This is a genomic window from Streptomyces sp. NPDC059816 (genome assembly GCF_042732055.1).
In the GTDB taxonomy this organism is placed as follows: Bacteria; Actinomycetota; Actinomycetes; order Streptomycetales; family Streptomycetaceae; genus Streptomyces.
This window is the reverse complement of the sequence record NZ_JBHWIQ010000014.1, coordinates 57,182-114,852: the sequence shown is the minus strand read 5'-3', so window position 1 is coordinate 114,852 and position 57,671 is coordinate 57,182. Positions and strand designations below refer to the sequence as shown.

Below are 57,671 nucleotides of genomic sequence, written 5' to 3'. Positions count from 1 at the left end.
GGCCACGACTGATGCGCGGCCTCGGCTCCAGCATCCATCCGCGCAACGTGGCCTACGGACTCTTCGACGAAGTCCACTGGGTGGCCCCGGCGGAAGCCGTGTGGACCTGCCGCACCCTCGCCGCCTCCCACTACGCCACGGGGGGCTGGAGCGTCGGCGCGGTCGCGCTCGTCGCCGGCTGGCTGGCCCGCACCGAAGCCCCCGACACCCGGATCGCCGCGGTCTTCCCCGACGGGCCGCAGCGCTACCTGTCGACCGTGTACGACGACGACTACTGCACGCGGCACGGGCTCCTCGCCGGACCGCCGCCGCCCGCGCCCGAAGTGGTGGGCAGCGCGAGCGAGAAGGAGGTCGTCCGCTGGACCCGGTGCGTCGACGTCCGTGACCCGCTCGCCACCGCCCCCGCGGCGGACGCCGGCACGGCCCCCGCGGAGGGCGCCCGGTGACCGGTGCCACCGGCACCCTCGCGCAGCTGCGGAGCCATCCGCGCGGGGTGCAACTCCTCCTCGTCAACCAGTTCACCATCAACCTCGGCTTCTACATGCTGATGCCGTACCTCGCGGCACACCTGTCCGGCACCCTCGGGCTCGCGGCCTGGGTCGTGGGCCTCGTCCTCGGCGTGCGCAACTTCAGCCAACAGGGCATGTTCCTGGTCGGCGGCACCCTCGCCGACCGGCTCGGCCACAAGCCGATGATCGTCGCCGGATGCGTCCTGCGGACCGTCGGGTTCGCCGCCCTAGGACTGGTCAGCTCCGTCCCCGCGCTCATCGCGGCGTCCGCGGTGACGGGTCTCGCGGGTGCGCTCTTCAACCCCGCGGTGCGCGCGTACCTGGCGGCGGACGCGGGGGACCGCAGGGTCGAGGCGTTCGCCCTGTTCCACGTCTTCTACCAGGCGGGCATCCTGCTCGGCCCGCTCGTCGGCCTGGTGCTGACCGGGGTCGACTTCCAACTGACCTGTCTCGTCGCGGCGGGGCTCTTCGCCGTGTTGTCCGTCGTCCAGATCAAGGCCCTGCCGCCGCGCCCCCGGGAGGCCGCTCCGGACCCGGTCCCGGCCCCAAGCACGGCCCCAAGCACGGCCTCGGGCACGGAGGGCGCAGCGGGGGACGGACCGCGGGGCGGGGTGCTCCGCCAGTGGCGCGGCATCCTCGCCCACCGTTCCTTCCTGCTCTTCTCCCTCGCCATGACCGGGTCGTACGTCCTCACCTTCCAGGTCTATCTGGCGCTCCCGCTGGAGGTGCGCAGGATCGGCGGAGAGGGAGGAGGTGCGACCGCCGCCGTCGCCCTTCTCTTCGTGGTGTCCGGGTTGTGCACGATCCTCGGCCAGACCCGGATGACCGCCTGGTGCGGAGCACGGTGGGAGCCCGGCGTCGCGGTGGCGATCGGCCTCGTGGTGATGGGCCTGGCCTTCGTCCCCCTACTGGTGGCGACGGCACTGCCGGTCCCCGAAGCGGGCACCGCACGCTGGCTGCTGGCCGCGCTGCCACCCGCACTGGCCGCGCTGCTCCTGGCCGTCGGCACGATGATCGCCTACCCGTTCGAGATGGACATCGTGGTCCGTCTCTCCGGGGGCCGCTGGGTGGCCACGCACTACGGCTTCTACAACACGGTCTGCGGCATCGGCATCACGCTCGGGAACCTGGTGACCGGCGCGGCGCTCGATGCCTCCCGCGCCGCCGGAGCACCCGCGTTGCCCTGGGCCGCGTTGGGTGTCCTGGGCCTCGGTAGTGCGGTGGCGCTGCACGCCCTGCACCGGGCGGGCCGCTTGGCGCCCGCCCGGCCCGTGACCGTCTGAGCCCGCACGGTGGGGCAGGCGCACGATGCCTGCCCCACCGTCAGCGGGTCGAATCCCGGGCGGTGACGGGAGTGTTCGCCCCGGCCCCGCTGTCATTGGCCGTCCCTACGATGTCTGCGAAGCGACGTCGTATGGCTGCGGGCGGTGTACGGAGAGGGCGCTCCGATCGGCTGGAACTCCATTCGTAGAGCGCGGTCTTGCCGATGGGGCAGGGCGGTGCTCAGGGCCACGGAGGAATTCGGATCGCTGACGCGGTCGGGGGCTGGCATGCTGCCTCCCATGGATCATCCGGAAGTACTACTCATCGGTGGGCGTGCCGGTGTCGGCAAGACGACGGTGGGGTGGGAGGTTTCGGCACGACTGCGCGCTGCGGCGGTCTCGCACGCGATCGTGGAGGGTGACTTCATGGCCCAGGTACATCCGGCACCGGAGGGGGATCCTCACCGCTCGGAGATCGCGGAGAGCAATCTGACGGCCGTCTGGGCGAACTTCGCCCGGCTCGGCTACCGCCGCCTGATCTATACGAACACCGTGAGTGTGCTGCCCGAGGCGGCGGGCATGTTCGAGCGTGCCATGGGGGCGGGCGTGCGGATCGTACGCGTGCTGCTCACCGCCTCCGACACCATCACCGGCGAGCGACTGGCAGGTCGGGAAGTCGGCTCGGAGCTGGAGAAGGAGCTGAAGGGCAGCGCCCGCAAGGCGCGGCTCCTGGATGAGCGGGCCCCCGCGGACACGGTGCGGGTGGCGACCGACGGGCGGCCTGTCGTGGACATCGCGCGTGAAGTGGTGGCCGCCACCGGCTGGATCGGGCGGTACTCCACGTCCACGACAGGGCCCACCGGCTCGACCGGTCCCCCTGGTGACGCCGCCACCAGGCCCGATCCCGGGCCGCCGCCGTAGCCGTGAGTCTGGGGGGGGCGCTGGATCTCGCCCTGCCCCCAGACCTCTCCTACGGCTCCTAGGCAGCTCCAGCGGTCACCGTCGGCGGCGCGACGCCTCGGCGAGGTTGTCTCCGTCGGGCGCCGTTCGCGGGGTGCCCGACGCTGGTGAAGCCGCCGCGGAGGCAGCCTGCCTGCGCAGGCCCGGGATCAGCACCGCCGCCACCGCCAGGTGCATCAGCGCCAGCACGGCCCGAGTACCGCCGTCCATGCCGTCGCCGGTCAACGGTAGGAAGGACAGGGCGAGTACGGCGACGGCCACACCCGTCCAGACGGCGCGGGCGCGCCGTACCCCGAACCGCTCCAGAGCGGCCAACAGCCCCCAGCCGGCGAGCGCCGCCAGCAGCGCGGCTAACCCCACCGCCACCACGCCGATGTCGAGCGTCCGCTCGCCGTCGACGATCCGCAGCCGGTGGCCCCACACCGGGTCCGCGACCAGCCACACCAGGACGGGCACCAGGACCGCGAGGCCCGAAACTCCCAAGCGCCCCCCACGCGGGCTCACTTGGTGCCGCCCGCGAGCGCGCCGTGCAAGAAGACCTCCACCAGCTCCTGCGTGGTCAGTTCCCACTCGTCCTCCAGGTGCGCATGGGTGAAGAGCAGCCCGAAGAAGAGGGCCGCGATCTGCTCCGGCGGTCGTCGCAGCGCGGCCTTGTCGGGCTCCAGTAGATCCACGAGGGCCGCCCGGATACGGGTCGCCGACTCCTCGCGACCCGCGCCGCGCACCGTGCCCGGGTGCTTGCCGCCGCGGTGCCCAGAGGCGTGCAGCGAGCCGGCGATCGCGCCCATGCGGGACAGGTGCGCCTGCAAGGCCTGCGCCGCCTCCACGAGTCGGTCGGGCAGCGGCTGCGACACCTCGATCGCGTCGAGTTCGCGGACCGCGTGTTCGGGGGAGAGCGCCTCCGCCAGGCAGGCTTGCAGCAACTCGTCCTTGTCGGCGAAGACCCGGAAGATCGTGCCCTCGCCGATGCCCGCGGCACGGGCGACCTTCGCGGTGGTCACCGCGGCGCCGTACTCGGCGATCAGCGGGATCGTGGTCTGGATGATCATCGCGCGCCGCTGTTCCGGCGACATGCCGGGGGCGCGGCGGCGGGTGGTTCGGTTTCGGTTCCCGTCGGGTGCTGTCATGGTTGCGAGACTACGGAGTGAGTCCTCACTCCGTCAATGAGTGAGGACTCACTCCGTAAACGTCAGGGCGAAGGAACGTCAGGGCGAAGTGCCCGTGAGGAGGGCCGGTTCACCGGCGGCTTCGCGGCCCGGCCGCCGCCCCTACACCCGCGCGGCCTCCTCCCCGGGCGCCTCCCGCACGGACGCCGGCTCCGGCTCCGGCCGCGTTTCGGGCAACGCGACGAAACAGGCCAGGCTCAACACCGCGACCCCGGTCAGCCAGCCGGCGACGCCCCACGGCGGCCGGGCGCCCTCCGACAGCGCCGTGGCGACGATCGGGGTCACCGCCCCGCCGAGCACTCCGGCCAGGTTGTACCCCACCGCCGCTCCGGTGCAGCGCACCCGCGGCTCGTAGAGCTCCGGAAGGTACGCGGCGATCACCGCGAACATCGTGATGAACGCGATCAACGCCACCATGAACCCCAGGAACATCAGCACCGGTTCCCCCGTGTCCAGCAGTGCGACCAGCGGGAACATCCACACCACCGAGAGGGCGCTGCCCGCCAGGCACAGCGGACGCCGGCCCACCCGGTCGCTGAGCAGTGCGACGGCCGGCGTCAGTGCCCCCTTGACCGCGACCGCCACCATCACGCACGTCAGCATCACCGAGGAGCTGACGCCGACCCGATCCGTTCCGTACGCGAGTGCCCAGGTCGACACCGAGTAGAAGGTCGCGTACCCCACGGACAGTGCGCCCGCGGTGAGCAGGACCAACCGCCAGTGGCCGCGCAGGACTTCGGCGACGGGGGCGCCCGCGCGTTGCCCCGTCTCGCTCAGTTCGCGGAACTGCGGGGTCTCCGTCAGCGAGGAGCGCAGCACCAGGCCGGCCGCGGCGAGCAGACCCGCCGCCCAGAACGGCACCCGCCATCCCCAGGACTGGAACTGAGCGTCCGTCAGATTTGCCGACAGCACCAGCATCATGCCGTTGGCGAGGAGGAACCCCAGCGGCGGACCCATCTGCGGGAAGCTCCCCCACAGTCCGCGCCGACCGGCGGGCGCGTGTTCGGCCGTGAGCAGGACCGCCCCGCCCCACTCGCCGCCCAGGCCGATGCCCTGGACGAAACGCAGCACCAGCAGCAGCGCGGGAGCCGCCGCCCCGATCGAGGCGTACGTCGGCACGCACCCCACCGCCACGGTGGCCGCCCCCGTCAGCAACAGCGATCCGAACAGCACCGGCCGCCGCCCGTAGCGGTCACCGATGTGCCCGAACACGACCGACCCCAGCGGACGGGCCACGAAGCCGACGCCGAACGTGGCGAACGCGGCGAGGGTCCCGGCCAGCGGCGAGAAGGACGGGAAGAACAACGGGCCCAGCACCAGCGCGGCAGCGGTGCCGTACACGAAGAAGTCGTAGAACTCGACGGCGGTTCCGACCAGTGAGGCGGTCGCGAGCCGCAACATCGACGGAGCTCCGCCCCGGCCGGACGCGGACGACGGAGGGCGACGGGTAGACATACCGGACCAACGCCGCTCACCCGGCGCCGGTTACGCCCGGGACCGGCCCGGACGGAGCGCACGTCGGGGGCACGGACGGTGCCGTGTGCCGGACCGTGTGCGACCCCTCGTCGGGACCGGGGTGCGTGCGGGTCGCCGGGCGGCCTGCCCGGTCCGGGCCCCGCTCCAGCCCGCGCGTGCGCACGGTTCGTGCGGCCCCGCCCGGCGAGCGGCACCCGTCCGGCGACTCATGCGCCTAGCCTTCCGGACATCGCCGCATTCGGCACGCGCACCATCACCAGAATCAGCGGGATCCGCGAGAACAGCGAGATCCGCGACACCAACGCAGCACTGCCGGACCCTCCGCGATCGCGCGGGTCACGGCATCTGCCCTTCTCGGAGGTTGCCCATGCTGGAGAGCATCGTCGTCGTCGGTGGAGGAACGTCGGGCTGGATGACGGCGTCCTACCTGAGTGCCGCATTCGGGGACCGGATATCCATCACCGTGGTCGAATCCGATCGGGTCCCCACGATCGGCGTGGGAGAAGCCACCTTCAGCACCGTCCGGCATTTCTTCGAGTACCTGGGACTGGCCGAGCGGGATTGGATGCCCGCGTGCAACGCCACGTACAAACTGGGAATCCGGTTCGAGAACTGGCGGGCGCCGGGGCACCACTTCTACCACCCGTTCGAGCGGCAGCGGGTGGTCGCCGGCTTCTCCCTGCCCGACTGGTGGCTGGCCCGGTCCTCCCCGGCCGGCCGCTTCGACGAGGAGTGCTTCCTCGTCGGCGCCCTCTGCGACAACGAGAGGTCGCCGCGCCACCTGGACGGTTCGCTGTTCGAGGGCGACCTGGCCGACCGTTCGCCCGGCCGCAGCACCCTCACCGAACAGGGCACCCAGTTCCCCTACGCCTACCACTTCGACGCCGCGCTGCTCGCCGGGTACCTGCGCGACTACGCCGTGGCCCGGGGGGTGCGGCACGTGGTGGACGACGTGGTGCGGGTGGCACAGGACGACCGCGGCTGGATCACCCATGTGGCCACCCGTACCCGCGGTGACCTGGCCGGTGACCTCTTCGTGGACTGCTCGGGCTTCCGCGGCCTGCTGATCAACGAGGCGGTCGGCGAGCCCTTCGACTCGTACCAGGAGACCCTGCCCAACGACAGCGCGGTGGCCCTGCGGGTCCCCGTGGACATGGAGCGCCGGGGGCTGCGCCCCTGCACCACGGCCACCGCCCAGGACGCCGGCTGGATCTGGACGATCCCGCTGTACGGCCGGATCGGCACCGGGTACGTATACGCGCGCGACTACTGCTCGGCCGAGGACGCCGAACGCACCCTGCGCGCCTTCGTCGGCCCCGCGGCCGACGACCTGGAGGCCAACCACCTCCGCATGCGGATCGGCCGCACCCGCCGCTCCTGGGTCAACAACTGCATCGCGGTGGGACTGGCGAGCGGATTCGTCGAGCCGCTGGAATCCACCGGGATCTTCTTCATCCAGCACGCCGTGGAACAACTCGTCAAACACTTCCCGGACTCCGATTGGAACCCCGGACTGCGCGACTCCTACAATCGGCTCGTCGGTCGGTGCATGGACGGCGTCCGGGAATTTCTGGTCCTGCACTACTACGCTGCCGCACGCGCGGACAACGCGTACTGGAAGGACACCAAGACCCGGAATATCCCCGACTCCCTCGCCGAACGCATCGAGCAGTGGCGGACGAAACTCCCGCACTCCGAGTCCGTCTATCCGCATTACCACGGATTCGAGGCGTACTCCTATGTGTGCATGGTCCTCGGACTCGGCGGAATTCCGCTGTCGCCGTCGCCCGGGCTGCGGCTCCTCGATCCCACCGCCGCGCAGCGGGAGTTCCGGCTGCTCGCCGCCCAGGCCGACGAGCTGAAACGTTCCCTGCCCAGCCAGTACGCCTACTTCGCCCAGTCCCGCTGACCGCGGCGCCGGGAGCCGTGGATCATGGCGGATCTGCTGGTGGCGGGGCTGCACCTGATCGCCCTGCTGGGAGTCCTCGCTCTGGTCGCAGCCGTCGGGCGGGTCGTCGCCGGATGGCTGAGGTTACCGCTCGTGATCGGGGAGATCCTGGTCAGCCTGCTGGTCGGCCCCGCACTGCTCGCCCTCGTCGGCAGGCACCGCTTCGACACGCTGTTCCCCGAGCAACTCGCCGACCCCCTCAAGGCGGTCGGCGAGATCGGCCTCGTCCTGTTCCTCGTCGGCGTCGTCCACGGCCTGGACCACGGCGCGGCCGACCGGGGGAACCGCACCCTGGTCCGGGTGACGGCCGGAGTGTTCCTGCTGCCACTGCTGACCGGGCTGGTGTTCGCCGGATGGGTGTGGTGGGCCGGGGGGCCCGCACTGCTCGGAACGGCTCCGCTGCCCGCGCTGGTGGTGATGCTGACGGTGGCGATGAGCGTCACCGCGGTCCCCGTACTGGCGTGCATCATCGACGAACGCGCGAGTGGGCTGGGCCGTTCCGCTCCGCTCGCCCTGCTGTCCGCCATCCTGCTGGACACCGTGGCCTGGTTGCTGCTCGCGGTGGCCCTCGGTCTGGCGGCCGGCGGACCGTGGGGCGTGGCCGGCGCGTTCGCGGCCCTCGGAGCCGGTGCGCTGGTGACCCGGTGGGGACGTTCGGTCCTGGGATGCCCGCACGTCGGCGCGGCGGCCGGGCGGCATCCGAGGGCCGCGGCCGTCGTCCTCGCGGTCATCGCCCTGGCCGCGGCGGCCGGGGCGCGCGAGGCCGGACTGACCGTCGTCCTCGGAGCCTTCCTCACCGGGGTGCTCCTGCCCAAGACCCAGGACGGCCCCTGGGAAGGGATGACCGAGCCGGTCGTCCGGCTCGGACGGCTGCTGCTGCCGGTGTTCTTCGTCGGCACCGGAATCACCCTGTTCACCGAGTCCCGCGCGACATTGCCCTGGGCCGCGACGCTGCTGTGCACCGCCCTGGCCGTCATCGGCAAGGTGGGCGGGGGGTACCTCGGCGCCCGCTGGGCCGGGGAGGACCGGGTCACCGCCCTGCGCGTCGGCGTCCTCGTCAACACCCGGGGACTCACCGAGATCGTCGTCCTCCAGGTCGGCTACGCGGCGGGCATCCTCACCCCCGGCCTGTTCCTCGCGATGCTGGTCATGGCGCTGGCCACGACCGGTCTGACCGGACCGCTGCTCTCCCTCATCGATCATCGCGTGGCCCGCCGCGAGCCGCGCACGCTCCAAGGCGGTGTGCAGTGAACCTGTCCGACACCATCACCCCCACCCGGTTCCGCGCGCTGATGGCGGGGTTCCCCAGCGGGGTCGCCGTCCTCACCGCGGCCGACACGACGTCCGGGCGGCCCTGGGGCATGACCTGCTCCGCGGTGTGCGCGGTCTCGCTGGCACCGCCGACGTTGCTGGTGTGCGTACGGGTGGGCAGCCCCACCCTGGACACCATGCTCCGGGCGGGACTGTTCGCGGTGAACCTCCTGCACGACGGGGCACGCGCCACCGCCGAACTGTTCGCCTCCGGCGCCCCGCACCGCTTCGACCAGGTGCGCTGGGAGCAGGGCGGGGGCCGCGGTGGCCCCCACCTCGTCGACGACGCGCACACCGTCGCGGACTGCGTGATCAGCGGCCACCAGGTGGTCGGCAGTCACACGGTCGTCTTCGGCGAGGTGTACGGAGTGCGGCAGCACCGGGTGCCCAGGCCCCTGCTGTACGGCCTGCGCCGGTACGCCGTGTGGCCGCACGACGGAGAGGAGGTCCCCCCGGGCCACACCGTCACCTGACCTGACACGCCATCTCCTTCGGGACGGTGCTCACGGGTCGACGGCCCGTTTGACGGTGCCGCTGCCGAGGAGCCAGCCCACCGCCGCGGTCGCCGCGGCGGCACGGCGACTGCGCGGCGACCCCGTCACCTGCTGCAACCGGGACTCGCCGGTGAGCGCGTCGGCAGCGGTGCGCGAGGAACGCAACGGAACGGTGGAAGCGCCGCTGCCGTGCACGATCAGGGTCGGCGCGGTGATCGCACCCAGCACCCCGCGCGGCTGGAGCCAGAAGACCTCGTTGAGCATCGCCCGGCCCAGCAGCAGGCCGGGGGAGTACCGCACCCGGCCGTCCGCGACCAGCTCACGGCCCGTCACCTCGTCCAGATAGCCGTCGTGCCAGGCGGTGGAGCCGTCCACGAAGTGCTCCTTGTAGTCGATCAGCGGATCGCACAGCACCAGACGGCGCACCTCGTCGCCGCGGCGCGCCGCGTAGCCCGCGGCCACCCCGCCGGTGAGGCCCGCCGCGACCAGGTCGATCTGCTCGGCCCCGGTCCGCTCCCGCAACAGACGGCTCCCCGCGCTGATCACATTGAGCAGCCCGGACAGACTCAGCTCGGCCTGCCGGCCCTCGCTGACCCCGTGGCCGGGCAGGTCGAAGCGGAGACCCGTCACCCCGCCGCGGGCCAGCGCATGCGCCACGGTGGTGTACAGCCCGCCCTGTTCCCGGGTGGCGCCCTCGGCGTGCAGGAACAGGGCCGCCCGCGCCCCCTCCGCGCCCGCCGCGGGGTCGGCGGGGGTCAACGTGCCCGAGAGCCACAAGCCGTCATGGGTGCGCAGATGGGTGCGCGACCCGTTCGATCCGATCCGGGGTGGTTCCACCCGCACGGTGGGATCCTCCATCACTCACACACTCCGTTCGGCTCGGGAACCGGGACGGACAGCCTGCCCCCGGGTGGGGGCGGACGATTCGTCGCACGGGGGATTCCGCTGGCTCGCACGGTGTGGGACGCCACGTCGTGCAGGTACGGGCGCACCCGGCAACCGCAAACCGTCAAGCCCCGCCGACGCGTGGGGATGTGGGCCCCACCCCCACCCCCGCACGATGGGCGGGGTGGGTTCCACGCCCTGGCCGCCGCCCCTGGCCGGCACCCGCCACCGGCGGTTCCGCAGCCGCGAGGGCCGACGGCCGGCCCTTCGGCACCCCACCGGCCCACGGTCGGGCAGGTGAGCCTCCCCGATCCGTCCCCTCCCCTTCCCTCCCCTTCTCCTATTCCTCCCCGTTGATCTCGTCCCCCTCCGAAGGAGTCCGGTGCGCAGGAACGGCCCCACCACCACGGGCACGGCCCGTCCGTCCCCGTCCCCCACGTCCCCCCGTGATCCGCTGCTCCCCGCCCCCGCACCCCCGGCGGCGGGACCCAAACGGATCACCGTGCTCGGCGCCGGCATAGCCGGACTGGTGGCCGCCCACGAACTCGAACGGCTCGGCCACCGCGTCCAGGTGCTGGAAGCCCGGTTGCGTCCCGGCGGCCGGGTCCGCACGCACGGCTTCGCCGGCCGCGGCCACGGCCCGCTCGTCGAACTCGGCGCGATGCGCATCCCCGCCGCCCACCGCCTCACCATGCAGTGGATCGACCGGTTGGGGCTGAGCGACCGGGTTCGGCAGTTCCGGCCCCTCTTCTCGGACGACGCCAGCTACTTGGAGACCACCGCAGGGCACGTACGGGTCCGGGACGCCTCGCCGGCGCTCGTGGAGGAGTTCCGCCGGAGCCTGCCGCCGGGCCACCGCTACCGACCCGAAACCGTGCTGTGTGCCGCATGGCTCGCCGCGAGCGTCGACGCCGTCGCCCCCGGCACCTTCGGCCGGGCCCTGCTCTCCGGACTGCACGGGGAACTGCTCGACCTGCTCGCGGACATCGACGTGCGCCCGTACCTCGTGGACGGCCCCGTCCAGCGCGTCGACCTGAACCGATTCTTCGCCCACCACCAGGGGTTCGCGGCGAACGGCAGGTTCCGCTACTTCTTCAACGACGTGGTCACCGAGACCTCGTCGGCGTTGTTCCGACTCGACGGGGGCATGGACCAGATACCCGGGCGGCTGGCCCGACGGCTGCGCGGCCCGGTGCGCTGGGGACAGCGGGTCCTCGGACTGCACGTACGGCCGGACGGGGTCCTGGTCGACGTCCGACACGGCCTCGCGGTCCGCCGGTTGGTCTCTGACCACGTCCTGTGCACCCTGCCGTTCTCGGTGCTGCGCCGGATGCCGCTCACGGGCGTCGGCCCCGAGAAGACCGCGGTGGTCAACGACATGCAGTACTGGCCCGCCACCAAGATCGCACTCCACTGTCGGGAAGCCTTCTGGGAGCACGACGGCATCAGCGGCGGCGGCTCCTTCACCGGCGGACTCACCCGCCAGACCTACTACCCGCCCGTGGAGAGCGACCCCAGGCTCGGTGCGGCGCTGCTCGCCAGCTACACCATCGGCCCGGACGCGGAGGCCCTGAGCGAGGTGCCCCGGGAGAAGCGCGTCGGCACCGTCCTCGGCGAACTCAGCGCCGTGCACCCCGAACTCGGCGCACCCGGCATGGTCCTCGGCTCCGAGAGCCAGGTGTGGGGCGAGGACCCGTTGAGCCGGGGCGCCGCCTCGGTGCGCTGGAGCAAGGACCCCGTCACCGCGGAGGAGGAACGCGCCCTGGCCGCCGTCTCCCAGGGCGGCCTGTTCTTCGCCGGGGAACACTGCTCGTCGACGCCCGCGTGGATCGAGGGCGCCCTCGCGTCGGGACTGGCCGCCGCCGAGGAGATCCATGCGCACGCCGTGCCCCGCCGGGCGACGACCGCCGTGCCCCGGGCGGGCGCCGGAGGCACCCGGTGACGCCGGAGGGCCACCGCATCTGCCACCCAGGAGGTCTGATGAACGCTCCCCAGCCCGCCGCGTCGCACACCGACGTGTTGATCGTCGGCGGCGGACCGACCGGCCTCGCCACGGCCCTGGAACTGCGCTCGCGCGGAGTCGACTTCGTGCTCGTCGAAGCGGGCGACGGCACCGTCACCCACCCCAAGGTCAGCAGCATCGGCCCCCGTTCCATGGAGTTCTTCCGCCGCTGGGGCGTTTCCGACCGCCTCCGCCACTCGGGCTGGCCCGGCGACCACAGCCTCGACGCCGTGTGGGTGACCCGCGTCGGCGGCCACGAACTGTTCCGGCTGCCCCGCCACACCATGGACACCCGCCCCCCGTTCCGGCACACCCCGGAGCCCGACGCCGTCTGCCCCCAGCACTTGCTGGAGCCGCTGCTGCGCGCGGAACTCGGGGAACGGCCCGACGGGCCGGTCCGCATGCGGACCCGCATGGACCGCTTCCAGACGACCGACGACGGAGTGCGCGCCACGCTGATCGAGGCGGACACCGGGCGGACCACCACCCTCCACGCCCGCTACCTCATCGCCTGCGACGGCACCGGCTCCGCGGTCCGCAAGAGCTGCGGCATCCCAGCCCCGGCCCGGCACCGCACCCAGGTCTTCCGGAACATCCTCTTCCGGGCACCGCGGCTGCGCGCCGAACTCGGTGACCGCAACGCCAGCTTCTACTACCTGTTGATGTCCTCCGCCCTGCGGTTCCCGCTGCGCGCCCTCGACGGCGCCGGCCTGTACCGCTTGACGGTCGGCCTCCAGGGCCACCCCGACTCAGCTGTCGACGCGGACGTCCTGGTCCGTCGGGCCATCGCCCACGACAGCCCCGTCGAGGTGCTGTCGGACAACACCTGGCACCTCGTGCACCGGGTCGCGGACACCTTCCGGGCCGGACGGGTGTTCCTCGTGGGGGACTCCGCGCACACCCTCTCGCCGTCCGGCGGCTTCGGCATGAACACCGGCATCTGCGGCGCGGCCGACCTGGGGTGGAAGCTCGCCGCCGCACTCGACGGCTGGGCCGGCCCCGCCCTCCTGGACAGCTACACCACCGAGCGGCGGCCCGTCGCCCTGGAAGGGCTGGAGGAAGCCAACCTCAACCTCCTGAGGGCGATGGGGCGGCAGGTCCCCGACGCGCTGAACGACGACACCCCCGAAGGCGAACGGTTCCGTCAGGTGATCAGCGCGGCCCTGGCCCGCGGGGGAGTGGGCCGGGAGTTCGACGCCCCGGAGATCCACCTGGGGTTCAGCTACGAGGACTCCCCCCTCGTCGTCCCGGACCCCACCGTGCCCGTGGGGGCGCAACCCGACCGGCGGCCCAACACCCGCCCCGGCTCCCGCGCCCCGCACGTGTGGCTGACGCCCGGCAGATCGACGCTGGACCTGTTCGGCGAGGGCTTCGTCCTACTGGCCTTCGCCCCGTCCGAACGCACCGACGGCTTCGCCCGTGCCTTCGCGACCCGGGGCGTGCCGCTCACCGTCCACCGCTGCGCGGTGCCCGAAGCCGCCACCGCCTACGAACGGCCGTTCGTCCTGGTCCGCCCCGACGGCCACGTGGCGTGGCGCGGCCGGGTCCTGCCCGTCGACCCCGCCGCCGTGGCCGCCCGGGTCACCGGTGCGCACCCCCGACCCGACGCAGCCGAGGGACCGTCATGACCCGGGCACCGGCCCGGCCCGCGCTGCCCCCCTTCAGCCTGACCGGATGGCCCACCGAACGGCTCGCCGACCCGTACCCCGTCTACCGGCGCTACCGCGAGGAGGCCCCCGTCCACCGGGCCGCCCCGGCTCCCGACCCGCCCGACGCCCCCGCCACCTTCTACGTCCTGGGCCACGACGAGGTCGCCGCCGTCCTCAGCGGCGCCGCGTACGGCCGCAGCGCCCGGCGCGCCGCCACCGCCTCCACGCGCGCCCCGGAGCTGGTCCCCGAGGACCGTCCGACGCTGCGCGCCATGGTCCAGAACTGGCTGGTCTTCCTCGACCCGCCCCGCCACACGGAACTGCGGTCCGTCCTCAACCGGGAGTTCTCCCCCGCAGTGGTCACCCGGCTACGGGGGCGCATCCGGACGATCGCCGCCGACCTGCTCGCCGACCTCGGCCGCGAGGCCCGCCGGGACGGCAGCACCGACCTCGTCCGGTCGTTCGCCGCGCCCTTCCCGATCCTGGTCATCTCGGAACTGCTCGGCGTTCCCCCCGAGGACTGGCCCTGGCTCCGGGACCAGGCCGTGGCGGTCCAGCAGGCGAGCAGCAGCCGGGCGGGGCAGTGTCCGGCCGCCCACCAGATCGCCGACCGGGCCGCCCGGCAGCTCACCGACTACTTCCTGGACCTCGCCGCCCGTCGCCGCGCAGCCCCGGGACCGGACCTCGTGTCCCTCCTCGTCTCGGCGCAGACGCGGGGCGCACCGCTGAACGACACGGAGACCGTCGCGACCTGCGTGCACCTGATGACCGCGGGCCACGAGACCACCACCAACACCCTCGCCAAGGCGGTCCTCACCCTGGGTGCCCGGCCCGCGGCCTGGGCCGCCCTCCGGGAACGGCCCCTGGTCCCGCTGCCGGCCGTCGACGAACTGGTCCGGTTCGACCCGCCGGTGCAGACGGTCACCCGCTGGGCCTACCAGGAGGTGACCCTGGGCGGCCTGGACGTTCCGCGCGGCAGCAGACTCGTCGCCGTGCTCGGGGCCGCCAACCGCGATCCGGCCCGCTTCCCCGAGCCCGACGCGCTGCTCCTGGACCGCCGGGGCCGCAACCTCGGCTTCGGGCTCGGCATCCACTACTGCCTGGGCGCCAACCTGGCCCGCACCGAGATCGAGATCGGGCTCGGGCTGCTGCTGGCGGCCCTCGACGACCTCGGCGGGCTCCGGGGCCCCGACGGCTCCGGAGCCCTCACCGTGACGGACGTCGAGTACCCCGACGACCTCGTCTTCCACGGTCCGTCACGGCTCCGGCTGCACCTGGGCTGAGGGCGCGGACGCCCGCACCAACACCTCGTCCAGGTACCCGGCGAGCCGCCCGACCGGGTCACCGTCCGGCAGGTCGACCACCGCGCCCACGTGTCCGTCCGGTCGGACCAGGACCAGCCGGGCGCCCTTCACCTGGTAGGCGTGGTGGGCCGCCGTCTCCCCGGACGGCACCGCGTGCACGGCCACCATCCCCGGATAGCGGTCGTCCAGCGCCTCCGCCAGCTCCACCACGTTCACCGCGGGGGCCGGGCCGTCGCCACCGCGGTCGAAGCACAGCAGGTGGTAGCCGCCCCCGTGGGTCAGTTCCAGCACGCCCCGGCCCCCCTCACCCTCCGCACCGCCGCGGCCGACCGGGGCGTACGGTGCGCGGTCCCCGGGGCGCAGCCGCCCGGTCGCCGAGCCGTCGCGGGACACCGCGCGGCTGCCCCGGTAGGTGATCCACAGCTGCGAGAAGATGTGGAAGAACAGCCGCCGCACCGGTGCCAGCCTGCTGACCGTGCCGATGACCCGGGTCACCACCCGGGTCCGCATCCACACCGCGAGCGCGTTGTTCCCGGTCTCCGCCCGGAACCCGAGGTCCGTGCGCTTGAGGACCGCCCGCGCGACCGGGCGCCGTTCCGCGTCGTAGGTGTCCAGCAGCCACGCCGGTGCGTGCCCGTGCGTCACCTGGGCCAGCTTCCACGCCAGGTTGACCGCGTCGCCGATCCCCAGGTTCAACCCCTGACCGCCCGCCGGGTTGTGGATGTGCGCGGCGTCCCCGACGAGGAAGCAGTTCCCCGACCGGAACCGGGACGCGATCCGGCTGTGGAAGCGGAACATGGACGCCCACACGATGTCCTGGAGACCGGCGTCCACCCGGAAGTAGTCGGCGAACCAACGGTGCAGCACCGCCGGATCCAGCGGCGCGTACGCCTCGTGCGAGGCCTGCGAGGCATCCCCGCCCCGGTGGATCCACGGCGGCACCACCCCGAACAGCCGGCACCGGCCGCTGGCGAGCGGGAGGATGCCGACGAAGCCGCCCCGCGTCAGGTTCAGCCGCATCCCCTGCACCCCGAGGTCCACGTCGAGGGTGACGTCCGCGAGCATGCCGCTCTGCGGGTACGTCCGCCCCCCGAAGTCCAGCGCCAACAACCGGCGTACGGTGCTGCTGGCCCCGTCCGCGCCGATCAGCCACCGTGCCGTCACCGTCCCCGGCGCACCCCCGTGCCGCACCCCCACCCGCACCCCCCGGCCGGTGTCCGTCAGGTCCTCCACCCCGGTGTCCCACTCGACGGCCACCCCGTGTTCGGCCAGCGCGTCCACCAGCAGCTGCTGGGTCTCGAACTGCTCCAGGGCCAGGGCGTACGGGAACCGGGTCCAGGCCGCCGTGCCCTCGCCCGCGAGCGGCATCCGCCCGACGTGCCGGCCCCGCTCGTGGATCGCCACCTGGGTGATCGCCAACCCTCGCGCCACCGCCTGCTCCGCCACCCCGAGCCGGTCCAGCAACTCCAGGGTGCGGGCGTGCACGATGGCCGCCCGCGCCTCCTCGACGGGGCCGGACCCCCGGTCGACGATCCGTACCCGTACCCCGTGCTGCGCCAACGCCAGGGCGGCGGTCAGCCCGCTCGGTCCCGCCCCGGCGACCAGGACGTCGCAGTCGTGTGCATCGTGCATGTGACCCCTCAGCGTGGAAGTCGCCTCCGGGCCCGGCTTCGGACCCACTCGCCCGAGTCTGACCGCCGGGCGCATCCGTCCGCATCGCGCGCCGTACGACACGGCGGACGGTTCTCGTCGCCGGCCGACCACCGGGGGCGTCCCGGCGGAGGGGACCACGCGGGGCGCGGGGGCGCGTCACCCTACGCGAGTGCGCGGTATCCGGCGCGCCCCCGCCCCCGCCCGCTTCCGGCCCCGGTGCCCGGCCGGATAGGTTCTGGCCCTCCCACGACGGCCCACGTGCCCCGAATCCGTCCGGGAAATCCCCCCGAGCCGCCCCGAATCCACCGAGACCGGGGTCGATCACCCCGATGAGGACGTGCCGATGAGTGACGAGGAGTCCCGCGTGCACAACCGCCCCGAGCCGTTCTTCGACGACCTCGCGGACCTGTACGAACGCTTCACCCGGGTCCGCGACGCGGCCACCAGCCCGGTCCGCTCCTGGCTGGTGAGCCGCCTCCCGCCGGGCACCCGGGCCGTCGACATCGGCTGCGGCAGCGGCAACAACTGCGTTCTGCTCGCCGAACGCTACGACCACGTGGTCGGCGTCGACATCTCCCGCCGCATGCTCGACATCGCCGCCACCAAACCCTCCCGCGTCCCGGTCCGCTACCAGCACCGCAGCGCCCTGGACCTGACACCCGCCGTCGACGGCCGCTTCGACCTGGTGCTCTCCGTCAACGCCGTGTTCCACCTCGGCCCGGCCACCGAAGTGCTGCCCCGACTGCGGGACCTCGTCGCCCCCGGCGGACGCCTGGTGGTCATCGACATCACCCAACCGGACGACGAGGAGGTCGCGCGCCCCGCCCAACAGAGCGCGTACGCCTTCGACACCGCCCGCACCCTGTACGAGGTGTCGGGCGACGTGGACGCCGCCGCCGACTCGCTGCGGATGATGCTGCACCCCCGTTGGCTGGAGATGAGCGCCGCCCACATGCCCCTCACCTACGCCGAGTTCGCGCACGCCTACCGCGCCCACCTGCCCGGCGTCACCCTCACCAAGGACCTGATCCCCACCATGAGCGCCGCGGTGTGGGACGCCCCGTGACGCCCGTGAAGCCCGGCGCCCCGCGCGTCCCCCGGGAGCCGCGGTGGTGAGCGGACCGACGATCCGGCGCACCACCGTCTGCGTCGTCGGCGGCGGCCCGGCGGGCGCGATGCTCGGGCTGCTGCTGGCCCGCTCGGGGGTGGCGGTGGTGGCCCTGGAGAAGCACGACGACTTCCACCGCGACTTCCGCGGCGACACGGTGCACCCCGCCACCCTCCAGGTCCTCGACGAACTCGGCCTCGTCGACCGGTTCCACGAGCTGCCCCACCAGAAGGTCACGACCATCGGCGTGGTCCAGGAGGGCCGCCGCATCGACATCGCCGACTTCTCCCGGCTGCGCATCGCCTACCCGTACATGGCCTTCGTCCCGCAGTGGGACTTCCTCGACCTGATCACCGGCGAGGCCGCCCGCCATCCCACGTACCGGCTGTCGATGGGCACCGAGGCCGTCGGAGTGCTGCGCTCCGCCGACGGCCGGGTCAGCGGCGTCCGTGCCCGGGGACCCGACGGCGAGACGGAGGTCCACTGCGCCCTGGTCGTCGCGGCCGACGGCCGGCATTCGGCGCTGCGCGCGGACGTCGGCGCCCGGCCGCGGCTGATCGGCCGCTCCCTCGACGTCGCCTTCTTCCGGATCTCCCGGCGGTCCACCGACCCCGACGAGGGCATCTGCGTACGCGTCGGCAACGGCAAGGTCTTCGGCGCCACCGACCGCGGCAGCTACTGGCAGATGTCGTACGAGACCGTCCGCGGCGGCTTCGCCCGGGTGCGCCGCGAGGGGCTGGACGCCTTCCGCGCCGACCTCGCCGCCCTGGTGCCGTTCCTCGCCGACCGGGTGCACGAACTGCGCTCCCTGGACGAACTGAGCATCCTGGAGGCCCGGATCGACCGCTTGGACCGGTGGCACCGACCGGGCCTGCTGTTCATCGGGGACGCCGCGCACGCCATGTCACCGGTGGCCGGCTTCGGCGTGAACCTCGCCGTGCAGGACGCCGTCGCCGCCGCCAACGCCCTCACCGCACCGTTGCTCCGCACCCAGCGCACGGGCGTCCCCTTCGACGACACGCGGCTCGCCGCGGTCCGCCGCCGCAGGCTGCTCGCCACCGTACTGTCGCAGGGGCTGCAACGGGGCACCCAGCGCTTCGGCATCGACACCACGGTGAAGGAGGCACGACAGCCGCCCGCCCCCCGGCTGTTCGAGCGGTTCGGGCCCGCGCAACTGCTGATGAGCCGGGTCATCGGGCTCGGGTTCCGCCCCGAACACGTCCGCACGCCACCCGCCCCCGATCAGGAGAAGGACGCGTCATGACAGCACACGCCACGACCGGGGGCGAGGAGTCCGGGGAGCCCGGGGAGCCCGTCCCCGGCGCGTCCGACGCGAGCAGTGGACCGGTGGGGAGCGGGGCCGCCGACCGGATGATGTCCATGATCACCGGATACTGGCGGACGCAGATCGTCCGGACCGTCGCGGAACTGTCGATCCCCGACCACCTCGCCGACGGACCGTTGACCGCCCTCGCCCTCGCCGAGCGGATCGACGCCGACCCGGACGGCGTCGCTCGACTGCTGCGGGCCTGCGCGTCCCTCGGGCTCGTCGAGGTCGACGCGGACCGCCGGTTCCACCGCACGCCCCTGCTCGACACGCTGCGCACCGGATCGCCGCACTCCCTGCGCACGATCGCCCTGGTCCACGGTTCGCCCGGCCACTGGCTGCCCTGGGGACACTTCCCGCAGGCCGTGCGGTCCGGAACCCCACAGACCTCGGCGGCACTGGGACGGGACATCTGGGCGCACTTCCTCGCCCACCCCCGGGAAGGAGAACGGTTCGCCTCCTCGATGACGGAGCTGACGGCCCACCTGGCCGAGGAGGTCGCCGCCCTGCTCGACACCACCGGAGCCCGGGTCGCGGTGGACGTCGGGGGAGCGAACGGCGCCCTGGTGCACGCCCTGCTGCGCGCCGACACCCGACTGCGCGGCATCGTGGTCGACCTGCCCGCCGTGGCGGCGACCGCGCTCGCGACGGCGCAGCAGGCGGGGCTGAGCGACCGGGTCACCGTGCTCGGCGGCTCCTTCTTCGACCCGTTGCCCCCGGGCGACCTCTTCCTGCTCAAGGCGGTGCTGCACAACTGGGACGACGACGCGTGCGTGGCCGTGCTGCGCAACTGCCGCACCGCACTGAACCCGGGCGGTCGGGTCGTCGTGGTCGAGATGCCGCTGGGCCCGCCCGGAGAGCCGGGGTTCGCCCCGCTGCTCGACCTCGACATGCTGGCGGTCCTCCCGGGTCGCGAGCGCGAACTGACGCACTACGACACGCTGTTCGAGGCGGCGGGACTGCGCCGTACGAGGGTCACCCCCACCCGCTCCCCGCAGAGCATCATCGAAGCGGTGGCCGGATGAGCCGCCCGGGCCCCACCGTTCGGGCCCGGGCGCCGTCCGCTCAGCCCGCCGTCAGGGGCCGCCGAAGGGGGGACCCGACCCGTGGGCGCCGGGTGCACAGACGATCCGGGTGAGGTCCACCCGGGACTGGATCGCCAACTTCCGGTAGATCTGCCGCAGGTGGAAGCTGACCGTGTGCGGTGAGATGAACAGCTCTCCAGCCACCTGACGGTTCGTCAAACCCCGGGCCACCAGGTGCGCCACCTTCTCCTCCGCGCCCGTCAGGCTGTCCCAACCGGTCTGCGGACGGGCCACCAGGTTCCAGTGCCGGCGCCGTACCCCCAGCCTGCGCAACCTCCGGCGGACCCGCGCCGAATCGCGTTTGGCGCCCAACGCGTCGTACCCGGCCATCGCCGTGTTGAACGCACCGATCGCGCCCTCCCGGTCACCCACGCCCAACAGCACCCCCAGGTCCTCGGTCACCGACGCGACGGCCCACGGGTCGGTGTAGTCGTCGGCCGCCCGGGCCAGCAGCGCACCGTCCCCGTCGATCAGGGCCCGCCCGTGCGCCGCCGCGGCGGTCACCGTCGGGTGGTCCGGTGCCGTGGCGGCGATCTGCTCGGCGCTGTCCGCCATCCGGGCGGCGAACTCCCGGTCGCCGGCGGCCAGCGCCGTGCGCACGCACCATGCCGTGGCCGACGGGTCCTCCAGCACCAACTGCCGCCGCAGCCCCGCGTCCTGCCGGGCGGCCCGCAACACCTCCAGCGCCTGTTCGGCCCCCCTCCGCGCGGCCGTTACCTGGGCTGTGATGAGGCACCGCATGGCCCACCACGGGCGCGGCGGCCCGTCCGGCGTGCCCGTCGTCTCCCACTGGGCCTGGCGTTCCAGCGCCTCCGCCAGGTCACCACGGCGCAGCGCCACCGCCACGAGCACGGCCCGCAGATGCGGTTCGCACAACGGCATCCGGGCCTCGGCGGAGGCGGTGAGCCCCGCGGTCGCCAGGGTCTCCGCCTCGCAGAGGTCACCGCACGCGAAGCGCGTCCACGCGCGCAGTGCGTACGGCAACGGTTCCAGCACGCCGTTCGACTCGGTGTCGATGGTGCGCTGGATCGCCTCGACCGTCGCCGCGGCCTGGTCGAGCCGGCGCAGCTTGATGAGGACCCATGCCTTGTTCCACAGCGCGTTGCCCTGCCAGATGCCGGCGGTGCGCCCGCCGGGCGGCGCGTCCGGGCCGAGCAGGGCGAGCGCTTCGTCCAGCCGGCCCTCCGTCCACCGGGCCGTGGCCCGGATGGTGCGGGCCGCCGACCGTTCGTCGTCGTGGTGGGCCGTCTCGTCCCCCAGCACCTCGTCGGCCGCCGTCAACGCGGCCCGCTCGTCGAGTTGGGAGAGCATGGTGAGCCTCAGCAGCAGCGGGGACGGGCCTTCCTGTTGAGGCCGGGTGCCGGTCGCGCAGACGTGTCCCGCGGCGTGCTGGAGCACCTGCGGCACGGCGTCGGCGTCCCCGCGCAGCAGCAGCGCCGTCGCCAACCAGGCGCGCAACGGCCAGGTCGAGGGGGAACGGCCGACGGGGTCGTCCGGGGGGCGGGCCCCGTCCGGGTCATCCGCGTGGTCGGGACGTGCGTGCCGGTGCACGGTCAGGACCCGCTCGGCGATCTCCACCGCACGGTGCAGATTGCCGGAGCGCACCAGGGCGGCGGTCGCGGTGGTGGCCAGGTCGAGGTAGGCCGGTTGCGCGGGCCGGGTGATGTCGAGCCCGCGCAGCGCCAGCGCGGCGGCGGCCTGCGGCGAGACCGGGAGGAGCCGGTCCGCGGCGGTCCGGATGGTGGTGATGGCCTGGGTGTCGTCCGCGTGCGCGCAGTGCACCAGGTGCACCGCCGCCGCCGTGCCGTCCCCGAGTTGACCGAGGATCATGTTGGCGGCCTGCCGGTGGAGCAGGGAACGCATCAGCTGGGGCACGGTGCCCAGCACGGCGTACCAGATCGGCTCGCGATGGAAGGAGAACTCCTCGGCGCCACTGGTGAGCAGCCCCGCCGCCAGCGACTCCTGGAGGGGGCCGAGGAGTTGGACGGGGCGTTCGTCGGCCATCTCCGCCAGATCGCGCGGGATGAACGAGGGACCGAGCACCGCCGCCACCTGGAGGAGCCGTTGGGTGCCCGGCGCGAGACGGTCCAACCGGTCGCGCATCAACCGCAGGAAGGCCGCGGGCAGATGGGCACCCGGATCGGCGGCGACGGCCGAGGTGAAGCCGGACACGAGGGGTTCGGCCGCCAGCGAGACGGTGTCCCCGACGATCCGCAGGCACTGTTCCTCCACCAGCCCCCGCACCAGTTCCACGATCGCCTGCGGGCTGCCCCCGAGGCTCTCGCCGAGGGCCCGCACGTCGTCGCTGGGGCGGGCGCCCAGCAGATCGCCCATCAGGTCGGCGACCGCCTGGTCGTCGAGCGGTTCCAGCGGGGGGAGCCACTGGGCGCGGTGCGTGGTCAGATTGCGCAGGAGCAGTCCGTTCGCGGAGCGTGCGTCCTCGGTGCGCATCGTGAGCAGCCACCGCACGGGCACGGTCAGGAGCTTGAGGGCCAGCCCGCACAGGGTGCGCAGTTGCACCGGGTCCGCCCACTGGGCGTCGTCGACGACGACCAGCACCGGGCCGCGCCGCAGCCCCGCGTCGATCTGCGCCTGGATCTGCACCGGTCCGGTGGGTCGGACCGGCCGGGGGATCCTGGTCGCCGAGGAGCGTCCGGTGGCCGAGGAGGTCTCGTCGCCCCGCCAGGCACCGGTGGTGGAGCAGTCGAGCACGGTGTAGCCCAGCGCCTCGGCGAGGGTGCCGGACTCCTGGAGCAGCCGGGTCTTGCCGCTCCCGGCGGGCGACTCCAGCAGGGTGATGCCGCCCTGGCGGCCCTCGGAGGTCGTGAGGAGACCGGCACGTATTTGCTCCAGGTGGCCGTCGCGCCCGCGGAGCGGACGGACGACTATCCGGGAGAACTGCGGGGCCGGGTCGTCCGGTTTTTCGAGGGTCTTCGCAATCATGGTCTCTCCTGCACAAGGGGGTGAGGGTCCCGCGTGCCACCGGCCCGCCGCCGGGCACCGCCGCGGCAGGGACAGGCCGGCCCGGGGTTCCCCGCGCCCGGCGGCCGGGTCGGGCGTCGCCCGGGGGGCGTCGGGTCCGTCGTCCGTCGGAACTCCCGGAGCGTTCCCCGAAGCCGTGGCACACGGGTCCGGACCGCCGAGGGGGTTGCGCGACCGTCGAGGTGCGGCGCGCGGTGGCTGCCGCCGGTGACGTCGATTCCGGCGGCGCGTGGTGAGGACGCTTTCCTTCGACGGATGGTGTCGGCCATTTCCGCTGGGCCTCCGTGCCGCGCGGTGCGATAACCGGCGGCCGTCATGAAATGAAGTACCGGTGGGGTGAATGCCTCGGACCGGATTCGATCCCGGAAAAGAGTCGAGGGAAGCCGGGGCATTCTTCGCTGTCTGATGAAGCAACCTCAGCATACGCACGGGTCAAGGTCGTCGGGAAGGGTGACTGCCTTCGGCTCGGGTCGACGCTCCGCGCATTGCGGGCGTGATCTTCCGAACTGAATGGCGGATTCCACGGTGTGGTATTTCGGATGCCCTTGGAGAGCCCTCCGGCGCGCCTGGGAGATATGCCGCACTTGGTAACTTACTTACCCTTTGGATGTTTTGATACCTGCCGTGTCTGAAGTGGCCACCGTTTCCCCTGCGTCTGTTGTGGTGACGTGGAGCCATCTTCTGGCCTTCGGTAGGGGGTCGCGCTGGCCGATCCGGCCCTTCCGGCTGTTCCCCTCCTCGCTCGGCGGGAGCGCGAGGGCCGCCTCCCGGCCTCCGCGGCAGGGCCCCTTCGCGCCTCTGCCGTCGGGCCATCCGGGCCCGGCTACAAGGGAGTCGGGCCGGCCCGTTCATCGTGCCGAACCTCTGCACTGCCTGCGCCATCCCGTGGCTGGCGGTCGTCCCTCAGGGGCGTGCGCTGGTCGTATCCACGGAGAGGGCGGCGCGCAGGCCGTTGTCCGGGACGCACTGAGCACCGCTGTACGGCCCGAGCGCCCCGCTGGCTCGCCTCCGGTCGAAGGGGGTTCGACGTCGACACGCCGTCCGGATCGACCCCGTGCCCCGGAGCGTGTTCCGCATGCGTCCCGTTGGACCCCTGGCGCCCCGCTCTCCTCGGCGACGGCTGCTCGCGCTCACCGCTGTCCTCGCTGTTCGATCGACGGGGCGCACGCCGGTGTGGGGCCGGCAGCTCATTGCCCTCTTGGTGCACCAACAATCCGTCCGGGTAATCCCGCGCCCCCTGGCGCGCCCCTGCTGAGTCTGCCCGAGCGAAAAGCCCCGGCGCCCCGGGCGGGGTCGCGCACTCTTCTCGCCCTCACCTTCCGATGGTCGGTGTCCGATCTCTTCGGCGGGCCCGGCGCGGGGCATTCCGAAGAACGTCATCGAGCATCCGGACGGCAAACAGAGGTGCCCCAGCCGTTCAACGGGAAACCGTGTGTCCATGGGCGTGTGAACGGCGCCGTCGGTCGGCGGGGAATCCGATGCGGACTTGTGGTGACCGGAAATTCACCCACTGCCGAAAAAGAGTCGTGTGTCGTCGGATACCGGAAGACCGGATCGGGCGCCCGCGTCGCTGGTGGAGAGCGCTCGCCGTATTTCCTGAAGCCGTGTCATGAATTCACGCGGGTCCCGGAAATGCGCCCCAGCCAGGACAGTGCGCCGGTTCCGCTCCCCATCGCCCGTCCGTGCTCCACCCGGCGCCGCCCGCCCCGACTCCGCGCCGCCCGCCCCGGAGTCCCTGCCGCCGGCCCCGACGGGAGATCCTGCCGCAACCGGTGACACGATGGGACGCGGCTCGTATATTGCGGCGCGGCACTGAAGTTACCCGCGAGTTCAGGAGGATGGATGTCGCCCCTGCCCCGTCGCGCACGCCATCGGCTGTTCGCCCTCGCCACCACCACCGCCTGCGCCGCGGTCCTCCTGGGTGCCCCGCCGCCCGCCGCCACCGCGGCGGGGAACGGCCCGGCGGACCCCTACCTCATCGGCCGGGGCATCGCGGACGTGACCGGCGAAGCCGCCGAAACCGGGATGATGGGCTACTCCAGCTTCGACCAGAAGACCTCGGGCATCCACGGGCGGCTGCGCTCCCGCGCGTTCGTGGTGCAGGACCGGTCCAGCGGGGGTCGGGTCGTCTACGTCAACGCGGACCTCGGCATGATCTTCCAGGCCGTCCGCCAAGGCGTGCTCGCCCGCCTCGCCGAGCGGTACGGGGACCTGTACGGAGAACGGAACGTCCTGTTGTCCGCCACGCACACCCACTCCGGGCCGGGCGGCCACTCGCACCACCTCGCGTACAACCTGTCCGTCCTGGGGTTCCAGCAGGGCACCTACCGCGCGGTCGTCGACGGCATCGTCGAGTCCGTGGTCAAGGCCCACCAGGACCTCGCCCCCGGAACGATGAGCCTGGGCACCGGCACCCTCACCGATGCGAGCGTCAACCGTTCCCGCAGCGCCTTCGACCGCAACCCTGCCTCGGACCGTGCGGCCTTCCCCGGTGCCATCGACCCCGCCATGACCGTGCTGCGGTTGCGTCGCGACGGCGAGGACGTGGGCGCCATCAGCTGGTTCGCGACCCACAACACCTCGATCACCAACAAGAACACGCTGATCAGCCCCGACAACAAGGGCTACGCCTCGTACGCCTGGGAGCACGACCACCAAGGCGTGCGCTACCTCGACGACACCCCGGGCTTCGTCGCCGCGTTCCCCAACACCAACGCCGGGGACCTGTCGCCCAACCTCCACCTCAAGCCCGGCTCCGGACCCACCGAAGACGAGTTCGAGAACGCCCGGATCATCGGCGAGCGGCAACTCCTCAAGGCCCGCGAGGTCCACGCGAGGGCGACCCCCGTCACCGGCACCGTCGACGCCCGCATCACCCACGTCGACATGGAGGACGTCACCGTCGCCGGGGCGTACACGCCCGACGGCACCGTGCAACGCACCTGTCCGGCCGTGGTGGGCGCCTCGACCCTCGCGGGCAGCGTGGAGGACGGCCCCGCCCTGCCCGGTTTCACCGAAGGCACCCGCAGCCCCGTCGCCTCGATCGTCGACGCCCTGCGCATGGACACCCCGAGCTGGCTCAGGACCTGCCAGTACCCCAAGGCGAGCCTCGTCCCCACCGGCCTGATGAACCACGTCCACCCGGTCACCCCGCGGGTCCTCCCGCTCCAGATCATGCGGATCGGGCCCCTCCACCTCGTCGCCGCCCCCGGCGAGTTCACCATCACCGCCGGGCTGAGGGTGCGCCGCACCGTCGCCCGCGAACTGGGCGTACCCCTCGAACACGTGCTGCTCCAGGGGTACGCCAACGCCTACGCCCAGTACGCGACGACCCCCGAGGAGTACGACGCCCAGCAGTACGAGGGCGGCTCCACGCTGTACGGCCGCTACACCCTGCCCGCCTACCAGCAGGAGTTCGCGAAGGTCGCCGCGTCGCTGCGGGCCGGCACGCCCCTCCACCCCGGCGCGACGGTGCCCGACGAGTCACGGCGGCAGATCAACCTCCAGACCGGGGTGGTCTACGACAACCCGCCGCCCGGCTCGTCCTTCGGGTCCGTCCTGACCCCGCCCGCCGCCCACTACCGGCGCGGCGACACGGCCACGGTCGGGTTCGCCACCGGCCACCCGAAGAACGACCTGCGCCGCGGGGGCACCTTCCTGGAGGTCCAGCGACTCCTCGACGGCCGCTGGACCCGGGTCCTCGACGACGGCGACTGGGCCACCCGCTACCGCTGGACCCGGCTGAACGGGCTCACCGGCACCTCCAGGGCCACGCTCACCTGGACCATCACCCAGGACACCCCCACGGGTACGTACCGCTTCGTCCACCACGGCGACAGCAAGAACCTCCTCGGCCGGATCACCCCGTTCACCGGCGTCTCGCCCGCCTTCGAGGTCCGCTGACCCGAGCTGACCCGACGGGTGCCCACCGAGCCCCGGGCCCGTGTCGCCGCCCCCCGGCGGACCGGGGGGGCCGGGACTACCCTGGGAGGAGGACCCGTCGCGGTCCGGCGTGCGCGGGTCCCGCAGGAGAGAGGAGCCCGCCATGAACGCCACGAACGCCACGGTCGCCACGGACGACCGATCCGCGATCGAAGCGGACATCAAGGAGACCCTGGGGCTCGTCCCGCACTTCTTCACCCGGATCCCCACCGAACTCCTCGCGCCCGAATGGGAGATCTTCAAGCGCATCGAGCTGGGCGAGACCCTGATCCCGAACAAGTACAAGGAACTGATCGGCGTCGGGCTGCACGCCGAGACGAAGTGCCACTACTGCTCCCTGTTCCACACCGAAGCGGCGAAGCTGTTCGGGGCCACCGACGAGGAGATCCAGGAAGCCGTCCACTACGCCAAGGCCAGTCTGGGATGGAGCGCCTACATCAACGGCATGCAGGAGGACTACGACCGGTTCGCCGCCGAACTCGCCCAGATCGGCGACCACCTACGGTCCGGGGCCGCCTGATGCGACTGGAACGCCTCCGTCCCACCGTCCTGCGGGCCACCCTCCACGTCCACGAACTGGCCGCGCTGACCACCGCGGCCCGTTACGTCACCGAGAGTGAACCGCCGGACGTACCCGCCGAGGCCCTGGAAGAGCTGCGCGCACTGCTCACGGACTACGACGCCCAGGTGCACGGCCTCGCCCCCGCCCCGCCCCCGGACGGGCCGCCGCCCCGAGCGACGGACTGACCGCCACCGCGCCGGACCCGCCACCGCGCCGGACTGGACGCCGCGCCGGGACCCGCCGCCGCAACGCCGCGCCCGCGCGTCAACGGGACGCCCCAACCCCGCCCGCGGACCGCCCCGCGAATCGCCCTCACGTCCGAGGCCCGTACGGGCGCGGCCCCCGGCCGGACCCGAAGGGCGGCCCGCCAACCTTCCGGGTGAACCGGTTTTGACTGAGTCCCTCCGTGACCTCAACACTGCACAACGCCGCAGCGCGTACGTGCACACGGAGCCGTACCGCTGGCGACCAGCAGCCCCTTCGTCAGTCCGATGATCGGCTCGTCGTTGTTCCGCGGCGCTACCCTCAGGAGGTTTGGCGTGGGGCCGTCCGCCCAGGAATCCATCGCCGTCGTCGGAATGAACTGCCGGTTCCCGGGCGACTGCGAGTCCCCCGAGGAATTCTGGAGATTCCTTTCCGCGGGCCGGCACTTCCGCACCGGACTGCCCCGGGACCGGGGCTGGGACCTGGGGCGGCTCACCCACCCGGACCCCGCCGCGGCCGGAGTCACCTACGTGCGCCAGGGCGGGTTCCTGCCCCGGGTCGGGGACTTCGACGCGGCCTTCTTCGGCGTGGGCCCCCGCGAGGCCACCGCCATGGACCCCCAACAACGGCTGCTCCTGGAAAGCGCCTGGGGCGCCGTGGAGAATGCCCGCACCGCCCCCACCTCGCTCCGCGGTTCGCGCACCGGCGTGTACGTGGGCATCAGCGAAAGCCGCTACCTGTGCCGCCTGGGACAGCCGGAAGCCGACCTGGAGGCGTACCTGCCCACCGGCCTCTCGGTGAGCGCCGCGGCCGGCCGGATCTCCTACGCGCTCGGACTGCACGGACCCGCCCTGTCCGTGGACACCGCCTGCTCCTCCTCGCTCGCCGCCGTCCACCTCGCCGTACGCGCCCTGCGCGCGGGGGAGTGCGACAGTGCGATCGCCGCCGGGGTGTGCGTCATGGCCGAACCCGACGTCCTGGTCTACTTCTCCCGGCTCGGTGCCGTCACCGCCGACGGCCGGTGCAAGTCCTTCGCCGCCGAAGCGGACGGCTTCGCCCCCGCCGAAGGGGTCGCCGCCCTGCTGCTGACCCCGCTGTCCCGGGCCCGCGCCGCCGGGCAGCGCGTCCTCGCCGTCATCCGGGGCAGCGCACTCAACGAGGACGGCACCGGCAGCGGGCTGACCGTGCCCAACGGCACCGCGCAGCGGGCCGTGATCGCCGACGCCCTCCGGGACGCAGGACTCCACCCGCACCAGGTCGACCTCGTCGAAGCGCACGGCACCGGCACCCCGGTCGGCGACCCCGTCGAAGCGGCCACCCTCCACGACGCCTACGCCACCGGCCGGACACCCGACGACCCCGTGTGGATCGGCTCGGTCAAGTCCAACATCGGCCACACCCAGGCCGCAGCCGGACTCGCCGGACTCGTCAAGACGGTGCTCGCCCTGCGGCACGAGGAGATGCCCGCCACCCTGCACGCCGCCCACCCGACCCCGGCGGTGGACTGGTCGACCGGCACGATGCGGCTGCTGCACGGCAACCGCCCCTGGCCGCGCGGCGACGAACCCCGCCGGGCCGGGGTGCTGGCCTACGGCATCAGCGGCACCAACGCCCACGTACTGGTCGAAGAGGCACCCGACACCCCCCGGATCGTCCGACCCCGCCGCGGGGAGGCACCGATGGTGTGGCCGCTGTACGCGGCGACCCCCGAGGCGCTCGCTCCGCAAGCGGCGGCACTGGCCCGCCGGCTGCGCCAGGACCCCGCCACGGACCTCGCCGCCGTCGGCCACTCCCTCGCCAGCACCCGCAGCGCCCTCACCGAACGGGCCGCCGTCACCGGCACCGACCGGGACGGACTCCTCACCGCCCTCGACGCGTTGGCGACCGACGGCCAGCACGAGGCCGCCGTCCGCTCCCGGGCCCTCGACGGCCCCGGCCCGGTCTTCGTCTTCCCCGGGCAGGGCGCCCAGTGGCAGGGGATGGGCGCCCGACTGCTCGCCGAGTCCCCGCGGTTCGCCGAGGCGTTCGAAGCGTGCGCCCGTGCCCTGCGCCCGTGGACCGACGACGACGTCACCGCCGTCGTCCGCGGCGCACCGCACGCCCCGCCGCTGGAACGCGCCGACGTGGTGCAACCCGCCCTGTTCGCCATGTACGTGTCCCTCGCCGTGCTGTGGCGCGCCCACGGGGTGCGCCCCGCCGCCGTCATCGGCCACAGCCAGGGCGAGATCGCCGCCGCGTACGTCTCCGGGGCGGTCAGCCTGGAGGAAGCCGCCCGCGTGGTGGCCCTGCGCAGCAGGCTGCTGCGGGGCATCACCGCCCGGGGCGCCATGGTGTCGCTGGCCGTGCCCGCCTCCCGGGCCACGGAACTGCTCGCCCCCTGGGCGGGGCGCATCGAGGTCGCGGTGGTCAACGGCCCGGCCGCCACCGTGGTCGCGGGCGACGCGGACGCGGTCACCGAACTGCTCGACGCCTGCGCGTCCGAGGGCCTGTGGGCGCGCAGGCTGCCCGTCGACTACGCGTCCCACTGCCGGCACGTGGAGGCCGTGCGCGGCGCCGTGCACTCCGCGCTGAAGGGCACCACCTCGGGTCGGACGGTCGTCCCGATGTTCTCCTCGACCACGGGCACACCCGTGGCGGAAGGCGAACTCGACGCCGGCTACTGGTACCGCAACCTGCGGCGCCCCGTCCTGTTCGACGAAGCCGTGCGGCACGCCCTCGCCGCGGGATTCACCCAGTTCGTCGAGATCTCCCCGCACCCGATGCTGACCGGACCGCTGCGCGACATCGCCGCCGACGCCGGCCGTGACGCCGCCGTCAGCGCCAGCCTCCGGCGCGACCGGGCGGGCACGGCCGACTTCGCCGCCGCCCTGGCCGCGGCGCACACCGGGGGCGCCGACCTCGACTGGACCACGCTGTACCCGCGCACCGGGGTCACCGACCTGCCCACCTACCCGTTCCAGCGGCAGCGCTACTGGGCCGCCGCGGCGCGCCGCACCCCCGAACTGGCCGCGGCGGGGCTGCGCGACGGAGGCCACCCGCTGCTCGGCGCGACGGCGGAACTGCCGGACGGCTCGCTGCTGTGCACCGGGCGACTGGCACCCGCCGACCAGCCCTGGCTCGCCGACCACGCGGTGCACGGCACCGTCCTCCTCCCGGCCACCGGCATGGTCGAACTGCTGCTCCACGCAGCCCGCCGCGCCGGGCTGCCCGCCCGCCTGGAGGACGTCGTCTTCCACGCCCCCCTCGTGCTGCCGGACACCGCCGTCGACGTCCAGGTGCACTGCGCGCCCGACAGTGACGGCGGCCGACTGCTCACCCTCCACTCCCGGGGCCACACCGCGACCGGAGGGTGGACCCGGCACGCGGAGGCGACCGCCGGCACGGCGCCCCACGGACCCCCGGCCCCGACGGCGGCGCCCTGGCCGCCCCCCGGTGCCGAGCCCGTCGCGGTCGACGACTGCTACCGCGCCCTGGAACGACGCGGCTACGCGTACGGCCCCGCGTTCCGCGGCCTCACCGGCGCCTGGCGCGCGGGGGAGACCTGGTACACGCAGGCCCGGCTCGCCGAGGGCGGCACCACAGGGCCGGACGGGTACGCGGTGCACCCCGCCCTGCTGGACGCCCTGCTGCACGGCCTGTTGCTGGACGGCGCCACGGACCGCACGCTCCTGCCCTACGCGATCGGCCGGGTCGAGGTGCTGACCGAGGGCGCCACCACCCTGCGGGCCACCCTGGCACCGGCGGACGGCGACCGGGTGTCCCTGACCGCCGTCGACCCCGCCGGACGGACGGTGGTCACCCTGACCGACCTCCGACTGCGGCCCACCACCGCCCGCCGACTGCGGGCCGCGCTCGCCGCCGCCGACACCACGCTCTTCGCCCCCGTCTGGCGGCCCGTCACCCTCCCCGACGGCGGCCCGCCCGGCGACTGGGTGACCGTCGGCCCGGTGCCGGGCCGCTCCCACCCCGACATGTCCGCCCTGGCCGACGCGCTCGCCGACGGTGCACCCGCCCCCGACGCCGTGGTCCTGGACTGTCGCACCGGCCCCGGCGACCGCGCAGCGGCCACCGACCCCGGCCCGCGCCTCGCCCACCTGCTCGGTGAGACGCAGGTCTTCCTGGCCCGCGAAGAACTGGCCGCCACCCGGCTGCTGGTACTGACCCGTCGCGCCCACGCCACCTCCTTCGGGGACTCCGTACACGATCCGGTGGCCGCCTCCTGCGCCGGGCTGATGCGTTCGGTGCAGAGCGAGCACCCCGGCCGGGTGTTCCTCGTCGACACCGAGGACGCCACCGGACACGACCACCCCGCGGCCGCCTCCCTCGCCGCGGTCCTGGCCGGCGACCACCCCCAAGTGGCCCTCCGCGGTGAGCAGTTCCTCGTCCAGCGCCTCGTCCCCGCCCACGACGGCGTCGGCGACGGGCTGACGCTGCCCGACGACGACCCGCCCTGGCAACTGGCCCCCGCGGCCAGCCGCACCCTGGAGGACATCAGGCCCGTCACCGGCACCGCAGGCACCGCGCCGGTGGCCGCCGACCGGGTGCGGATCCAGGTCCACAGCTGCGGAGTCAACTTCCGTGACGCGGTCGTCTCGCTCGGCATGGCGGAAGGCGACGCGATCGGCTTCGAGGTCGCCGGAACGGTTCTGGAAACCGGAGCGGACGTCACCGCGTTCCGCCCCGGCGACCGGGTCGCCGCCTGCCTGTTGTGGCAGGCCGGCGGGTACGCGCCACGGGTGGACGTCGACCACCGGCTGGTCGTGCCCGTCCCCCCGGGCTGGACCCTGCCACAGGCCGCCGCCGCGACCGCCGCCTTCCTGACCGCCCACCACGCACTGGTCGACCTCGCCGCCCTGCGCCCCGGCGAGCGGATCCTCGTGCACGCCGCGGCCGGTGGCGTGGGCACGGCCGCCGTCCAACTCGCCCACCGGCTCGGCGCGGAGGTCCACGCCACCGCGAGCACCGACAAGCACGCCCTGGTCGCCGCCGCGGGAGTCGCCGAGCACCGCATCGCCGACTCCCGCACCCCCGACTTCGACGACACCCTGCTGCGGGCCACCGGCGGCGCCCGGTTCGACGTCGTCCTCGGCAGCCTCGCGGGGGAGTTCGTCGACGCGTCCCTGCGGCTGCTGCGGCCCGGCGGTCGCTACCTGGAGATGGGCAAGACCGACGTCCGCGACCCGGACAAGGTCCACGCCGAGTACCCCGACGTCCGCTACCGCGCCTTCGACGTCCGTGACCACCCCGCCCCGGAACGGGCGCTCGCCCACCTCATGGAGCAGTTCCGGGCAGGCACCCTGACCCCCCTGCCACTGCGGACCTGGCCCCTGCGGCACGCCCGCAGCGCCCTGCGCTTCCTCAGCCAGGGCCGCAGCACCGGCAAGATCGTCCTGACCCGGCGCACCACCCTCGACCCGGACGGCACCGTCCTCATCACCGGCGGCACCGGCACCCTCGGCACCCTGCTGGCCCGGCACCTCGCCGAGGTCCACGGGGTGCGCCACCTGCTGCTCGTCAGCCGGCGGGGCGAACGGGCCGACGGCGCCCGCGCCCTGGCCCGGGAACTCGCCGACCACCCGCAGGGACCCGTCCACGTGACCTTCGCCGCCTGCGACGTCGCGGACCGCACCGCCCTCGCCGACGTACTCGCCGCAATCTCCCCCGAGCACCACCTGACCGCCGTCGTGCACGCCGCCGGAACCCTCGACGACGGACTCGTCGGCGACCTCACGCCCGAACGGCTGCACACGGTCCTGCGGACCAAGGCCGACGCGGCACGGCACCTGCACGACCTCACCCGCGGCGCGGACCTCGCGGCCTTCGTGCTGTACTCCAGCATGGCCGGCCTCGTCGGCACCCCCGGTCAAGCCAACTACGCCGCCGCCAACTCCTACCTGGACGCCCTCGCCCACCACCGCCGCCAACAGGGGCTGCCCGCGACCTCACTGTCCTGGGGCCTGTGGCAGGAGACCAGCGGCCTCACCGCCCACCTCCACGCCACCGACCAGGCACGACTGTCCCGACACGGACTCGCACCGCTGAGCACCCGACAGGCCCTGGCCGGCTTCGACGCCGCCCTCGACCTCGACGAGCCGCACCTCGCGGTCACCGCCGTCGCCCCCGCGGCCCCCGACCGGGCCCCCGCCGACCTGCTCGCCGAAGTGATCCACCACCGCCCCGCGCACCGAACCACCCCCACCCCCGACAGCGAACGCTCCCACCTGCTGACCCTGCCCGACGGGGAACGCCTCGCCCACCTCGTCGCCCTGGTCCGCACCCACGCGGCCACCGTCCTCGGACATCCGGGCCCCGAGGCCGTCCGCCCCGAACGCCGGTTCCGCGAGGCGGGCTTCGACTCGCTCGCCTCCGTCGAACTGCGCACCCGACTGAGCCGCGCCACGGGCACCAAACTCTCCGCCACCGCCGTGTTCGACCACCCCACCCCCACCTCCCTCGCCCGTCACCTCGACACCCTCCTGACCCCCGCCACCCCCCACACCCCCGAGGGCGAAGCGAAGTTCGTCACGGACGTCCTCGACACCTGGGCCCGGGGCGACTACGAGTCGGGACGGCGCCATCTGCGGGAGAGCGCCCGCCACCGTCGGACCACCACCCGCCCCGCGGACCTCCCCACCGGAGACTGGGAACGTCTGGGCCGGGGCCCCGCCCCGCTGCGGCTGGTCTGTCTGCCCCCGTTCACCACGTCCCCCGCCTCCGCGCCCTACGCCCGTCTCGCCGCCCTGCTCGACGGACAACGCGACGTGTGGACCATCAGACTCCCCGGGCTCCGCGACGACGAACACCTCCCCGCCGACACCGCGACCCTGAGCCGGGCCTGGGCCGACGCCCTCCCCCGACTCGACCCCGCCGGACCGTGCGTCCTGCTGGGCCACTCCTCCGGGGGGCTCCTCGCCCACGCACTCGCCCACACCCTCCAACGGCGCGGGACCCCGGCGGCCGGGCTCGTCCTCCTCGATCCGCCCCTGCCGAGCGCGGTCCCCGACCGGCTGGCCGCCCAGGTCACCGACCGGGTCCGGCGCGCCCGGTCACTCGTCACCCCGGCGATGCTCACCGCCATCGGCGCCTACTCGCAGCTCTTCGCCGACTGGACGCCCGAACCGCTGGACGCGCCCACCCTGCTCGTCCACCCCCGCGACAGCGACCTGCCGCAACACTGGCCCGTCCCGCACACCCGCCGGCCCGTCGACGGCGCCCACTTCTCCATGTTGGAGGAACACGCCCCGGACACCACCCGGGCCGTCGAGACCTGGCTCGCCTCCCTGAGCCCCTGAGCCCCTGCGCCCCCCCCGGCACCGGCTCCCACCGACCCTGCCCCCGACCAGCCGCGTACCCGACCGCACCGCGGGACACCGTGGAGAGGACGACCTTGACCACCACCGCCGGCACCACCGCCGGACCGACCGCACGCGCCGGCGCGCACCCCCTCCCGACGGCCCCCGGGGCCCTCCCGGTCCTGGGGCACGCCCTCCCGCTCGCCCGCGACCCCCTCGGCTTCCTGTCCCGGCTGCCCGCCCGCGGTGACCTGGTGCGCGTGCGGATCGGTCCACGGACCCTGGTCGTGGTGTGCGAACCCGAACTGACCCGACAGGTACTCCTCAACGACCGGGTCTTCGACAAGGGCGGCCCGCTCAGCGAACGGGGCCGCGAAGTCCTCGGCAACGCCCTCCTCACCTGCTCCCACGCCGAACACCGCCGCCAACGACGCCAGTGCCAACCCTCGTTCCAACCCCCGAGGATGGCCGCCTACGCCGTCAGCTTCACCGAGGCGGCACGCACCGCCGTGGACGACTGGCACGACGGCCGGGAACTCGACGTGGTCCCCACGATGATGGCCCTCACCGTGCACACCGCGGTCACCACCATGTTCACCACCGATGCGCCCGCCCACGCCCCCCTCGCCACCAGTTCCCTCACCGACGACATCGCGACCGTGGTCGAGGGCGTGCTCCGACGCGCCCTCACCCCCGCGTTCCTGCGCCACGTGCCCACCCCGGAACGACGCCGCTACGACCGCGCCCAGGTCCGGCTGCGCACCCTGCTCGGCGGCCTCGTCGCCACCCGCCGCACCGATGCCGACCCGCCGGACGACCTCCTGCACGCCCTGCTGTCCGCCGGCGGCCTGGACAGCCCCGACGGCACGCCCCGCCTGACCGACGCGGAAGCCGTCGACCAACTCCTCACGTTCCTCGTCGCCGGGGTGGAGACCACCGCCAGCGCCCTCGCCTGGGCCTGGCACCTGCTGGCCCGCCACCCCGAGGTCGAACGCCGGGTGCACCGCGAACTCGACGACGTGCTCGACGGCAGGCCCCCCGCCCCCGCCGACGTGCCCTCCCTGCCCACCACCGCGAACGTGCTCACCGAAACGCTGCGCCTGTACCCGCCCCTGTGGATGATGACCCGTGAGGTCACCCAGGACACCGTGCTCGGCACCTTCGCACTGCCCCGCGGCACCGTCCTCGGCGTGAGCCCCTACGTCATCCACCGGCGCCCGGACGTCTACCCCGACCCCGACCGCTTCGACCCCGACCGCTGGCGGGACCGACGGCCCGACCGGGCGGCCTACCTGCCCTTCGGCTCCGGAGCCCGCAAGTGCATCGGAGACCGCTTCGGCGTGGTCCAGGCCACCCTGGTGCTCGCCACCATCGCCGCGCGCTGGCGACTCGTGCCGAGCGGCGGGCGCCCCCCGCGCTTCTCGGCCCTGTCCACCCTCACCCCCCGCGGACTGCGCATGCGGATCACCGACCGCGGCACCCGCCCGACCCCCGGGCGGCCCGGATGAACCCCGGCTCCGCGCACGTGAACTACGTCGAGCCGATCCTCGACGCCCTCGCCACGGACCGCGACCGGCCGGTGCTGCACGCCGCCGACGGACGCCCGGTCACCGCCGGGGAGCTGTGCGACACCGCCCACCGCCTCGCCCGCCACCTGGTCGAGCGCGGCATCGGCCCCGGCACCACCGTCGGACTGCTCGTCGGCAACACCCCCGAAGCCGTCCAGGCGCGGTACGCGGTCGCGCTCACCGGCGCCCGCGTCGTCGTGCTGCACGGCGGCGCGCCGCCCGCGACGCTCGCCCGAGTGGTCGCGGACGCCGGATGCACGCTCCTGCTCGTCGACGCCGACCGGTTCGCGACGGCACGGACGCTGCCGCTCACCCCCGACGGCCCCGCCGTGCTGGCGCTCGGACCGCATCCCCCCGGGCCGCGAGCCCTCGCCCCGGACGCCCTCGCCGCCTGCGCCGGCCGCCCGGCCACCCCGTTCGTGGTCCGCGTCCACCCCGAGACCGACTGGTGCCTCGTCTACACGGGAGGCACCACCGGAACCCCCAAGGGCGTCCGGATGAGCCACGCCGTCCGGCTGGCCGCCCTCAGGAGAGCACTCCGGGACCCGGCCGGATCACCCCGGTACCTCGTCTGCACCTACTTCAGCTACGCCGTCGGCACCCTCATCGACCTCGCCCTGCTCCACGGCGGCTCCGTCGTCCTGCGCCCCGGGTTCGATGCGGGCGACGTCCTGCGCACCGTCGCCCGCGAGCGCATCACCCAACTCTGGCTGTCGCCCTCCCTGTTGTGGCGACTCCTCGACCACCCCGCCCTCGCCGCGACCGACCTGTCCAGCCTGACGAGGGTGGCGTACGGGGGCTGCCCGGCCCCGGCCGCCCGACTGCGCCGGGCCGTCGAACTCCTCGGCCCCGTCCTGTACGGGTACTACGGACAGACCGAGGCCGGCCCGATCAGCGTGCTGCTCCCGCACGAGCACGCGCCGAGCGGCCCGGACGGCGCGTTCTCCGTCGGCCGCCCGTTGCCCGGTGTCGACCTCGCCCTGCTGGACGACCGGGGCCGACCCGTGGCCCCCGGAACCCCGGGAGAGATCTGCGTACGCTCGCCCACCGTCATGTCGGGCTACGAGAACCGCCCCGAACTCCACCCCGAGGTGTGGCGGGACGGCTGGCTGCGCACCGGTGACCTGGGCCGCCTGGACGAGCGGGGACACCTCTTCGTCGTCGACCGGCTCAGGGACGTCCTGCTCGTCGAGGGAGCCGAACTCCCCCTGCACGTCTACCCGTCCGAGCTGGAGGACCTCCTCCTCACCCACCCCGGGGTCAGCCAGTGCGCGGTCTTCGGGGTGCCCGGTCCCGACCGGACGGAACGGATCCACGCCGCTGCCGTGCCCGTCCCCGGGCACCGTCTCGACCTCACCGAGGTCCGTGCGTTCGTCACCGCCCACCGCGGAGCCCCCTGCGCCCCCGTCGCCCTCCACCGCCTGACCGCCCTGCCGCTCACCGCCCAGGGCAAACCCGACAAGGCGCACCTGCGGGAGCGCTACGCCCCGAACGGCGACCCGGCGCGGACCTAGCCGATCTCCCGGGCGCCCCGGCCGGGTGTGTCAGTGGCGGCTGCGATGCTGCGGGCATGAACGAGGAGATCATGCGCCGACGGGTCTACGGAGCCGACCACGACGATCCCGACCCGGGCCCCCGCACGGGCCACGACTACGTCGAACTGGTCGGCGGCCCGCTCGACGGCCTGCTGCTCGACGTCACCGGTTGGCCGGAGGAACGCCGCCGGACCACCGTCCCGCTGAGCACGGAGATCGGACGGTACGGTGCCGGTGGACACGCCCTGTACGGTCCCCGGCCGAACGACCGACGACGGTACGACTGGCAGGGCGACACCCCCTGACCGCCCGCCGCCCGGGGAGCGCTGCGGCGGACCGGGGTTCACTTCCGTAGCGCCAGGTGCCGCGCCATCACCTCGTGGTGGTGGCGGACCGCGTACACGGCCAGCTCCGCGTCCCGGGTGCGCACGGCCCGCAGGATGGGCTCGTGCACGGCCGTCAGCGCCGCCGCCTGGTCGGCTTCCAGCCAACTGGGGACGGTGCCCCCGTCGATCCACGCCCGGTACTCGTAGTCGATCAGGGCTCCGTGCACGCTCGCGAACATCGAGGTGAGGTAGGCGTTGTGGGACGCGCCGATCAGCGTGGAGTGGAAGTAGGTGTCCGCGCTCATCCAACTGGCGGTGTCGCCCGCGCTCGACGCGAGGCGGTGCAGGGCGACCTCTCCCTCGGCGAGTTCGTCGGGGGTGGCCCGCTCCACGGCGCGGACGATCCCGGCCGTCTCCAACGCCAGCCGCAGCTCGGCCAGTTGTCCCACCGACTCCGGGTCCACGTCGAGCATCAGGTTCATCGACGTGGCGAGCGTCGTCTCGGGACGGAGCCGTACGTACGCCCCGGACCCCCGGCGCGACTCGACCAGCCCCTTGACGACGAGGATGCGGATGGCCTGACTCACCGTCGGGCGGCTCGTCGACACCAGGGCCGCGAGGTCCCGTTCGGACGGCAGACGCGCCCCGTCGGGCAGCTCACGCGCCAGGATGAGGCGCTGGATGCGCGCCGCGACCTCCTCGGCCACGCCCTCCCGCCGATCCTGTGCGACCCCCCTCAGGGCGTGCCACGGGCTGTCGTCGGGCACCCCTTTCGTTCGCGCCACTCGACCGTCCTCCCGCGTCTCGCCCGTCCCGGCGGCGGCCACCGTGCACGCCGTGGCGACGGCGACCGTCACGGGCCCGTCGCGGTCCCAAGGTATCCCAGGGCCGTGCGCCCTCCGTCGGAGCCGGTCCGGGCGGCCGTCGGCGACACCCCGAGCCCGCCGACGGGCTGCCGCTACGATCGCGCCATGACCGACTTCCCGGGCAGACGCCATGCGAAGCGCATCGGCCTGGCGATAGCCGTGGTCGCGTTGCTGCCCTTCGCCCTCCCGTTGACCATCGGCTCGCACCAGACCGTCAACGGCGAACTCACCTCGTACAGCTACCTCAACCTCACCGCGCTGGTCGCCGGTGCGGTCGCCCTCGGGTACTCGGTGCGCACCTACTCCGGCCTGCGGTTCGCGCAGCGGCTCACCATCACGTACAGGGCGCTGCTCGTCGCCCTCGTGGTGGTGGCCCTGTTCCAACTCGTGCGTGGGAGCGGGGTGGTGCCCGCGATGACGGAGTGCTCCGCGTCCTACAGTCTCGACCTGTGCCGACCGGATTCCGTCCAGTAGCGCAGCACGTTGTGGCGCTGTGCGCCGGAGTGCGGTCCTTGTCGAAACCGGGCGATTGCGTACTCGGCGCAACTAGACTCGCTCGTCATCGTAGGGTCCCGGGAATCTCACCGTCACACGGCACGGGCCCGGCGTTCGTCGGCCCCACACGTGACGCTTGGGTGTCCCAGGACCCTCACCTGACGAGGAGGGAAGCACATGATCTCGTTCGAGCCGGAGTTCTCCGAGTACCTGGCCACCGAAGAGGACGCAACGGTGATCCACTCGTTCGAGATCGGAGTGATCTCCGGCTTGCTCGCCACGACGGAGTACGTGGCCGCCGTCGAACAGACCGCCGTGACGTGCGGGATGCGTTCGATCGACGATGCCGCTCGCAGGGTCGCACGGGTTGCTGCGCGCCAAGCCGCGCTCTTCGAGGGGCAGCGACCGCCGCAGGTCTTCGTCGCGCTCGACGAGAGTTGCCTCCTCCAGCAGGTCGCCGAGCCCGCCGTCATGGAGCAGCAGTTGGAACGGCTCGTCGAGATCGCCTCGCTCCCCACCGTGTGGCTCCAGATCGCCCCGTTCTCGATGGGGGAGCTACGTCCCTTCGACCGTCCCATCTCCCTGCTCACGATGCCCGACCGGTCGCTGGTGTCCTACTCGGAATCCCTGCTCGGTGGGGATCTGGAACAGGGCAACGCGCGGGTGCTGTCGTTCCTGAGGTCCTACCACCACCTCCAGGCCGCGTCCCTCTCCCCACGGGACTCGATCAGCATGATCAATCGCGTGCGCAAGCAGGCCTCCTGACGGGTGCCCTGCCAGACTGATCGGAGCGAGGGGGCTGAACTGGGGGAGGGCATATGGATCTTGCTGCGGATCGGCACCGGCGGCAGCCCCCGCAAGGGACGGCCGGTGGGTTCGACCGATGACGGCGGGTGGAGGACCACCTACCGGGGAACCGGGTCCGCAGCCGTGGCGTGCCGGGCGACGGAGCGTCGCCCGGCACGGCATCGGGTCAGCGCACGTCGACCCGGTCACTGGAGCTGGTGGTCCCCAGCAGCGCCGAGTTGGCGGTGAACACGGCCCGCCAGCTGCCGTCCTTCTTGGCGGTGAACCCCTTGGAGAACGCGCCCGCGCTGTTGGTGCGGGTGCTGGCGAGCTTGGTCCAGCTCCGGGCGCCGTCGGCCTTGAACCAGATGCTCACGGTCTCGTTCGACGCCTTGCGCCAGCTTCCGTCCAGCTTGGTGAGCGCGCCCTTGACCGTGATCTGGCGGCCCTTGCGGACCGGCTCGGGGCTGGCGTTGAGGCCGGTGACGGCGGTACGGAGCCGGACGTCCACGTGGTCGGCGCCGCTGACCGAAGCGGCCCGGTCGGCGGTTCCGGCGTACCGGGCACGCCAGTCGCCGTCCTTGGCGGCGGTGATGCCCGCGGAGAACGTGCCGGAGGTGCCGGTGGTGGCGCTCGCCGCGCGGCTCCAGGCGGTGCTGCCCTTGGCCCGGAACTCCACGACGACCCCGGTCCGTGCCACCGGACGCCAGGTCTCGTTGGTGGCGCCGACGGCCTGGAGGGTGCCCGTGACGGTCACCTTGCTGCCCTTGGCGACCGGCTCGGGACCGGCGTTGAGGCCGGTGATACGGCTCGGCACGGCCTTGACGGACAGTGCGGCGGACTGGGTGCTGACCTCGCCCGCGGCGTTGGTGAACACGGCCCGGTAGAGGCTGCCGTTCAGGGCCCCGGAGGCCTTGACGCTCAGGGTGGTCGAGGTGGCACCGGACACCGTGCTCCAGGTGGTGCCCCGGTCGGTGCTGCGCTCCCAGCGGACGGAGTCGGAGTCCTCGGCGGCGGCCCGGAAGGTCGCCGTCGCTCCGGAACGCACGGTCTGGGCGGACGGCTGGGTGGTGACCCGTGCGCTGCCGAAGCGGAGCGCCCGCTCCACGTCCTGGGCGCGCGAGGGCATCCAGGTGGCGTCATTGCGGTCGTGCGAGTTGAAGCTGGTCACGAAGCAGGCGGTGGCGGTGCAGTCGACCGGAATCGCCAGGGCCCCGGCCGGAGTGAAGGTCTGGGTGAGCTTCAGGACGGTGGTGAAGGTGCCGTCCGCGTCGACCTGACGGATGTACGCCGCGTTCCCGAAGACGCTGGGGTAGGTGGTGCCCGGCAGCGCGATCGACTGGGCCAGGTAGACGCCCTTGCCCGGACGGTAGCCGCTGCCCTTGACGGTGACCTCGGTCTCGGCACCGAGGCCGGAGACCTGGCTGACGGTCAGGGTCGGCGTGCTGACGGTGCCGTCGAGGCCGAGCGGGTCGAGGACGGTCCCGGGCTCGTACATCGGCTGGCCCTGGTTGCTGAAGACCTGTGCGCCCTCGGCGGTCAGCTTCGTGGTGATGCCGCTCCAGTCGAGCCGCGATCCGGCCAGGGAGCCCGGGGCGGCCGTGAGGGTGGCGAACGGCACGGCGGTGGCGCTCGTGGGCTCCTTGCCGTCCAACTCGGTGCGCACGTCCACGTACAGCGTGCCCGTGCCGTCCTTGAGGACGACCCGCGGCTTGGCCAGCGTGATGCCGGTGATGCCGTGGGCGGGAACCGCGTAGGTGACCGACCCGTCGAACAGGACGTCCGCGGATGCCTTGGCGGGGTTCACCGCACCGTGCAGGACGGGATAGGAGACGACTCCGGTCGTGCCCGATGCGGTGGCGCCGCCGGCCGTGGTGACCGTGCCGCCGAGGCCCGTCACGTAGCGGAACCAGGAGGTCTTGAATCCCCATCCGGCCTGGCCGGTGAGCAGGATCGGGGAGGCGGCGGTGGCGCTGCCGTCGGCCGGGGCGGGCGCTGCCTGGGCGCCGGACCTCAGGGCCGAGGCCGCTCCGGTGTCGACGGTGGCTGCGGTCGCGGCGGTCGCGGCGGTCGCGGTGAGGACGCCCGCACTCGTCGAGAGGGCGGTGAGGACCGCGAGGGCGGCCAGCCGGGTTCTGCGGTTGGTGGACATGCGGGGCATGTCTCCTTCGGAGGGGAGGGCACACGAAAGTGCCGGGCTGCGTCCGGAGCGGAACACACACGGAACGGAAAAAGGGCGTGGGGAACGGCTCCTCGGAGTGGGGGAACCCGGGGCCGACAGCGATCATATTAGGTGAGGCTTACCTAAAGTGCCATCGTCGGTGCGGCACGGGATCGCACGCCCCCGACGCAGGTGGGCCGTCAGGCCCCGGGGGTCGCCTCGGCAACCGTCGGCGACGCCACGGACGCCACGGACGCCACGGATGACCCGGGCGGTGCGGGCGGTGCGGGTGGGGCGGAACCCGGTGCCGCGTCGTACGCACGCACCGCGTCCAGGTACTCCGCAATGGCGTCCCGGTTGCGGACCAGACACGCGACCCGCTCCGTCATGCGGTCGCGCTCGTGCTCCAGAGTCGCGATCATCTCCGCGGTGGCGTCCGGGAAGTAGATGGTTCGGGGCTTGTCGAGGCAGGGCAGGATCTGCTTGATGATCCGGGTGGGCAGCCCGGCGTCGAGCAGGCCCCGGATCTGGAGCACCCGGTCGACGAAGCGTTCGTCGTACGAGCGGTAGCCGTTCGCGCAGCGCTCGGCGACGATGAGCCCCTGCTCCTCGTAGTAGCGCAGCAGTCGACGCGAGGCGCCGGTGCGTTCCGACAGTTCTCCGATGCGCATGGGCGGGCTCGCTCCCGGTGACCTTGACCTTCACACCAATGTGAACGTTTCACCATAGCTGGCATGTCAACCCGCGATCCGAACATCCTCCTTGACCCTCCGTCCGAGCGGCGCCGTGACCGGCTCCCGATGGCGGCGCTGCTCGCGCTGTCCACCGCCGTCTTCATCACCAGCCTCACCGAGACCCTGCCCGCCGGGGTGCTCCCCGCCATGAGCGGTGACCTCGGGGTCGGCGAGTCCGCCATGGGGCAGTCGGTGACCATCTACGCGATCGGTAGCGCGCTCACGGCGATCCCGCTGACCGCAGCCACCGCCGGGGTCCCCCGCAAGCGGCTGCTGCTGGCCGCGATGGCGGGGTTCGCCCTCGCCAACACGGTCACCGCCGTCTCCTCCCACTACCCGCTCACCATGGTGGCCCGGTTGCTGGCCGGGGTCGCCGCGGGCCTCGCCTGGGCCCTGCTCGCCGGCTACGCCCGGCAGATGGCCCCCGCGCACCTCCAGGGGAAGGCCATCGCCGTCGCCATGGCCGGCATCCCCGTGGCCCTCTCCCTGGGCGTGCCCGCCGGCACCTTCGTCGGCGACGCCCTGGGCTGGCGTGCGGCGTTCCTCCTCATGACCGGTCTCACCGTGGTCCTGTTGGCGTGGATCGTGGTGAGCGTCCCGGAGTACGCGGGCCGCCGGGGCGGAGAACGGGAGCCGATGCTGCGGGCCCTCGCCGTGCCCGGGGTTGCGCCGGTCCTCTGGGTGACCCTCGTCTTCGTGCTCGCCCACACGGTCCTCTACACCTACGTCGCCACCTTCCTGGACCACGTCGACATGGCGGACTCCACCGACCTCGTCCTGTTGACCTTCGGGGCCGCCTCGCTGCTGAGCATCTGGGTCGTCGGCGTCCGCATCCACCGTCAACTGCGGGCCCTCACCGTCGCCAGCGTGCTGCTGGTCGCCCTCGCCGCCGCGTTGCTCGCCGTGGTGTCGGACCGTGCGGCGCCGGTGTACGTCGCGGCGGCGCTCTGGGGCCTCGGTTGGGGAGGCGTTCCCACGCTGCTCCAGACCGCGGTCGGCGATGCGGGCGGCGACTTCGCGGACTCGGCGCAGGCGATGTTGGTCACCCTGTGGAACGTGGCCATGGCGGCCGGCGGAGTCGTGGGCGGTGTCCTCCTCGGTGTCGTCGGGGCGCAGGCGTTCCCGTGGAGCGTGCTGGCGCTGATGGCGCCGGTGCTCCTGATCGTGGTGGTCGCCCGCGCCCACGGGTTCCCCGTCCGGCGCGCGACGGACTGAGACCTGTGCCGTCAGTGCGGCGCCGGCCCGGGGTCACGGCAGGGGTGCTCCCCGGGCCAGCCAGCCGAGCAGATCGTCCGTCAGCGGCTCGCCGTCCGCCTCGACGTCGGGGCCGAGGGCTCCAGGGTCCAGCCGGTACAGCTGTCGGCGGTCACGGCCGTGGCGGCGCATGAGCAGTGCGCCGCCCCGGCCGTCGTCGCCGACCAGCACCCAGTGGGGTGCGCGGCGCGCCACCTCGAAGCTCCCGTTGCGTTCCGCGAAGAGGTGCGGGCCGTACACGTGCACGCCGTTGCCGAGCAGGACTCCCGGGGTCGACCGCCACAGCCGGGCCAGGGCGGGCTGGGGGCCGTCGCCCAGCCCGAGTTGCCGTGCGGCCAAGGCCGTGAGGAACCCGGCGAAGGACTCCGCCACCAGGTGCTCCTCGTCGATCGTCCCGTCGTGGCACACCACGGGCAGTTCGCCGTCCGGGCACTCCTTGCGGCGGTCCAGGGCGAAGGAGTAGCCGTACCCGCAGTCCGGTTCGGCGCCGAACTGCAACCGGTCGCCGCGCAGCCGCCAGGGTGCGGTGATGAGGTCGTACGTGTCGTACCCCGGTACGTGGGGACCGACCGTGGCGAGGTCCGTCCCGGGGACCCGGGTTCCGCCGACCTCGATGAGCCACCACCGGTACGACGGGGGCAGCGGGCCCACCTTGGCCTCCGCGGCGACGGTCATCGTTTCCCGCGCCCCGCCCGCCGGCCCGTGACGGAACCCCGGCACGGTGTCGATCAGGTCGCGCAGCTGCGTCAGATCGGGTCTCACGGCACGCAGTGTGCCAGGGCTCCCGCTCGGAGCTCCGCCCCCGGGGGCGTCTGGGACGAGCGGTCGACCGACGGGTGCTCAGGGCCCTGGTCCGGCAGGGGCGTTGGGGCCGCTGTCTAGCGGGAATCCCTCTCTCGTGATTAAAGTAGGGCCTCATTATGAATGACGTACAGAAATCTTCGGACGAGCTGGCTCGCGATGAACGCGGCCTCCTCTACAACCCCGGTGCGCGGGCCTCGATGAGTGCCTTCGCCCTCGACGGTGACACCCTCGCCCTGGAGGCCGTGGCCGCCCTCCGCTCGGCGCTCCAGGCGGTCGACCGGCTCCGTGCGCGGGGCGCGGGCAATCGTGGACTCAGTACGGGCGCCCTCGACGTGCTGATGCGTCTGGGGGTGGCCCCGGACGAGGGGATGACGGTCGGTGAGCTGGCCCGGGCCGGCGGTGTGAGCTCCCGCAACGTGACCGGGCTGGTGGACACCCTGGAGGGGGACGGCCTGGCCGCCCGGGTGCCCGACCGGCAGGACCGCCGGGCCGTGCGGGTGCAGATCACGCCGCAGGGGCGGACCTGGCTGGACGACTTCCGGTTGCCGGCGCGGCGCGCCATGGAGTCGCTCTTCCGGGGTGTCGAGCCGGATGACGTCGCGGCGCTCCGGCACCTGTGTCTGAGCCTGGTGGAGAACCAGCGCCGCGTCGAGCGGTACCTGGAAGGGGGTGGCGCGACCGGGCGGGTCGTCGGCTGAGCCCCGGACTAGAAACTCTAACGCTCGTACAATATTGTGCGAGCGTTAGAGTTTCTTGGGAAGGGGTCTCTCCGTCGTGGCCAACGTCTATCGCGAACTGTTCCGGGCACCCGGGACCGTCGCCTTCTCGGCCGCGGGCTTCGTGGCCCGCATGACGATGCCGATGACCGGCATCGGGATCATCACCATGCTCGGCCTGCTCCGCGGCGACTACGCGCTCGCCGGCGCCGTCTCCGCCGCCTTCACGCTCTCCACCGCACTCTGCGGGCCGCGCGTCTCGCGCTGGGTCGACCGGGCGGGGCAGCACCGGGTGCTGTGGCCCGCCGCCGGACTCAGCCTGCTGGCGCTGGGCGCGCTGCTGCTCTGCGCCCGCTACGAGGCCCCCGTGTGGTCGCTCTTCGTGTGTGCCGTGCTCGCCGGCGCGCTCCCCAACATGGCGGCGATGGTCCGGGCCCGCTGGACCCACCTCCACCAGGGGTCCCCGCGCCTGCACACCGCCTACGCATGGGAATCCGTCGTCGACGAACTCACCTTCGTCATCGGCCCCGCGCTCGCGGTGGCCCTGTCCACGGTGCTGTTCCCCGAGGCCGGCCCCCTGGCCGCCGCCGTGCTCCTGGCCCTCGGCGTCGCGTGGTTCGTCCCCCAGAAGGCCACCGAACCCCCCGTCGTCCGTGCCGGCACCCATGCGCTCGCCGGCGCCGGCCGCTCGGCCGTCCGCAACCCCTCGGTGCGGCTGCTCGCCTCCGTCCTCGTGGCGGGAGGAGCCATCGTCGGCACGGTGGACGTGGTCAGCGTCGCCTTCGCCGAGGAGCGCGGCACGCCCGCGGGCGCCGGCATCGTCCTGTCGGCCTACGCCGTCGGTTCGGCCCTCGCCGGACTGGCCTTCGGCGCCCGCACCCCGCGGCTGCCGCTGCCCCTCCTGCTGGTCATCGGCGCCGCGGGCACGGCCTGCACCACCCTCCCGCTGCTCTGGGTGGACGGCCTGCCGGGGCTCGCCGCCCTGGTGTTCGTCTCCGGTCTGTTCTTCGCCCCCACCATGATCGTGGTCATGGGCCTCGTCGAGCGCAGTGTCCCGGCCCCGCAGCTCACCGAAGGGATGACCTGGGCCATCACCGGTCTCAGCGTCGGTGTCGCCCTCGGCGCCGCCGTCTCGGGCCACCTGGTCGACCGCTTCGGTCCCGCATCCGGGTTCGTGGTGGCCGTCGTCGCCGGTGCGCTCGCCCTGCTCCTGTCCCTGGCGGCGCGGGGGCCGCTCACCCGGACCCCGGCCGGCGGGCTCGAACCGGTGGCGGCCGGTGCGCCCACCGCGGACGGACGCGGCTGATGGACGGGTAGGGTCGGGGCACACGGCGGGAACACGGGAGTACGCGGGTGAGTGAACCGACCACGGACGGCCGCCGGCTCAAGGGCGAGCGCCGCAAGAAGGAACTGATCGACGCCACGGTCCGGGTCGTCGCCCGGGACGGGGTCGCCGGGGTCAGCCACCGGGTCGTCGCCCGGCAGGCCGGCCAGCCCGCCACGGCCGCCGCGTACTACTTCAAGAACATCGACGACCTCCTCACGGCGGCCCTCACCGACTGCATGGCCCAGGACGCCGCGCGGATGCGCACCCTGGCGGCGGGGACCGACGGCGGCCCGGCCGGACTGCGCGCGCTCGCCGAACTGATGGCCGCCGTGGTCGTCCACCCCGACCACCTGCTCGCCGAGTTCGAGCTCTACCTGCTCGCCGCCCGCCGACCCGAACTCAGGGAAGCCACCGACGACTGGCTCGCCGCGATCGACGAGTTCGGCCGTCGCTACACCGACGACCCGGTGCGCCTGCGCATCCTGGCCGGCGTCCTGGACGGACTGCTGATGCAGGCCCTCCTCACCGACGACCCGCCCAGCGTCGACGCCTTCGAGGACGTGCTCCGGCAGGTCCTGCTCTGACGGGGCGTCACCGCCGGTGAATCCCATCTCCTGCTAACTTCAACCGGGTTGGGCTCCAGGAGGAAGAGGGAACAGTTATGCGCGCACGGACCTGGCGGACCGCGGCGACGGCCCTGGGCGCGGCCCTCGCGCTCGCCGTGTCGGCCGCCCCGCCCGCGGTCGCCGAGAACGACCGCCGGCCCGGTCCGTGGACCAGCGCATGGGGGACCGCCCTCCAACACCCCGCCGCCCCCGACTCCCCGTGGGGCGGCTGGTCGAGCGAGGGGTTCACCGACCAGAGCGTCCGACAGGTGATGCGGATCAGCTCCACCGGCTCCCACCTGCGCGTCCGACTGTCGCACCGGTACGGAGGGCAGCCGATCCGCCTCACCCGGGCCACCGTCGCCCGATCGGCGGGCGGGGCCTCGGTCCGCCCCGGGACCCTGCGCGACCTCCGGTTCTCCGGCCGGGCGGCCACCGTGCTCCCCACCGGTGCCGAACGCTTCTCCGACCCGGTGGCCCTGCCCGTCCGTGCGGGCGAGAAGCTCACCGTCACCCTCTACTTCGCCGCCCCGACCGGCCCCGTCACCCATCACGGGGACGGTCTCACCACCAGCTACCGCGCCCGCGGCGACCAGACCCGCGGCACGGCGGGCGACGCCTTCACCGGCGACACCAGTGCGTCGTTCTACCTCTTGGCCGGCGTCGACGTCACCCGTGAGCGCGGGCCCGGCGCCGTCGTCGCGTTCGGCGACTCGATCACCGACGGGTACGGCTCCACACCGGACACCGACCGGCGCTACCCGGACCGGCTCGCCGAACGACTGCACGCCTCCGGACGTCCCCACGGGGTCGTCAACGCCGGGATCAGCGGGAACCGGCTGCTCACCGAATCCCCCTGTTTCGGAGCGGACGGCCTCACCCGGTTCCGCCACGACGTGCTCGGCCGCGCGGACGTCCGCACGGTCGTCGTGCTGCTCGGCATCAACGACATCGGGGCCGGCGGGGCGCCCGACTTCGGGTGCGGAAGCCCGCCCGCCGTCACCGCAGAACAGCTCATCGAAGGACACCGCGCCCTGATCCGGGCCGCGGAACGGAGCGGCGTCACCGCCGTCGGGGCCACCCTGACCCCCTTCAAGAACTTCCCCTTCTACTACACCCCCGACAAGGAACGGGTGCGCGACGAGGTCAACCACTGGATCCGCACCAGCGGGGCCTACGACACGGTGGTGGACCTCGACCGCGTCCTGTCCGACCCCCGCCCGGGCCACGGCGACGAACTCGCCGCCGGATACGACGCGGGGGACGGGATCCACCCCAACGACGCGGGCATGGACGCCCTCGCGGAAGCCGTCGCGGCCCGCCTGCCCCGCTGAGCGCCCGCCGCCCGTCACTCCCGTGACGCCCCGTCGTTGGTGCTGGCTGTTGTCCGGGCCCGGGGCGGGCCATGCCGCCTTGGGGCGCACGGCGAGCACATCGGCGCGATCGACCGCGAAGCCGGTCCGGTCCACGGAGGCAGGGGTACGTGCATGTGGGGCATCCGTCGGACCGGACACCGGCTCGCCTCCGTGGTGCTGGCGGGCGGTGGCGGCGGTGGCGCTCTGCGGGACGGCGACCGCTCCCGTCGCGGCCACCGCCCACGGTCCGGTCCTCGACCGTGACTTCCCCGACCCCGACGTCGTCGAGGTGGACGGCACCTACCACGCCTACGCCACCAACAGCAGCGGCCGGAACACCACCCGTGCCACCTCCCGGGACCTGACGCACTGGACCTTCCACGACGCCGACGTCCTGCCCGTGCTGGGCTCCTGGGCCGTGGCCGAACCCCGGGGCCGGGTCTGGGCACCGGAGGTGTTCGACAACGGAACCGGGCTCACCATGCTCTACACCGCACGGGACCGCGCGAGCGACCGTCAGTGCATCGGCGTGGCCCTCTCGCCCACGCCCGACGGACCGTTCCGGCCGACCGGCGACGGCCCGTTGATCTGCCCGGCCACCGAAGGCGGAGCCATCGACGCGGCCAGCCACAGCGAAGGCGGCCAGCGCTACGTCCTGTGGAAGAACGACGGCAACTGCTGCGGGCGGGAGACCTGGATCCACCTCCAGCGCGCCTCCCGGGACGGAACCCGGCTCACCGGCGAACCGATCAGGCTGATCGGACGGGACCGGGACTGGGAGGGCGACCTCGTCGAAGCGCCCACCCTGGTGAAACGGCGCGACGGCGGCTACCTGCTCCTGTACTCGGCCCACTCCTACGCCGGCGACGCCTACGCCACCGGGTACGCGGTCGCGGACCGACTGACCGGCCCCTACACCAAGGCCGCCGCGCCGCTCATGACGACCGCTTCCTTCGACGGCACGGTCCGCGGCCCCGGCGGCCAGGACGTGGTGACCGGACCCGACGGCCGCGACCGCATCGTCTTCCACGGCTGGAGCGCCGACCGCACCCGGCGCGCCCTGTACGCCGCCGACCTCGGCTACGCGAACGGCCACCCGGTGGTGCGCGGCAGCAGGGTCTCCCATCAGGCGGAGGACGCGCAGGTGCACCGCGCCGTCGTCCGGGAGGCCGACCGGGCCCGGGGCGGACGCGCCGTCGGCCACCTCGACCACCCCGACAGCCACGTCGAGTTCCGGGTCTTCGCCGCCTCCGCGGGTCCCCACGCCCTGTCGGTGCGGTTCGGCAACGGCTCCCTCGACGCGTCCGGCGCACCGGCGGGCGCCTCCCACCTGCTGACGGTCAACGGCGTCGACTCCGGAGCCGTGGACTACCCGCACACCGGCTGGGACCACTGGCAGGAGGCGGGCACCACGATCACCCTGCGGGAAGGGTGGAACACCGTCCGGCTGTCCAAGGGCGAGCGGTACGCCGAACTCGACGCCGTCGACGTGGCCTGAGGCACGCCGCCGCCCCGGTCAGGCCCACTTCTGGTCGGCGCCGTGGTCGCAGGACCGGGCGTGCAGCCCCTGGCCACCGTCGTGCAGGCACCTGCCGGTCGCCTCGTTCCTGAGTTCGGCCGCCGCCCCGTCGTCCAGCACGGTGAGCCGCCACCGCTGGGCCGCGGACGGGCCGCACGGACCGGAGCGCAGCCCCTGCTGGTGGTGACCGACGCAGTCACCGGTCGCATGGTTGCGGAGCTGTGAGGTGCCGTCCGCGGAGGCCCTTACGGTCCACCGCTGGTACGGGAGGGCGTTGCACGTGAACGAGCGCAGCCCCTCGTCCGCGCTGTCGTCGAGACAGGCACCGCTCGCTCGGTTGACGAAGAGCCGACCGGCGTCCGCAACCCGCGGTGCCGGGCGAGCAGCCTGCTCCGCCCCGTCCACGGACCCCGTCGGCGGGACGACGAGCGCCGTCAGCGCAGCGCCCAGCAACACGCCCGCCAGCGCCCCGGACCCGGCCCACAGCCACCTGCCCCGCGGCCGGGCCGTCGCCGCGCGCAGCCGTCGCACGGTCCCCTGCCGCTCCGCGGGCGCCGCGGGGACGGCGTCCGCAAGTGGTTTCGGCTGACATCGGTCGGCGGCCTCCCACAGGGTCCGGTACGGCGCGGGGTCGGCGCCCAGCGCCCGGCACAGCTCCCGGACCGTCGACCACGGCGGCACCGTGCTGCCCCGTAGGTAGCGCGACAACGAGGAGTCGCTGATCGACACCTCGGACTCCAGCGAACGCAACGTACGCCCCGACCGCTGCTGCAACGCCCGCAAGGCGCAACCGAGTTCCCGGGCGGGACCGTCAACCCGCCGCTCTCCGTCCGACATCCATGCCCCCGTCGACTGTGCCTGCGGCCACGAGCCCGTCCCAGCAGGTCGGTTCTGTCCCGGGACGGATACGTCCCAGCAGGTCAGCACCTTAGAGATCCCGACATCGGGGAAGCAATCGGGACAAGCTTGCGAGGGGTGGTCGCCGGTCGCACACTCGGAACCAACCGGCTCGGCGGCCCCCAGGGCAGCGAGGAGCCGGTGCCCGGACCCACGTGTCCCCTCGGGCGGGGAGGGCCGGCTGCCGCCCGGCGCGTCCTCGACGTCCGGTCGAACCGTCCGTCCCCGAGGACGCCGGGGCGTACGCCCGTGCCCCGCTCTCCGCCCCCAAGGGCGAACACCTCCACCGGGCACCACCGTTGCGTTCCCTCCGAGGAACCAACCGACGAAAGGGATTGCCGTGCTGTTCTCCGACACCACCGAGGAAGCCACCACCGTCTACGAGCCGCCGATGCTGGCCGAGGCGGGGGACTTCGCCGCCGTCACCATGGGCCTGCCCAACTGGGGCAACGACTTCCGCTACACCTGCTGGATCATGGGCTGCGGCGAGTAGGGCCCGCCACACCGCCGCTCGTGCGCCCGGGAGCACACCCGGGCGCACGGGACGGCCTGCGCATCCCGCGTTGCGGTTCCGCCCCGGTGGAACCGCGACCGCCCCGCTCGGAGAAAGGCACCCCCATGCCGTTCGTCATCCTCCCCGACAGCCCCGCGGGCGCAGCAGTCGGAGAACGTCTCACCACCCCTCAGGGCCTCGGCGCGAACCAGGAGGTACTGGCCCACGCCTCTGGCCGGCCCTGGATCGTGGGGGAGTGGGACCCCGGCGACCTCGTCCGTGTCCAGGCCGGACCCCGTCAACTGGTCCTGCTCGGCTGCACCACCTCGGACACCGGCCCCCTCAGGGGCGCGCTCCGCGGCTACGACGAGCCGTCGGACCTCGACCGCCTCGCCCGCACCCTGCCGGGAGCCGCACACCTCGTGGCCTCGCTCGACGGACACGTCCGCGCCCAGGGCACGGTGTCGGCGCTGCGGCAGATCCACCACACCACCTGGTGCGGGGTCACCATCGCCGCCGACCGGCCGGACCTGCTGGCCCGGATCACCGGAACCGGGATCGCCCACGACCTGCTCGCCCGCCACCTGCTGGCCCCCACGACCCCCTGGCCCCTGGGCGAGGCCCCGCTCTGGCAAGGAGTCTCCTGCCTCCCCGGTGACCACTACCTCCACCAACTCCCCGACGGCACCCACCGCACCCGCCGCTGGTGGTCCCCGCCCCAGCCCCATCTGTCCCTGGCCCGGGACGGCGCCGCGCTGCTGCGGGTACGGATCGCCCAGGCGGTGTCGCTGCGCACCAGGGCCGGCGGCACCCTCAGCGCCGACCTCTCCGGAGGGCTCGACTCGACCAGCCTGTGCCTGCTCGTCGGGGACCGCGGCCCCGCCCGCCTGGTGACCAACCGGTGGGAGGCGATGGACCCGGCCAACGACGAGGAAGACGGTCACTGGGCGCGCGAAGCGAGCCGTGCGCTCCCCGCAGCCGAGCACGTCCTCACCCCCCACGACTTGGTGCCCTCGTGGTACGAGGGCGTCACCACGCCCGCGTACGAACCGGAAGGCCCCTTCCCCTCCGTGCGCACCCAAGCCCAACAACTCGCCCAGGTGCGGCTGATGGCCGAACGGGGATCGACCCGCCACCTCACCGGACACGGCGGCGACGAACTGTTCACCGCGCTCCCCGCCCATCTGCACGCCTTCGCCCGCAGCGACCCGCTGGCCGCACTGCCCCACATCCGGGCCACCGCCGCCCTGCACCGCTGGCCGCTGCTGCCCACGCTGGGCGCCCTCGGGAGGAACCCCTCCTACGGCGACTGGCTCGCCGGACTCGCCGACACGGTCACCGCCTGGCCACCGCGGCTGGGCCGCCCAGAGTTCGGCTGGGGCACCCCCGTCCGCACGGCGCCCTGGGCGACCCCGGACGCCGTCGAGGCGGTCCGCGCGGCGCTACGGGAACCCGGGGCGCAGCCGCTGGCCCCGAACCGGGCCCAGCACATGACCCTGGAACTCGCCCGCGAATGCGGCCGGACCATCCGCCGACTCGACCAGCTCACCTCCCGGCACGGCGTCCCCTGGCACGCCCCGTACCTCGACGACCGGGTCCTGGAGACGGTCCTGTCCATTCGGATCGCCGACCGCGCCGACACCTCCCACTACAAACCGCCGCTGGCCGCGGCGATGCGCACGGTCGTCCCCGACGGGCTGCTCACCCGTGCCTCCAAGGCCGAGTTCAGCCGGGAGGCTTACGCCGGCCTCGCACGCCACAAGCACGCCCTCGCCGAACTCTGCGACGACCTCCACCTCGCCCGACTCGGCCTCGTCGACGCCGAAGCCGTCCGGACCGCGATCCTCCAACTGCACCCCCGTTCCCTCACCTTCGTTCCCCTCGACCGGACGCTCGCCTGCGAGACCTGGCTGCGCTCGCTGCCCGCCCGGTCGCGGCCCGCCCCGGCACCCTGACCCGTAGGAGGTACACGATGTCCCTGACCCTGGCCGCACGGGTGACCCGCACCCACGTCGAAGGCGGCAACGCGGTCCTCCTCGACCGCGGCAACGGCCGCTACTTCCAACTCAACCCGACCGGCGCCACCCTCCTCACGCTCCTGCTGGAGCACGACCGGGCCACCGCGGTCGACCTCCTGACCCGGCGCCACCCGCGGGCCGCGGCCCGGATCGCGGACGACGTGGACGCCTTCGTCGCCCTCCTCGTCGCCCGCCGACTGGTGACAGCATGAGCATGCCGACCGGCCTGGAGCGCCCGGAACACCGCCCGCCACCGGCCCACCGGGCAGCCGCCCGGTGCGCCGTGCTCGTCGCCGCCGTACTCGTACGGCTCTCACCCCACCGGATCGACGCGGTGCTGCGGCTGCTGCGCCGGGGCAGCCGGGCCGCCACCCGGAACCGGGCGCGCGCCGCCCGCGACGCGGTCGTCCAGGTCAGCGTGCGCTGCGCGGGACAGGGCTGTCTGCAACGTTCCGTGGCGACCGTGCTGCTGTGCCGCCTCACCGGAGCCTGGCCCACCTGGTGCACGGGCGTGCGCACCGAGCCGTTCCGTGCCCATGCCTGGGTCGAAGCCGAGGGCGCGCCGGTGGGGGAGCGGGACGACATCCGGCTCTTCCACGTGGTGATGACCGTCCCGCACCGTGACCCGGCCTGACCGCCCCGCCGCCCGGGCCTGCGCCGGCGACTGCCCGGCAGCCCCCACCCACTTGGACGCTCCCATGACCGACCTCCGCACGCCGATCGACCTCCGCCCGCCGCGCTTCGGCCTGCTGTTCAGCAGCGGCCGGAGCACCGGACAGTCCGATGCGACGGTGTACACCCGCACCCTCGCCCTCGCCGAGGAGGCCCAGGCACTGGGCCTGGACGACCTGTGGGTCACCGAGCACCACTTCTCCCGGACGACCCCCGCACCCTCCGCCCTCGCCCTGGCGGCCTTCCTCCTGGGGCGCTGCCCCCGCATCCGGGTCGGTACCGCGGTCACCCTGCTTCCGCTGCACCCACCGGTCCATGTCGCCGAGCAGGCCGCGCTGCTCGACCAGCTCTCGGGAGGCCGCTTCACCCTCGGCGTCGGGCGCGGGGCACCCACCACCGCCTACGAGGTCTTCGCCCGTGACCGCGAGCGCCCCGACCTCGGGGACTGTCTCGATCGCATCCGCTGCGCCTGGCGGTCCGGGAGCCGCCCGGGGGGAGCCGCCCACCCCGCTGACCGGGTCACCCCGGAGCCCCTGACCTCCGGCGGACCCCCGCTGTACGTGGCGGCAGGGTCACCGGAAACGATCACCGTCGCCGGTGCGCGTGGCCTGCCGATCATGATGCTCTTCGACAAGACGCCCGAGGCCAAGGCCGAGATGGTCGCCCTGCACGCCCGGGCGGCGGCTGCGGCGGGCCGGGTCGCCCACGGTCACGACCACGCCTTCTCGCTGCTCGTCCACGTCACGGACTCGCCCCGCCGGGCCCAGGAGCTGATGTTCGACCGCGCCCGCCGCCTGGTACGGGCCCACACCCCGTCGATGACCGACGGGGGTCCAGAGCGGAACGAGGAGGCGGTGCGGCGCACGGCCGAGCGGCTCCTCGCCCACCAGGCCGTGGGGGACGTGGACACCTGTGCGCGCCGGTTGCTGAGACACATCCGGACCAGTGGCTGCGGCCGGGTCCTGTGTCAGGTCGAGGCCGCGGACGGCGACGCGATGACCGTGCGCCGCCTACGACGGCTCGCCACCGAAGTGCTTCCCCGGGTGCGCCGTGCGCTCGCCCGGAACACGGAGGACGTGGCGCCGGCGGACGCGGGGGCGGACGACGCAGGGCGCAGGCGCTCGGCTAGGGGCGTCAGCTAGGAGAGGTCACCCTCCGCCGTCGCCTGCTCGCGCTGCTTCTCCTTGAGCCGGGCCGTCTCCTTGCGGACCTCGGCCTGGGTGGAGCGCTCCTTCTGGAGCCATTCGGGCTGTTCCTGCTTCAGGGCGTCGATCTGCTCCGTGGTGAGCGCCTCGCTGACGCCGCCGCGCGCCAGCCCGGAGATGGACACGCCCAGCTTCGCCGCGACCACCGGCCGCGGGTGGGGCCCGTCGCGCCGCAGGTCCCGCAGCCACTGCGGCGGATCGGCCTGGAGGGCGTTGAACTCGGCACGGGAAACGGCGCCCGCGCGGAACTCGGCGGGCGTGGCCTCAAGGTAGATACCGAGCTTCTTCGCCGCGGTCGCGGGCTTCATGGCCTGGGGAGTCTGGTGCGACGTCATGGTGTCCAGGGTAACCAGCGGGCGGGGCGCCCCTGACCACGGCCGTTATCCTGGCCCGGTGACAGACTCGCAGGCCCCCTCCTCCTTCCGGCTCGCCTACGTGCCGGGAGTGATCCCCGCCAAGTGGGTGCGGGTCTGGACCGAACGGCTCCCCGACGTGGCGTTGACCCTGGTCCCGGTGTCCGCCGCCGATGCGCCGGCGCTGCTGCGGGACGGCGGTGCCGACGCCGGGCTCGTGCGGCTGCCCGTCGAGGGGGAGGACCTCAGCGCGATCCCGCTCTACACCGAGACCACGGTGGTCGTGGTCCCCAAGGACCACGTGGTGACCGCGGTCGACGAGGTGTCCTGCGACGACCTGGCCGAAGAGCTCGTGCTGCACCCCCAGGACGACACGCTCGACTGGGAGCGGCTGCCGGGCCGCGCCGCGGAGGAACGTCCGGCCACCACCGCGGACGCCGTGGAACTGGTGGCGGCCGGTGTCGGCCTCCTGATCGTCCCGCAGTCGCTCGCCCGGCTCCACCACCGCAAGGACCTCACCTTCCGCCCGGTCCCGGACGCCCCCGAGTCGCGCGTGGCGTTGTCGTGGCCGAAGGAGGCCACGACCGACCTGGTGGAGGAGTTCATCGGGATCGTCCGCGGGCGCACCGTCAACAGTTGGCGGGGGCGCGGCGCCGCGCGGACCCCGCAGGAGCCGTCCACCGGGGGAACTCCCCGCCGCGGTGCCGCGGCGGGGAAGCCCTCCGGCCGGGGAACCCGCACGGGCTCCGGCGGCAAGGGCGCTTCCGGCGGCAAGGGCGGCCAGGGGGCCAGGGGCAGCCGGGGCAGCCAGGGGACCAAGGGCAGCCGGGGCGGCGGCAAGGGCGGGCGGCCCCGTCGCCG

At 73.5% G+C, this 57,671-nt stretch carries 45 protein-coding genes (2 of these 45 running past the window's edge); 33 read left to right on the top strand and 12 right to left on the bottom strand.

The window, feature by feature from the left end; genetic code table 11:
• From ACFV88_RS19750 to ACFV88_RS19740, 3 genes are all read left to right on the top strand, one after another.
• Window positions 1-446, top strand: partial view of a PLP-dependent cysteine synthase family protein gene (locus tag ACFV88_RS19750; RefSeq protein WP_385492888.1) — the 3' portion only. It extends 676 nt beyond the left edge of the window; the window shows 446 of its 1,122 coding nt (coding positions 677-1,122); its start codon lies off the left edge, out of view; its stop codon occupies window positions 444-446.
• Window positions 443-1,792: an MFS transporter gene (locus tag ACFV88_RS19745; protein ID WP_385492887.1), complete on the top strand. Its 1,350-nt coding sequence runs from the start codon at window positions 443-445 to the stop codon at window positions 1,790-1,792. Before ACFV88_RS19750 ends, ACFV88_RS19745 begins: the two co-directional genes overlap by 4 nt.
• Window positions 1,793-2,071: 279 nt before the next feature.
• Complete coding sequence (locus ACFV88_RS19740; RefSeq protein WP_385492885.1) at window positions 2,072-2,692, top strand: hypothetical protein; 621 nt, start codon at window positions 2,072-2,074, stop codon at window positions 2,690-2,692.
• A gap of 75 nt (window positions 2,693-2,767) precedes the next feature.
• On the opposite strand, the gene ACFV88_RS19735 is transcribed toward ACFV88_RS19740, so the two are convergent.
• The 3 genes from ACFV88_RS19735 to ACFV88_RS19725 form a co-directional block, all read right to left on the bottom strand.
• A complete protein-coding gene (locus tag ACFV88_RS19735; RefSeq protein ID WP_385492883.1) occupies window positions 2,768-3,214 on the bottom strand; it encodes a DUF6069 family protein in 447 nt (148 codons plus the stop codon).
• Window positions 3,215-3,231: 17 nt separating this feature from the next.
• On the bottom strand, window positions 3,232-3,780 hold the full coding sequence (locus tag ACFV88_RS19730; protein ID WP_385493020.1) for a TetR/AcrR family transcriptional regulator: 549 nt from the start codon (window positions 3,778-3,780) through the stop codon (window positions 3,232-3,234).
• 219 nt (window positions 3,781-3,999) lie between these two features.
• Window positions 4,000-5,298 (bottom strand): MFS transporter, encoded by a 1,299-nt coding sequence (locus tag ACFV88_RS19725; protein ID WP_385492881.1) that lies wholly within the window; start codon window positions 5,296-5,298, stop codon window positions 4,000-4,002.
• Window positions 5,299-5,740: 442 nt separating this feature from the next.
• On the opposite strand from ACFV88_RS19725, the gene ACFV88_RS19720 reads away from it, so the two are divergent.
• From ACFV88_RS19720 to ACFV88_RS19710, 3 genes are read left to right on the top strand one after another with little or no spacing between them, the layout of a single operon-like run.
• A complete protein-coding gene (locus tag ACFV88_RS19720) occupies window positions 5,741-7,282 on the top strand; it encodes a tryptophan halogenase family protein (RefSeq protein WP_385492879.1) in 1,542 nt (513 codons plus the stop codon).
• A gap of 24 nt (window positions 7,283-7,306) precedes the next feature.
• Window positions 7,307-8,572 (top strand): cation:proton antiporter, encoded by a 1,266-nt coding sequence (locus ACFV88_RS19715; protein ID WP_385492878.1) that lies wholly within the window; start codon window positions 7,307-7,309, stop codon window positions 8,570-8,572.
• Window positions 8,569-9,105, top strand: coding sequence for a flavin reductase family protein (locus ACFV88_RS19710; protein WP_385492877.1), 537 nt, complete (start codon window positions 8,569-8,571; stop codon window positions 9,103-9,105). Before ACFV88_RS19715 ends, ACFV88_RS19710 begins: the two co-directional genes overlap by 4 nt.
• Window positions 9,106-9,135: 30 nt before the next feature.
• On the opposite strand, the gene ACFV88_RS19705 is transcribed toward ACFV88_RS19710, so the two are convergent.
• Window positions 9,136-9,984, bottom strand: coding sequence for an alpha/beta hydrolase (locus ACFV88_RS19705; protein ID WP_385492875.1), 849 nt, complete (start codon window positions 9,982-9,984; stop codon window positions 9,136-9,138).
• Between the two features lie 409 nt (window positions 9,985-10,393).
• Between ACFV88_RS19705 and ACFV88_RS19700 the strand changes: the two genes are divergently transcribed.
• From ACFV88_RS19700 to ACFV88_RS19690, 3 genes are read left to right on the top strand one after another with little or no spacing between them, the layout of a single operon-like run.
• A complete protein-coding gene (locus ACFV88_RS19700) occupies window positions 10,394-11,953 on the top strand; it encodes a flavin monoamine oxidase family protein (RefSeq protein WP_385492874.1) in 1,560 nt (519 codons plus the stop codon).
• A gap of 38 nt (window positions 11,954-11,991) precedes the next feature.
• The gene (locus tag ACFV88_RS19695) at window positions 11,992-13,641 is read left to right on the top strand and encodes an FAD-dependent monooxygenase (protein ID WP_385492872.1); all 1,650 of its coding nucleotides are present in this window, start codon (window positions 11,992-11,994) and stop codon (window positions 13,639-13,641) included.
• Window positions 13,638-14,945: a cytochrome P450 gene (locus ACFV88_RS19690; RefSeq protein ID WP_385492871.1), complete on the top strand. Its 1,308-nt coding sequence runs from the start codon at window positions 13,638-13,640 to the stop codon at window positions 14,943-14,945. The genes ACFV88_RS19695 and ACFV88_RS19690 overlap by 4 nt, the downstream gene beginning before the upstream one ends.
• On the opposite strand, the gene ACFV88_RS19685 is transcribed toward ACFV88_RS19690, so the two are convergent.
• Entirely contained in the window at window positions 14,919-16,598 is a 1,680-nt protein-coding gene (locus ACFV88_RS19685) for an FAD-dependent monooxygenase (protein ID WP_385492868.1), read from the bottom strand. The genes ACFV88_RS19690 and ACFV88_RS19685 overlap by 27 nt on opposite strands.
• 364 nt (window positions 16,599-16,962) lie before the next feature.
• Between ACFV88_RS19685 and ACFV88_RS19680 the strand changes: the two genes are divergently transcribed.
• The 3 genes from ACFV88_RS19680 to ACFV88_RS19670 are packed head-to-tail and all read left to right on the top strand — an operon-like array spanning window position 16,963 to window position 20,079.
• Window positions 16,963-17,685, top strand: a complete 723-nt coding sequence (locus ACFV88_RS19680; protein WP_385492866.1) for a class I SAM-dependent methyltransferase — start codon at window positions 16,963-16,965, stop codon at window positions 17,683-17,685.
• Between the two features lie 46 nt (window positions 17,686-17,731).
• Window positions 17,732-18,991 carry an FAD-dependent oxidoreductase gene (locus tag ACFV88_RS19675; RefSeq protein ID WP_385492865.1) on the top strand — a complete coding sequence of 420 codons (1,260 nt, stop codon included), beginning with the start codon at window positions 17,732-17,734 and terminating at the stop codon, window positions 18,989-18,991.
• Window positions 18,988-20,079, top strand: a complete 1,092-nt coding sequence (locus tag ACFV88_RS19670) for a methyltransferase (RefSeq protein WP_385492864.1) — start codon at window positions 18,988-18,990, stop codon at window positions 20,077-20,079. The genes ACFV88_RS19675 and ACFV88_RS19670 overlap by 4 nt, the downstream gene beginning before the upstream one ends.
• A gap of 51 nt (window positions 20,080-20,130) precedes the next feature.
• On the opposite strand, the gene ACFV88_RS19665 is transcribed toward ACFV88_RS19670, so the two are convergent.
• Complete coding sequence (locus ACFV88_RS19665; protein WP_385492862.1) at window positions 20,131-23,082, bottom strand: LuxR C-terminal-related transcriptional regulator; 2,952 nt, start codon at window positions 23,080-23,082, stop codon at window positions 20,131-20,133.
• Window positions 23,083-24,963: 1,881 nt separating this feature from the next.
• On the opposite strand from ACFV88_RS19665, the gene ACFV88_RS19660 reads away from it, so the two are divergent.
• The 7 genes from ACFV88_RS19660 to ACFV88_RS19630 all read left to right on the top strand — a co-directional run bounded on the left by ACFV88_RS19660 (window position 24,964) and on the right by ACFV88_RS19630 (window position 38,529).
• Window positions 24,964-27,024 carry a neutral/alkaline ceramidase gene (locus ACFV88_RS19660; protein ID WP_385492860.1) on the top strand — a complete coding sequence of 687 codons (2,061 nt, stop codon included), beginning with the start codon at window positions 24,964-24,966 and terminating at the stop codon, window positions 27,022-27,024.
• 142 nt (window positions 27,025-27,166) lie between these two features.
• Window positions 27,167-27,583: a carboxymuconolactone decarboxylase family protein gene (locus ACFV88_RS19655; protein WP_385492859.1), complete on the top strand. Its 417-nt coding sequence runs from the start codon at window positions 27,167-27,169 to the stop codon at window positions 27,581-27,583.
• Complete coding sequence (locus ACFV88_RS19650) at window positions 27,583-27,810, top strand: hypothetical protein (RefSeq protein WP_385492857.1); 228 nt, start codon at window positions 27,583-27,585, stop codon at window positions 27,808-27,810. The genes ACFV88_RS19655 and ACFV88_RS19650 overlap by 1 nt, the downstream gene beginning before the upstream one ends.
• Before the next feature lie 354 nt (window positions 27,811-28,164).
• Complete coding sequence (locus ACFV88_RS19645) at window positions 28,165-35,121, top strand: SDR family NAD(P)-dependent oxidoreductase (protein WP_385492856.1); 6,957 nt, start codon at window positions 28,165-28,167, stop codon at window positions 35,119-35,121.
• Window positions 35,122-35,216: 95 nt separating this feature from the next.
• Window positions 35,217-36,629: a cytochrome P450 gene (locus tag ACFV88_RS19640; RefSeq protein WP_385492854.1), complete on the top strand. Its 1,413-nt coding sequence runs from the start codon at window positions 35,217-35,219 to the stop codon at window positions 36,627-36,629.
• Window positions 36,626-38,203 (top strand): AMP-binding protein, encoded by a 1,578-nt coding sequence (locus ACFV88_RS19635; RefSeq protein WP_385492851.1) that lies wholly within the window; start codon window positions 36,626-36,628, stop codon window positions 38,201-38,203. The genes ACFV88_RS19640 and ACFV88_RS19635 overlap by 4 nt, the downstream gene beginning before the upstream one ends.
• Window positions 38,204-38,259: 56 nt before the next feature.
• Window positions 38,260-38,529, top strand: coding sequence for a hypothetical protein (locus ACFV88_RS19630; RefSeq protein ID WP_385492850.1), 270 nt, complete (start codon window positions 38,260-38,262; stop codon window positions 38,527-38,529).
• A gap of 38 nt (window positions 38,530-38,567) precedes the next feature.
• Here the strand turns inward: ACFV88_RS19630 and ACFV88_RS19625 are convergent, their stop codons facing one another.
• Window positions 38,568-39,335, bottom strand: coding sequence for a FadR/GntR family transcriptional regulator (locus ACFV88_RS19625; RefSeq protein WP_385492848.1), 768 nt, complete (start codon window positions 39,333-39,335; stop codon window positions 38,568-38,570).
• Window positions 39,336-39,521: 186 nt separating this feature from the next.
• Between ACFV88_RS19625 and ACFV88_RS19620 the strand changes: the two genes are divergently transcribed.
• Entirely contained in the window at window positions 39,522-39,890 is a 369-nt protein-coding gene (locus ACFV88_RS19620; protein WP_385492847.1) for a hypothetical protein, read from the top strand.
• Window positions 39,891-40,088: 198 nt separating this feature from the next.
• The gene (locus ACFV88_RS19615) at window positions 40,089-40,676 is read left to right on the top strand and encodes a DUF5753 domain-containing protein (RefSeq protein ID WP_385492844.1); all 588 of its coding nucleotides are present in this window, start codon (window positions 40,089-40,091) and stop codon (window positions 40,674-40,676) included.
• A 208-nt stretch (window positions 40,677-40,884) separates the two neighbouring features.
• On the opposite strand, the gene ACFV88_RS19610 is transcribed toward ACFV88_RS19615, so the two are convergent.
• Window positions 40,885-42,849: an HtaA domain-containing protein gene (locus ACFV88_RS19610; RefSeq protein WP_385492842.1), complete on the bottom strand. Its 1,965-nt coding sequence runs from the start codon at window positions 42,847-42,849 to the stop codon at window positions 40,885-40,887.
• Between the two features lie 209 nt (window positions 42,850-43,058).
• A complete protein-coding gene (locus tag ACFV88_RS19605; RefSeq protein ID WP_385492840.1) occupies window positions 43,059-43,529 on the bottom strand; it encodes a MerR family transcriptional regulator in 471 nt (156 codons plus the stop codon).
• A gap of 63 nt (window positions 43,530-43,592) precedes the next feature.
• Here ACFV88_RS19605 and ACFV88_RS19600 point away from each other — a divergent pair, with 63 nt between their 5' ends.
• Window positions 43,593-44,807: an MFS transporter gene (locus tag ACFV88_RS19600; protein ID WP_385492839.1), complete on the top strand. Its 1,215-nt coding sequence runs from the start codon at window positions 43,593-43,595 to the stop codon at window positions 44,805-44,807.
• A 33-nt stretch (window positions 44,808-44,840) separates the two neighbouring features.
• Here the strand turns inward: ACFV88_RS19600 and ACFV88_RS19595 are convergent, their stop codons facing one another.
• Window positions 44,841-45,608: an SMI1/KNR4 family protein gene (locus tag ACFV88_RS19595; protein WP_385492836.1), complete on the bottom strand. Its 768-nt coding sequence runs from the start codon at window positions 45,606-45,608 to the stop codon at window positions 44,841-44,843.
• Between the two features lie 158 nt (window positions 45,609-45,766).
• On the opposite strand from ACFV88_RS19595, the gene ACFV88_RS19590 reads away from it, so the two are divergent.
• The 5 genes from ACFV88_RS19590 to ACFV88_RS19570 all read left to right on the top strand — a co-directional run bounded on the left by ACFV88_RS19590 (window position 45,767) and on the right by ACFV88_RS19570 (window position 51,151).
• Window positions 45,767-46,348 (top strand): MarR family winged helix-turn-helix transcriptional regulator, encoded by a 582-nt coding sequence (locus ACFV88_RS19590; protein WP_385492834.1) that lies wholly within the window; start codon window positions 45,767-45,769, stop codon window positions 46,346-46,348.
• Between the two features lie 76 nt (window positions 46,349-46,424).
• The gene (locus ACFV88_RS19585; RefSeq protein ID WP_385492833.1) at window positions 46,425-47,672 is read left to right on the top strand and encodes an MFS transporter; all 1,248 of its coding nucleotides are present in this window, start codon (window positions 46,425-46,427) and stop codon (window positions 47,670-47,672) included.
• Between the two features lie 47 nt (window positions 47,673-47,719).
• Window positions 47,720-48,277, top strand: a complete 558-nt coding sequence (locus ACFV88_RS19580) for a TetR/AcrR family transcriptional regulator (protein ID WP_385492830.1) — start codon at window positions 47,720-47,722, stop codon at window positions 48,275-48,277.
• A 77-nt stretch (window positions 48,278-48,354) separates the two neighbouring features.
• Window positions 48,355-49,632 (top strand): SGNH/GDSL hydrolase family protein, encoded by a 1,278-nt coding sequence (locus ACFV88_RS19575; protein ID WP_385492828.1) that lies wholly within the window; start codon window positions 48,355-48,357, stop codon window positions 49,630-49,632.
• Between the two features lie 208 nt (window positions 49,633-49,840).
• Window positions 49,841-51,151 carry a family 43 glycosylhydrolase gene (locus ACFV88_RS19570; RefSeq protein WP_385492827.1) on the top strand — a complete coding sequence of 437 codons (1,311 nt, stop codon included), beginning with the start codon at window positions 49,841-49,843 and terminating at the stop codon, window positions 51,149-51,151.
• Between the two features lie 18 nt (window positions 51,152-51,169).
• Here the strand turns inward: ACFV88_RS19570 and ACFV88_RS19565 are convergent, their stop codons facing one another.
• On the bottom strand, window positions 51,170-52,009 hold the full coding sequence (locus ACFV88_RS19565; protein ID WP_385492825.1) for an RICIN domain-containing protein: 840 nt from the start codon (window positions 52,007-52,009) through the stop codon (window positions 51,170-51,172).
• A gap of 400 nt (window positions 52,010-52,409) precedes the next feature.
• Between ACFV88_RS19565 and ACFV88_RS19560 the strand changes: the two genes are divergently transcribed.
• From ACFV88_RS19560 to ACFV88_RS19540, 5 genes are all read left to right on the top strand, one after another.
• A complete protein-coding gene (locus tag ACFV88_RS19560) occupies window positions 52,410-52,562 on the top strand; it encodes a lasso RiPP family leader peptide-containing protein (RefSeq protein WP_385492822.1) in 153 nt (50 codons plus the stop codon).
• 125 nt (window positions 52,563-52,687) lie between these two features.
• Window positions 52,688-54,517 carry an asparagine synthase-related protein gene (locus ACFV88_RS19555; RefSeq protein ID WP_385492821.1) on the top strand — a complete coding sequence of 610 codons (1,830 nt, stop codon included), beginning with the start codon at window positions 52,688-52,690 and terminating at the stop codon, window positions 54,515-54,517.
• 17 nt (window positions 54,518-54,534) lie between these two features.
• Window positions 54,535-54,792 (top strand): PqqD family peptide modification chaperone, encoded by a 258-nt coding sequence (locus ACFV88_RS19550; RefSeq protein ID WP_385492819.1) that lies wholly within the window; start codon window positions 54,535-54,537, stop codon window positions 54,790-54,792.
• Complete coding sequence (locus ACFV88_RS19545) at window positions 54,789-55,214, top strand: lasso peptide biosynthesis B2 protein (RefSeq protein ID WP_385492817.1); 426 nt, start codon at window positions 54,789-54,791, stop codon at window positions 55,212-55,214. The genes ACFV88_RS19550 and ACFV88_RS19545 overlap by 4 nt, the downstream gene beginning before the upstream one ends.
• A gap of 64 nt (window positions 55,215-55,278) precedes the next feature.
• Complete coding sequence (locus ACFV88_RS19540) at window positions 55,279-56,394, top strand: LLM class flavin-dependent oxidoreductase (protein WP_385492816.1); 1,116 nt, start codon at window positions 55,279-55,281, stop codon at window positions 56,392-56,394.
• On the opposite strand, the gene ACFV88_RS19535 is transcribed toward ACFV88_RS19540, so the two are convergent.
• Entirely contained in the window at window positions 56,391-56,792 is a 402-nt protein-coding gene (locus ACFV88_RS19535; protein WP_385492813.1) for a DUF5997 family protein, read from the bottom strand. The two genes, ACFV88_RS19540 and ACFV88_RS19535, sit on opposite strands and share 4 nt — an antisense overlap.
• Window positions 56,793-56,850: 58 nt before the next feature.
• On the opposite strand from ACFV88_RS19535, the gene ACFV88_RS19530 reads away from it, so the two are divergent.
• A protein-coding gene (locus ACFV88_RS19530; protein WP_385492811.1) for a LysR substrate-binding domain-containing protein crosses the window boundary here: on the top strand, window positions 56,851-57,671 show its 5' portion. 7 nt of this gene lie beyond the right edge of the window; 821 of the gene's 828 nt are visible here — the first part of the coding sequence; its start codon is at window positions 56,851-56,853; its stop codon lies beyond the right edge, outside the window.

Coding starts and splice junctions, on each gene's coding strand:
- ACFV88_RS19740 (WP_385492885.1), top strand. CDS start 2,072: ATGGATCATCCGGAAGTACTACTCATCGGTGGGCGTGCCGGTGTCGGC.
- ACFV88_RS19730 (WP_385493020.1), bottom strand. CDS start 3,780: ATGATCATCCAGACCACGATCCCGCTGATCGCCGAGTACGGCGCCGCG.
- ACFV88_RS19725 (WP_385492881.1), bottom strand. CDS start 5,298: ATGTTGCGGCTCGCGACCGCCTCACTGGTCGGAACCGCCGTCGAGTTC.
- ACFV88_RS19720 (WP_385492879.1), top strand. CDS start 5,741: ATGCTGGAGAGCATCGTCGTCGTCGGTGGAGGAACGTCGGGCTGGATG.
- ACFV88_RS19715 (WP_385492878.1), top strand. CDS start 7,307: ATGGCGGATCTGCTGGTGGCGGGGCTGCACCTGATCGCCCTGCTGGGA.
- ACFV88_RS19705 (WP_385492875.1), bottom strand. CDS start 9,984: ATGGAGGATCCCACCGTGCGGGTGGAACCACCCCGGATCGGATCGAAC.
- ACFV88_RS19695 (WP_385492872.1), top strand. CDS start 11,992: ATGAACGCTCCCCAGCCCGCCGCGTCGCACACCGACGTGTTGATCGTC.
- ACFV88_RS19690 (WP_385492871.1), top strand. CDS start 13,638: ATGACCCGGGCACCGGCCCGGCCCGCGCTGCCCCCCTTCAGCCTGACC.
- ACFV88_RS19685 (WP_385492868.1), bottom strand. CDS start 16,598: ATGCACGATGCACACGACTGCGACGTCCTGGTCGCCGGGGCGGGACCG.
- ACFV88_RS19680 (WP_385492866.1), top strand. CDS start 16,963: ATGAGTGACGAGGAGTCCCGCGTGCACAACCGCCCCGAGCCGTTCTTC.
- ACFV88_RS19670 (WP_385492864.1), top strand. CDS start 18,988: ATGACAGCACACGCCACGACCGGGGGCGAGGAGTCCGGGGAGCCCGGG.
- ACFV88_RS19665 (WP_385492862.1), bottom strand. CDS start 23,082: ATGATTGCGAAGACCCTCGAAAAACCGGACGACCCGGCCCCGCAGTTC.
- ACFV88_RS19660 (WP_385492860.1), top strand. CDS start 24,964: ATGTCGCCCCTGCCCCGTCGCGCACGCCATCGGCTGTTCGCCCTCGCC.
- ACFV88_RS19655 (WP_385492859.1), top strand. CDS start 27,167: ATGAACGCCACGAACGCCACGGTCGCCACGGACGACCGATCCGCGATC.
- ACFV88_RS19650 (WP_385492857.1), top strand. CDS start 27,583: ATGCGACTGGAACGCCTCCGTCCCACCGTCCTGCGGGCCACCCTCCAC.
- ACFV88_RS19635 (WP_385492851.1), top strand. CDS start 36,626: ATGAACCCCGGCTCCGCGCACGTGAACTACGTCGAGCCGATCCTCGAC.
- ACFV88_RS19630 (WP_385492850.1), top strand. CDS start 38,260: ATGAACGAGGAGATCATGCGCCGACGGGTCTACGGAGCCGACCACGAC.
- ACFV88_RS19620 (WP_385492847.1), top strand. CDS start 39,522: ATGACCGACTTCCCGGGCAGACGCCATGCGAAGCGCATCGGCCTGGCG.
- ACFV88_RS19615 (WP_385492844.1), top strand. CDS start 40,089: ATGATCTCGTTCGAGCCGGAGTTCTCCGAGTACCTGGCCACCGAAGAG.
- ACFV88_RS19610 (WP_385492842.1), bottom strand. CDS start 42,849: ATGTCCACCAACCGCAGAACCCGGCTGGCCGCCCTCGCGGTCCTCACC.
- ACFV88_RS19605 (WP_385492840.1), bottom strand. CDS start 43,529: ATGCGCATCGGAGAACTGTCGGAACGCACCGGCGCCTCGCGTCGACTG.
- ACFV88_RS19600 (WP_385492839.1), top strand. CDS start 43,593: ATGTCAACCCGCGATCCGAACATCCTCCTTGACCCTCCGTCCGAGCGG.
- ACFV88_RS19590 (WP_385492834.1), top strand. CDS start 45,767: ATGAATGACGTACAGAAATCTTCGGACGAGCTGGCTCGCGATGAACGC.
- ACFV88_RS19575 (WP_385492828.1), top strand. CDS start 48,355: ATGCGCGCACGGACCTGGCGGACCGCGGCGACGGCCCTGGGCGCGGCC.
- ACFV88_RS19565 (WP_385492825.1), bottom strand. CDS start 52,009: ATGTCGGACGGAGAGCGGCGGGTTGACGGTCCCGCCCGGGAACTCGGT.
- ACFV88_RS19555 (WP_385492821.1), top strand. CDS start 52,688: ATGCCGTTCGTCATCCTCCCCGACAGCCCCGCGGGCGCAGCAGTCGGA.
- ACFV88_RS19550 (WP_385492819.1), top strand. CDS start 54,535: ATGTCCCTGACCCTGGCCGCACGGGTGACCCGCACCCACGTCGAAGGC.
- ACFV88_RS19545 (WP_385492817.1), top strand. CDS start 54,789: ATGAGCATGCCGACCGGCCTGGAGCGCCCGGAACACCGCCCGCCACCG.
- ACFV88_RS19540 (WP_385492816.1), top strand. CDS start 55,279: ATGACCGACCTCCGCACGCCGATCGACCTCCGCCCGCCGCGCTTCGGC.
- ACFV88_RS19535 (WP_385492813.1), bottom strand. CDS start 56,792: ATGACGTCGCACCAGACTCCCCAGGCCATGAAGCCCGCGACCGCGGCG.